56 protein-coding genes and 4 pseudogenes (2 of these 60 only partly in view) are annotated in these 54,414 nt (G+C 72.7%); 32 read left to right on the top strand and 28 right to left on the bottom strand.

Annotation, left to right across the window (positions count from 1 at the left end):
• Positions 1-974, bottom strand: partial view of an aldo/keto reductase gene (locus NEH16_RS13945; RefSeq protein WP_073964664.1) — the 5' portion only. Its footprint begins 22 nt before the window's first position; only the first 974 of its 996 coding nucleotides appear in the window; the start codon lies at positions 972-974; its stop codon lies beyond the left edge, outside the window.
• A 50-nt stretch (positions 975-1,024) separates the two neighbouring features.
• Positions 1,025-1,993 carry a prolyl aminopeptidase gene (gene pip / locus NEH16_RS13940; RefSeq protein ID WP_265542510.1) on the bottom strand — a complete coding sequence of 323 codons (969 nt, stop codon included), beginning with the start codon at positions 1,991-1,993 and terminating at the stop codon, positions 1,025-1,027.
• A gap of 62 nt (positions 1,994-2,055) precedes the next feature.
• On the opposite strand from pip, the gene NEH16_RS13935 reads away from it, so the two are divergent.
• Positions 2,056-2,547, top strand: coding sequence for a hypothetical protein (locus tag NEH16_RS13935; protein WP_265542508.1), 492 nt, complete (start codon positions 2,056-2,058; stop codon positions 2,545-2,547).
• 11 nt (positions 2,548-2,558) lie between these two features.
• On the opposite strand, the gene NEH16_RS13930 is transcribed toward NEH16_RS13935, so the two are convergent.
• Both NEH16_RS13930 and NEH16_RS13925 read right to left on the bottom strand, forming a co-directional pair.
• Positions 2,559-3,332 (bottom strand): alpha/beta hydrolase, encoded by a 774-nt coding sequence (locus tag NEH16_RS13930; protein WP_265542506.1) that lies wholly within the window; start codon positions 3,330-3,332, stop codon positions 2,559-2,561.
• A gap of 109 nt (positions 3,333-3,441) precedes the next feature.
• Entirely contained in the window at positions 3,442-4,908 is a 1,467-nt protein-coding gene (locus NEH16_RS13925) for a choice-of-anchor A family protein (protein WP_265542504.1), read from the bottom strand.
• Positions 4,909-5,094: 186 nt separating this feature from the next.
• Here NEH16_RS13925 and NEH16_RS13920 point away from each other — a divergent pair, with 186 nt between their 5' ends.
• The 7 genes from NEH16_RS13920 (at position 5,095) to NEH16_RS13890 (ending at position 9,778) form a co-directional block, all read left to right on the top strand.
• A complete protein-coding gene (locus NEH16_RS13920; protein ID WP_265542502.1) occupies positions 5,095-5,802 on the top strand; it encodes a hypothetical protein in 708 nt (235 codons plus the stop codon).
• Positions 5,799-6,473, top strand: coding sequence for a DUF4166 domain-containing protein (locus NEH16_RS13915; RefSeq protein ID WP_073964658.1), 675 nt, complete (start codon positions 5,799-5,801; stop codon positions 6,471-6,473). Before NEH16_RS13920 ends, NEH16_RS13915 begins: the two co-directional genes overlap by 4 nt.
• A complete protein-coding gene (locus NEH16_RS13910; protein WP_265542500.1) occupies positions 6,470-7,150 on the top strand; it encodes a TetR/AcrR family transcriptional regulator in 681 nt (226 codons plus the stop codon). The genes NEH16_RS13915 and NEH16_RS13910 overlap by 4 nt, the downstream gene beginning before the upstream one ends.
• A gap of 2 nt (positions 7,151-7,152) precedes the next feature.
• Positions 7,153-8,133 (top strand): endonuclease/exonuclease/phosphatase family protein, encoded by a 981-nt coding sequence (locus tag NEH16_RS13905; protein ID WP_374215693.1) that lies wholly within the window; start codon positions 7,153-7,155, stop codon positions 8,131-8,133.
• Between the two features lie 86 nt (positions 8,134-8,219).
• The gene (locus tag NEH16_RS13900) at positions 8,220-8,915 is read left to right on the top strand and encodes a VOC family protein (RefSeq protein WP_265542499.1); all 696 of its coding nucleotides are present in this window, start codon (positions 8,220-8,222) and stop codon (positions 8,913-8,915) included.
• Positions 8,912-9,301 (top strand): VOC family protein, encoded by a 390-nt coding sequence (locus NEH16_RS13895; protein WP_265542497.1) that lies wholly within the window; start codon positions 8,912-8,914, stop codon positions 9,299-9,301. Before NEH16_RS13900 ends, NEH16_RS13895 begins: the two co-directional genes overlap by 4 nt.
• 126 nt (positions 9,302-9,427) lie before the next feature.
• On the top strand, positions 9,428-9,778 hold the full coding sequence (locus NEH16_RS13890; RefSeq protein ID WP_265542495.1) for a hypothetical protein: 351 nt from the start codon (positions 9,428-9,430) through the stop codon (positions 9,776-9,778).
• 35 nt (positions 9,779-9,813) lie between these two features.
• Here the strand turns inward: NEH16_RS13890 and NEH16_RS13885 are convergent, their stop codons facing one another.
• A complete protein-coding gene (locus NEH16_RS13885) occupies positions 9,814-10,461 on the bottom strand; it encodes a DNA-binding response regulator (protein ID WP_265542493.1) in 648 nt (215 codons plus the stop codon).
• Between the two features lie 78 nt (positions 10,462-10,539).
• On the opposite strand from NEH16_RS13885, the gene NEH16_RS13880 reads away from it, so the two are divergent.
• Positions 10,540-11,382 (top strand): oxidoreductase, encoded by an 843-nt coding sequence (locus tag NEH16_RS13880; RefSeq protein ID WP_265542490.1) that lies wholly within the window; start codon positions 10,540-10,542, stop codon positions 11,380-11,382.
• 30 nt (positions 11,383-11,412) lie between these two features.
• Here NEH16_RS13880 and NEH16_RS13875 read toward each other — a convergent pair whose 3' ends face one another.
• The 6 genes from NEH16_RS13875 to catA form a co-directional block, all read right to left on the bottom strand.
• On the bottom strand, positions 11,413-12,402 hold the full coding sequence (locus tag NEH16_RS13875; RefSeq protein WP_265542488.1) for a hypothetical protein: 990 nt from the start codon (positions 12,400-12,402) through the stop codon (positions 11,413-11,415).
• On the bottom strand, positions 12,399-12,854 hold the full coding sequence (locus tag NEH16_RS13870; protein WP_265542485.1) for an NUDIX domain-containing protein: 456 nt from the start codon (positions 12,852-12,854) through the stop codon (positions 12,399-12,401). Before NEH16_RS13870 ends, NEH16_RS13875 begins: the two co-directional genes overlap by 4 nt.
• A 66-nt stretch (positions 12,855-12,920) precedes the next feature.
• Positions 12,921-13,772 (bottom strand): helix-turn-helix domain-containing protein, encoded by an 852-nt coding sequence (locus NEH16_RS13865; RefSeq protein WP_265542483.1) that lies wholly within the window; start codon positions 13,770-13,772, stop codon positions 12,921-12,923.
• Positions 13,773-13,784: 12 nt separating this feature from the next.
• On the bottom strand, positions 13,785-14,309 hold the full coding sequence (locus NEH16_RS13860) for a DUF6879 family protein (RefSeq protein ID WP_265542482.1): 525 nt from the start codon (positions 14,307-14,309) through the stop codon (positions 13,785-13,787).
• On the bottom strand, positions 14,278-14,523 hold the full coding sequence (locus NEH16_RS13855) for a hypothetical protein (RefSeq protein WP_265542480.1): 246 nt from the start codon (positions 14,521-14,523) through the stop codon (positions 14,278-14,280). Before NEH16_RS13855 ends, NEH16_RS13860 begins: the two co-directional genes overlap by 32 nt.
• Positions 14,524-14,657: 134 nt before the next feature.
• Complete coding sequence (gene catA, locus NEH16_RS13850) at positions 14,658-15,311, bottom strand: type A chloramphenicol O-acetyltransferase (protein WP_265542478.1); 654 nt, start codon at positions 15,309-15,311, stop codon at positions 14,658-14,660.
• A 94-nt stretch (positions 15,312-15,405) separates the two neighbouring features.
• On the opposite strand from catA, the gene NEH16_RS13845 reads away from it, so the two are divergent.
• Positions 15,406-16,203 carry a carboxymuconolactone decarboxylase family protein gene (locus NEH16_RS13845; protein WP_265542476.1) on the top strand — a complete coding sequence of 266 codons (798 nt, stop codon included), beginning with the start codon at positions 15,406-15,408 and terminating at the stop codon, positions 16,201-16,203.
• 7 nt (positions 16,204-16,210) lie between these two features.
• On the opposite strand, the gene NEH16_RS13840 is transcribed toward NEH16_RS13845, so the two are convergent.
• Positions 16,211-16,450 carry a DUF397 domain-containing protein gene (locus NEH16_RS13840; protein WP_265542474.1) on the bottom strand — a complete coding sequence of 80 codons (240 nt, stop codon included), beginning with the start codon at positions 16,448-16,450 and terminating at the stop codon, positions 16,211-16,213.
• On the bottom strand, positions 16,440-17,222 hold the full coding sequence (locus NEH16_RS13835; RefSeq protein WP_265542472.1) for a helix-turn-helix domain-containing protein: 783 nt from the start codon (positions 17,220-17,222) through the stop codon (positions 16,440-16,442). The genes NEH16_RS13840 and NEH16_RS13835 overlap by 11 nt, the downstream gene beginning before the upstream one ends.
• 117 nt (positions 17,223-17,339) lie before the next feature.
• Here NEH16_RS13835 and NEH16_RS13830 point away from each other — a divergent pair, with 117 nt between their 5' ends.
• The 4 genes and pseudogenes from NEH16_RS13830 to NEH16_RS13815 all read left to right on the top strand — a co-directional run bounded on the left by NEH16_RS13830 (position 17,340) and on the right by NEH16_RS13815 (position 20,201).
• Complete coding sequence (locus tag NEH16_RS13830; RefSeq protein ID WP_265542469.1) at positions 17,340-17,765, top strand: hypothetical protein; 426 nt, start codon at positions 17,340-17,342, stop codon at positions 17,763-17,765.
• Between the two features lie 110 nt (positions 17,766-17,875).
• Positions 17,876-18,823, top strand: coding sequence for a hypothetical protein (locus tag NEH16_RS13825; RefSeq protein ID WP_374215694.1), 948 nt, complete (start codon positions 17,876-17,878; stop codon positions 18,821-18,823).
• Positions 18,824-18,919: 96 nt separating this feature from the next.
• On the top strand, positions 18,920-19,570 hold the full coding sequence (locus NEH16_RS13820; RefSeq protein WP_073964642.1) for a TetR/AcrR family transcriptional regulator: 651 nt from the start codon (positions 18,920-18,922) through the stop codon (positions 19,568-19,570).
• Positions 19,571-19,614: 44 nt separating this feature from the next.
• A pseudogene (locus NEH16_RS13815) lies at positions 19,615-20,201 on the top strand (helix-turn-helix domain-containing protein).
• A 13-nt stretch (positions 20,202-20,214) separates the two neighbouring features.
• On the opposite strand, the gene NEH16_RS13810 reads toward NEH16_RS13815, so the two are convergent.
• The 3 genes and pseudogenes from NEH16_RS13810 to NEH16_RS13800 form a co-directional block, all read right to left on the bottom strand.
• Entirely contained in the window at positions 20,215-20,784 is a 570-nt protein-coding gene (locus tag NEH16_RS13810; RefSeq protein ID WP_265542464.1) for a hypothetical protein, read from the bottom strand.
• A 263-nt stretch (positions 20,785-21,047) separates the two neighbouring features.
• A complete protein-coding gene (locus NEH16_RS13805) occupies positions 21,048-21,488 on the bottom strand; it encodes a hypothetical protein (protein ID WP_265542462.1) in 441 nt (146 codons plus the stop codon).
• Between the two features lie 241 nt (positions 21,489-21,729).
• Positions 21,730-22,430, bottom strand: a pseudogene (locus NEH16_RS13800) (GDSL-type esterase/lipase family protein).
• Between the two features lie 58 nt (positions 22,431-22,488).
• Here NEH16_RS13800 and NEH16_RS13795 point away from each other — a divergent pair.
• The 3 genes from NEH16_RS13795 (at position 22,489) to NEH16_RS13785 (ending at position 24,391) form a co-directional block, all read left to right on the top strand.
• The gene (locus tag NEH16_RS13795) at positions 22,489-23,475 is read left to right on the top strand and encodes a WD40 repeat domain-containing protein (RefSeq protein ID WP_265542460.1); all 987 of its coding nucleotides are present in this window, start codon (positions 22,489-22,491) and stop codon (positions 23,473-23,475) included.
• A 75-nt stretch (positions 23,476-23,550) separates the two neighbouring features.
• Positions 23,551-24,237, top strand: a complete 687-nt coding sequence (locus tag NEH16_RS13790; RefSeq protein WP_265542458.1) for a DUF6338 family protein — start codon at positions 23,551-23,553, stop codon at positions 24,235-24,237.
• Positions 24,206-24,391: a hypothetical protein gene (locus NEH16_RS13785; protein WP_265542456.1), complete on the top strand. Its 186-nt coding sequence runs from the start codon at positions 24,206-24,208 to the stop codon at positions 24,389-24,391. Before NEH16_RS13790 ends, NEH16_RS13785 begins: the two co-directional genes overlap by 32 nt.
• 19 nt (positions 24,392-24,410) lie before the next feature.
• On the opposite strand, the gene NEH16_RS13780 is transcribed toward NEH16_RS13785, so the two are convergent.
• Together NEH16_RS13780 and NEH16_RS13775 are read right to left on the bottom strand one after the other, a co-directional pair.
• Positions 24,411-29,192 carry a CHAT domain-containing protein gene (locus NEH16_RS13780; RefSeq protein ID WP_265542454.1) on the bottom strand — a complete coding sequence of 1,594 codons (4,782 nt, stop codon included), beginning with the start codon at positions 29,190-29,192 and terminating at the stop codon, positions 24,411-24,413.
• Positions 29,193-29,248: 56 nt separating this feature from the next.
• The gene (locus tag NEH16_RS13775; protein ID WP_073964634.1) at positions 29,249-29,644 is read right to left on the bottom strand and encodes a PPOX class F420-dependent oxidoreductase; all 396 of its coding nucleotides are present in this window, start codon (positions 29,642-29,644) and stop codon (positions 29,249-29,251) included.
• Positions 29,645-29,726: 82 nt separating this feature from the next.
• Here NEH16_RS13775 and NEH16_RS13770 point away from each other — a divergent pair, with 82 nt between their 5' ends.
• Positions 29,727-30,221: a GNAT family N-acetyltransferase gene (locus NEH16_RS13770; RefSeq protein WP_265542451.1), complete on the top strand. Its 495-nt coding sequence runs from the start codon at positions 29,727-29,729 to the stop codon at positions 30,219-30,221.
• Between the two features lie 4 nt (positions 30,222-30,225).
• Here NEH16_RS13770 and NEH16_RS13765 read toward each other — a convergent pair whose 3' ends face one another.
• The 8 genes and pseudogenes from NEH16_RS13765 to NEH16_RS13730 form a co-directional block, all read right to left on the bottom strand.
• Positions 30,226-30,843: a Uma2 family endonuclease gene (locus NEH16_RS13765; RefSeq protein ID WP_265542448.1), complete on the bottom strand. Its 618-nt coding sequence runs from the start codon at positions 30,841-30,843 to the stop codon at positions 30,226-30,228.
• Positions 30,844-30,952: 109 nt separating this feature from the next.
• Positions 30,953-32,071, bottom strand: coding sequence for a phosphoserine transaminase (gene serC, locus NEH16_RS13760; RefSeq protein ID WP_265542445.1), 1,119 nt, complete (start codon positions 32,069-32,071; stop codon positions 30,953-30,955).
• Between the two features lie 117 nt (positions 32,072-32,188).
• Positions 32,189-33,421: a cytochrome P450 family protein gene (locus tag NEH16_RS13755; RefSeq protein ID WP_265542443.1), complete on the bottom strand. Its 1,233-nt coding sequence runs from the start codon at positions 33,419-33,421 to the stop codon at positions 32,189-32,191.
• Entirely contained in the window at positions 33,418-34,653 is a 1,236-nt protein-coding gene (locus NEH16_RS13750) for a cytochrome P450 (protein WP_073964629.1), read from the bottom strand. The genes NEH16_RS13755 and NEH16_RS13750 overlap by 4 nt, the downstream gene beginning before the upstream one ends.
• Positions 34,650-35,297, bottom strand: coding sequence for a GTP-binding protein (locus NEH16_RS13745; RefSeq protein WP_265547185.1), 648 nt, complete (start codon positions 35,295-35,297; stop codon positions 34,650-34,652). The genes NEH16_RS13750 and NEH16_RS13745 overlap by 4 nt, the downstream gene beginning before the upstream one ends.
• Positions 35,298-35,354: 57 nt before the next feature.
• A pseudogene (locus NEH16_RS13740) lies at positions 35,355-35,636 on the bottom strand (DUF742 domain-containing protein); the annotation flags it as partial.
• On the bottom strand, positions 35,633-36,070 hold the full coding sequence (locus tag NEH16_RS13735; RefSeq protein ID WP_073964626.1) for a roadblock/LC7 domain-containing protein: 438 nt from the start codon (positions 36,068-36,070) through the stop codon (positions 35,633-35,635). The pseudogene NEH16_RS13740 and the gene NEH16_RS13735, both read right to left, overlap by 4 nt.
• Positions 36,067-37,512, bottom strand: a complete 1,446-nt coding sequence (locus NEH16_RS13730; protein ID WP_265542439.1) for a sensor histidine kinase — start codon at positions 37,510-37,512, stop codon at positions 36,067-36,069. The genes NEH16_RS13735 and NEH16_RS13730 overlap by 4 nt, the downstream gene beginning before the upstream one ends.
• A 250-nt stretch (positions 37,513-37,762) precedes the next feature.
• Between NEH16_RS13730 and NEH16_RS13725 the strand changes: the two genes are divergently transcribed.
• Positions 37,763-38,728, top strand: a complete 966-nt coding sequence (locus tag NEH16_RS13725) for an EamA family transporter (RefSeq protein ID WP_265542437.1) — start codon at positions 37,763-37,765, stop codon at positions 38,726-38,728.
• Positions 38,729-38,732: 4 nt separating this feature from the next.
• Here NEH16_RS13725 and NEH16_RS13720 read toward each other — a convergent pair whose 3' ends face one another.
• Positions 38,733-39,122 (bottom strand): winged helix-turn-helix transcriptional regulator, encoded by a 390-nt coding sequence (locus NEH16_RS13720; RefSeq protein ID WP_199879027.1) that lies wholly within the window; start codon positions 39,120-39,122, stop codon positions 38,733-38,735.
• A 39-nt stretch (positions 39,123-39,161) separates the two neighbouring features.
• Here NEH16_RS13720 and NEH16_RS13715 point away from each other — a divergent pair, with 39 nt between their 5' ends.
• The 9 genes and pseudogenes from NEH16_RS13715 to lspA all read left to right on the top strand — a co-directional run bounded on the left by NEH16_RS13715 (position 39,162) and on the right by lspA (position 50,630).
• On the top strand, positions 39,162-40,691 hold the full coding sequence (locus tag NEH16_RS13715; protein ID WP_265542435.1) for an MFS transporter: 1,530 nt from the start codon (positions 39,162-39,164) through the stop codon (positions 40,689-40,691).
• A 143-nt stretch (positions 40,692-40,834) separates the two neighbouring features.
• The gene (locus NEH16_RS13710) at positions 40,835-41,038 is read left to right on the top strand and encodes a hypothetical protein (protein WP_265542432.1); all 204 of its coding nucleotides are present in this window, start codon (positions 40,835-40,837) and stop codon (positions 41,036-41,038) included.
• 110 nt (positions 41,039-41,148) lie between these two features.
• Positions 41,149-41,943 carry a TIGR03084 family metal-binding protein gene (locus tag NEH16_RS13705; RefSeq protein ID WP_265542430.1) on the top strand — a complete coding sequence of 265 codons (795 nt, stop codon included), beginning with the start codon at positions 41,149-41,151 and terminating at the stop codon, positions 41,941-41,943.
• Positions 41,940-43,648, top strand: a pseudogene (locus NEH16_RS13700) (acyclic terpene utilization AtuA family protein). The gene NEH16_RS13705 and the pseudogene NEH16_RS13700 overlap by 4 nt, the downstream one beginning before the upstream one ends.
• On the top strand, positions 43,645-45,243 hold the full coding sequence (locus tag NEH16_RS13695) for an acyl-CoA carboxylase subunit beta (protein ID WP_265542428.1): 1,599 nt from the start codon (positions 43,645-43,647) through the stop codon (positions 45,241-45,243). The pseudogene NEH16_RS13700 and the gene NEH16_RS13695 overlap by 4 nt, the downstream one beginning before the upstream one ends.
• A 6-nt stretch (positions 45,244-45,249) precedes the next feature.
• The gene (locus tag NEH16_RS13690; protein WP_265542426.1) at positions 45,250-47,208 is read left to right on the top strand and encodes an acetyl/propionyl/methylcrotonyl-CoA carboxylase subunit alpha; all 1,959 of its coding nucleotides are present in this window, start codon (positions 45,250-45,252) and stop codon (positions 47,206-47,208) included.
• A complete protein-coding gene (locus NEH16_RS13685; RefSeq protein WP_265542424.1) occupies positions 47,205-48,371 on the top strand; it encodes an acyl-CoA dehydrogenase family protein in 1,167 nt (388 codons plus the stop codon). The genes NEH16_RS13690 and NEH16_RS13685 overlap by 4 nt, the downstream gene beginning before the upstream one ends.
• Before the next feature lie 69 nt (positions 48,372-48,440).
• The gene (locus tag NEH16_RS13680; RefSeq protein ID WP_265542421.1) at positions 48,441-50,033 is read left to right on the top strand and encodes an AMP-binding protein; all 1,593 of its coding nucleotides are present in this window, start codon (positions 48,441-48,443) and stop codon (positions 50,031-50,033) included.
• A gap of 63 nt (positions 50,034-50,096) precedes the next feature.
• Positions 50,097-50,630, top strand: a complete 534-nt coding sequence (gene lspA, locus NEH16_RS13675) for a signal peptidase II (RefSeq protein ID WP_265542419.1) — start codon at positions 50,097-50,099, stop codon at positions 50,628-50,630.
• Positions 50,631-50,697: 67 nt separating this feature from the next.
• Here the strand turns inward: lspA and NEH16_RS13670 are convergent, their stop codons facing one another.
• Positions 50,698-50,976, bottom strand: a complete 279-nt coding sequence (locus tag NEH16_RS13670) for a hypothetical protein (RefSeq protein ID WP_265542417.1) — start codon at positions 50,974-50,976, stop codon at positions 50,698-50,700.
• Between the two features lie 154 nt (positions 50,977-51,130).
• Between NEH16_RS13670 and NEH16_RS13665 the strand changes: the two genes are divergently transcribed.
• The 4 genes from NEH16_RS13665 to NEH16_RS13650 all read left to right on the top strand — a co-directional run.
• A complete protein-coding gene (locus NEH16_RS13665) occupies positions 51,131-51,982 on the top strand; it encodes an aminoglycoside phosphotransferase (protein WP_265547184.1) in 852 nt (283 codons plus the stop codon).
• 42 nt (positions 51,983-52,024) lie between these two features.
• The gene (locus tag NEH16_RS13660; RefSeq protein ID WP_265542415.1) at positions 52,025-52,750 is read left to right on the top strand and encodes a dienelactone hydrolase family protein; all 726 of its coding nucleotides are present in this window, start codon (positions 52,025-52,027) and stop codon (positions 52,748-52,750) included.
• A 90-nt stretch (positions 52,751-52,840) separates the two neighbouring features.
• On the top strand, positions 52,841-53,386 hold the full coding sequence (locus NEH16_RS13655; RefSeq protein WP_374215695.1) for a DUF6000 family protein: 546 nt from the start codon (positions 52,841-52,843) through the stop codon (positions 53,384-53,386).
• 127 nt (positions 53,387-53,513) lie between these two features.
• Positions 53,514-54,414: the 5' portion of a hypothetical protein gene (locus NEH16_RS13650; protein WP_265542411.1), read on the top strand. 725 nt of this gene lie beyond the right edge of the window; 901 of the gene's 1,626 nt are visible here — the first part of the coding sequence; it begins with the start codon at positions 53,514-53,516; its stop codon lies beyond the right edge, outside the window.

Genomic DNA, 54,414 nt, shown 5'->3' with positions numbered 1-54,414 from the left:
GACGGGCCCGGGCCGGGGAAGATCTCCTCCAGCGCGTCCAGCACCTCCGTCGACAGCTCCAGCTCCACCGCGCGCAGCGCCGAGTCGAGCTGCTCCCGCGTGCGCGGGCCGGAGATCGGGCCGGTGATCCCGGGCCGTGTCAGCAGCCAGGCGAGGCCCACCTCACCGGGCTCCAGACCGTGCTTGTCGAGCAGGTCCTCGTACGCCTGGATCTGCGCCCGGACCTTCGGGTCGGCCAGCGCGTCGCCGGAGCGGCCGGAGGTGGAGCGGGCGCCGCCGCCCTCGCGCTCCTTGCGGATGGCGCCGCCGAGCAGGCCGCCGTGCAGCGGCGACCACGGGATGACGCCGAGGCCGTACTCCTGGGAGGCCGGGATGACCTCCATCTCGGCGCCGCGCTCCATCAGGTTGTAGATGCACTGCTCGCTGACCAGGCCGTAGCTGCCGCGCTGCCGGGCGCGCTCGTTGGCCTGGGCGATCTTGTAGCCGGAGAAGTTCGAGGAACCGGCGTACAGGATCTTGCCCTGCTGGATCAGTACGTCGATGGCCTGCCAGATCTCCTCGATCGGGGTGTCCCGGTCGACGTGGTGGAACTGGTACAGGTCGATGTGGTCCGTCTGGAGCCGCTTCAGGCTGGCGTCGACGGCCCGGCGGATGTTGACGGCGGACAGCTTGTCGTGGTTCGGCCACGCCTCGCCGTCGGCGCCCATGTTGCCGTAGACCTTGGTGGCGAGCACGACCTTGTCGCGGCGGTCGCCGCCCTTGGCGAACCAGGTGCCGAGGATCTCCTCGGTGCGGCCCTTGTTCTCGCCCCAGCCGTATACGTTCGCGGTGTCGAAGAAGTTGACGCCGGCGTCCAGCGCGGCGTCCATGAGGTCGTGACTGTCGCTCTCGTTGGTCTGGGGGCCGAAGTTCATCGTCCCCAGGACGAGGCGGCTTACCTTGAGTCCGGTGCGTCCGAGCTGCGTGTACTTCATGGACCCCAAGCCAACTCCTTCGAGCGCGCTCGAAGCAAGCGCTTGTCGGTCTATGCCTGCGCGAACCGGTCCAGTGCCGTGAGGATCGCCCGGCTCGTCGCCGCCCCGCCCAGGTGCCCCGCGTCCTCGATCACCGTCAGCTCCGCGTCCGGCCACGCCTTGGCCAGCTCCCACGCCGTGCCGAGCGGCCCGCCCATGTCCCGCCGCCCGTGCACCAGCACCCCGGGAATCCCGGCCAGCCGCCCCGCGTCCCGGATCAGCCGGCCCTCCTCCAGCCAGGCGCCGTGCGAGAAGTAGTGCGCGCAGATCCGCACCAGCGCCGCCTGCGCCCGGCCGGGCCGCCCGCTGTACGGGTGAGGGCCCGCGTACGCCTCGCCGGACAGCACCGCGTCCTCCCAGGCGCACCACTCCGCCGTCGCCCGCGCCCGTACCTCCGGGTCGGGGTCCGCGGTGCGCCGGGCGTACGCGGCGAGCACATCCGGGGTCGCGTCGCTCGCGGCCTCGGGGACGTGGGCCCGGAAGCGTTCCCACGCCTCCGGGTGGAAGAGGCCGGCGCCCCGGTACAGCCAGTCGATCTCGGAGCGCCGGGTCGTGGTCACCGCCGGGATCACGATCTCGGTCACCCGCTCCGGGTGCCGCTCGGCGTACGCCAGGATCAGCGTGGAGCCCCAGGAACCCCCGTACAGCAGCCAGCGGTCGATCCCGAGGTGGGCGCGGAGGCGTTCCATGTCGGCGACGAGGTGGTCCGTCGTGTTGTGCCGCAGGTCGACGGCCGGGTCGCTCGCGTGCGGCGTCGAGCGCCCGCAGTTGCGCTGGTCGAAGAGGACGACGCGGTAGCGCTCCGGGTCGAAGTACTGCCGGGGCCGCTCGGTGCAGCCGGACCCGGGACCGCCGTGGACGACGAGGGCGGGCTTTCCGGCGGGGTTGCCGCAGACCTCCCAGTAGACGTGGTTGCCGTCGCCGACGTCGAGCATGCCGTGGTCGTGGGGGTCGATCGGGGGGTACTTCTCGGCGCGCATGAGCCTGTGTCTCCTCGCTCGGCGGCGTACAGCTTAGGGGTACGCGGTCGTAGCCTGGCGGCGTGAACGCGACTCCCGAGGTACTCGCCGTACTGGACGACCTGCTCGCCGCCGCGTCCCCCGACGACCGGGGCGCCCTGTGGCAGCTCGACCGGCAGGGGAGGGAGCTGGACGCGAACCTCGTGCGGCTGCCGCCGGGCGCGGAGGTCGGCGAGCACCAGGAGGACGTGCTCGACGTGCTGCTGGTCGTCCTCGCGGGCGGCGGCCGGATCGTGCCCGGCGACGGTTCCGCGCCGCTGATGCTGGCCCCGAGCACGGTCACCTGGCTGCCCCGCACCTCCCGCCGCTCCGTGACGGCGGGCCCGGACGGCCTCGCGTACCTGACCGTGCACCGCCGCCGCCCCGGCCTGACGCTCAAGCCGACGGTGTACGCGCAGGAGGGCGGCGAAGCGCCCTGCGCGCTGGACCGGGTCTGCCCGGAGTGCGGGCGGATGTCGCCGGAGTCGGCGCCGGTGTTCTGCAGCGCGTGCGGGGAGCGGTTCCCGGGGCGGTGAGGTCGCGCGCCTCACAGGTGGCGGTCGAAGAAGTCCAGGCTGAGGCGTACGGGTTCCCGCAGATCCGCCCCCTCGAAACAGTGACCGGCCCCCGGGACGACGACGAACTCGGCGGTGGCGCCCGCTGCCGTGAGCGCGTCCGCGAACCTGCGGCTCTGGTCGCACGGGACGAGCTTGTCCGCGTCGCCGTGCATGAGCAGCGTGGGCGGGGCCGCCGGGGACACATGGGCCAGCGGCCCGGCCAGTCTGCGGACTTCCTCCTGTTCGGCGGCCGGTCCGAGGAGCAGGCTCTCCGGTGAGCCGGGGGCGCGCCCCAGGGTGGTGAGGTCGCTGGGCGCGTACCACGCCACGACCGCCTGAACCTTCGAATCGGGCCCCGCTTCCCGCCGGTCGAGACCGAGTACGGCGGCGAGGTGGCCGCCCGCCGACTCGCCCCAGGCCCCGAACCGCGCGGGGTCCAGCCCCGCTTCCGGCGCGAGGCGGCGCAGGGCGGCGACCGCCGCGCGGACGTCGTCGCGCTGGGCGGGGTAGTGCGCCTCGCCGCTGAACCGGTACTGGACGGTGGCCAGGGCGTATCCGGCGGCCAGCGCGGCCCCGACCGGGTCCGCGACGCCCAGCCAGGAATCGCCGACCCGGGGCGACCCGACGCGCCAGGCGCCGCCGTGGATCCAGATCAGCAGCGGCACGGGCGCGGGGGCGTCGGCCGGCACGGTCAGGTCAAGGAGCAGGGGGCGGTAGCCGTCGATCTCGGCGAAGACGACGTCCCGGTATTCGACCCGATTCATGACGTCCTCCGCCGCTCGACTGCGGCCGAACCTAGCCTCCACGCTCCCTCACGCGCAAGCATTCGCCATATGCGAGCAAAAAACGCGCAAGGGAGCGCAGCTTTCGGTGTCAGTGCTTCGGGCGGCGCCTGCGGCCCAGCAGGAAGATGCCTGCCGTCGCCAGTGCGAAGGCGCCGGCTGCCGCGTAGAGGGTGGTGGTCGTGCCGGTGTCGGCCATGCCGCCGCCGCCATGCGGTGGGCGGTGGTGGCCGCCGTGGTCCGGGTGGGCCGTGGGGTGAGTGTGGGTCGGGTACGGGCCGGGGGAGGAGTCCGTGGGTGTCGGTGTGGGTGTCGAGTCCGTGGGGGACGGGGTGGGCGTCGGCGTCGGGGTGGAGTCCGTGGGGCTCGGGGTGGGCGTCGGCGTCGGGGTGGAGTCCGTGGGGCTCGGGGTGGGCGTTGGCGTCGGGGTGGAGTCCGTCGGGCTCGGCGTGGGGGACGGTGACGGGCCCTCGTCGTCGCAGTCGATGTCGGCGGCGAACGGGAACTGGTGGATCTCCCCCGCGTTCACCGGGGTGCCGTCGTCGCCGAGCGGTCCGGCCGTGAGCTCCCGTACGACGATCGTGCCCTCGACGTTGGACGGGTCGAGGTCCGTGAGGTGGGCGCGGGGCGCGTAGATCGTGCCCTCCAGCGAGTCGCCGTCCGCGATGGTGATGTCGGTGGCGTCGGGGAAGTTCCACAGCATGTAGGGGGCTTGGTCGCCGGAGACGCCGGCGAGGTTCGGGATGTGCCAGACGTACGTGCTGTTCGTGCCGGTCGTGTCGATGTCCACCACGAACGGGGTCGTCGCGTCCGGCTGGTTGTCGAAGGTGATCTCGGACAGGTTGTTCAGCTGCTCGCCGGTCAGCCGGAGTACGTTCGTCTCGCCCTCGGTGAGGGTGATGTGTGCGCTCGTCCCGGCGGGGAAGCCCGTCTGGTCGGGCAGCGGGGTGCCGGAGGCGTCGCGCAGGACGACGTTGGTGGCGCAGGTGTCGATGGCGTCCGAGCGGTCGCGGAAGGTCGCGAAGAGCGCGTCGAGATCCGGCAGGCCCGTCGTGTCGGTGACGGACTCGACCGGCTGGTGAACCGTTTCCTGTACGCGGGGCGTCGAGTCGTAACCGGCGCCCGCGGCGACGATGTGGGTATTCACCTCGGCGCCGTTGGAGTCCTCGTCCAGGACCGTCGAGCCGGTCGGGTCGCCGACCTTCACGTAGCCGTCGCTGAGGACTTGGAGCACGCCCTGCGGCGAGCTGGCCGCATGATCGATTCTTCCGCCGACGAGCAGGGCGGTCGGGCGGTCGTCGCCGGGGGCGGTGAAGGTGCCGGGGGTGTTCAGCGCGACGTTGTACCCCGGCCCGTAGGTGAGGTTGCCGCCAATGGCGACCGGCCCCTCGGTCTCCGTACTGCCCAGGACGGCGTCGTCCTGGACGAGCACCCCGAAGCCGTTGTCCCCGGCCAGCGGGTTGCCGGAGTAGTCGGCCGCGGCGGGGGCGGTGGGGACGGCGGTCGCGGCCAGGCACAGGAGGCAGGCCGTCGTGGCGAAGGCAGCGGTGCGTTTCATGCCCGGGAACGTAAGTCCGTGCTCCCGGCGGCCCCCGGGCGGCGGGGCCGTGGGCCACCCGCACGCACGCGCCCACGTCCCTCCACTGGCGGCCACCCGTACCGCCACTTGAGCAGTCGCTCAAATTGCCCTACTGTCTGCACCGTTGCGATTTGAGCGACTGCTCAATCGAGGGGGCGGGGGATCGTGGGCGCAGGTCTGTACATCGAGACGGAGATCGGGGTTGACCTGGACCTGGTCTGGGAACGCACGCAGGATCCGGCCCAGCACCAGCGCTGGGATCTGCGGTTCACGCGGATCGCGTATCTGCCAAGCGCGGAAGGGGAGCCGCAGCGGTTCACGTACGGCGTACGGGTGCTGCCCGGGTTCTTCGTCTCCGGCACCGGGATCTCCGCCGGTGAGCGCCACCGCCCGGACGGGACGCGGACCTCGGCGCTCCGGTTCGCCTGCGGGCATCCGCTGTCGTTCCTCACCGAGGGCCGGGGCTACTGGCGTTACGTGCCCTGCGCGGAGGGCGGCCTCCGCTTTCTCACCGGGTACGACTACGCGCCGCGCTGGGGCCGGCTCGTGGACCGCCTCCTCTTCCGGCCGCTGATGGGCTGGGCGACCGCCTGGTCGTTCGACCGGCTGCGGCTGTGGTGCGAGCGCGGGATCACCCCGGAGCGGGCGCTGGGGCGGGCCCTGGGGGAGGTGGCGGTCCGGCTGCTCGTCGTGGCCGTGGCGGCCTGGATCGCGCTGCCCGCCGCCGTACCGGTGCTCGTCGCCGCCCTCCTGCTGCCGCCGCTGCCCGGCACCCCGGCGGCCCGCCGCTGCCTGCGCCGCCCGCCGGAGCGCGGCCCCGCCGCCTCCGTCGCCGCCCCGCCCGTCCTGCTCGACCGCTTGGAGCGCCCGTGAACTCGATCTTCCGGCAGGCCCTGGGGGCCGACTTCGACCGCCTCCACCCCCGCATCCGGCGCCGCTTCTCCGTCGGCCTGGACAGCGGCGAGTCCTGTACGGGGCGCGGGGTCATGGACCGCGTCTGGCACGGCGGTCCGTGGGTGCGGCCGTTCCTCGCCCTGGGCGGCACGCGCAACATCCTGCTCCCGCGCGCCGGGCGCGACATCCCCTTCACCATCGAGAACGTGCCCTTCACGGACTCCTTCGGCCGCGAAACGGTCACCTTCGTGCGGACGTTCGCCTTCCCGGACGGGCCCCGGCGCTTCGACGCGACGATGGTCCACAGCCCGGAACGCGGTTGCGTGGTCGACTACCTGGGTACGCACCAGCACCTCGCGACCGACCTGCACCTCACCGTGGACAGCGCGGGCGCCCTCGTCATCCGCTCCGGCGAACACCGCTTCCGGGAGGGCCCGGTGGACGTCCGGGTCCCGCATCTGATCGGGGGCGACGCGGTCGTCCGCGAGTCGTACGACGAGGCGGCGGGCCGCTTCCGCATCCAGGTCCGCGTCACCAACCGCCGCTTCGGCCCCCTCTTCGGCTACGAGGGCTCGTTCACGGCGGAGTACGCACCGGCGCACGGGATACGGCAGGATCTGCGTCCGGTACGCGAGGAGGTACGGGCATGAGCGGGGAACCCCGGAGCAGGGCCGCGCGGTCGTCCGCCGCCGAGGACACCCGTACCAAGCTCCTCGCCGGGGCCCTCGCCACGCTCACCGAGCAGGGCATCGCGAAGACGTCCGCGCGGAGCATCGCCGCGACCGCCGGGGTCAACCAGGCCCTCGTCTTCTACCACTTCGGCACCGTCGACGACCTTCTCGCCGCCGCCTGCCGTTACGGCGCCGAGCAACGCCTCGCCGCCTACCGGGAACGCCTGGACGCGGTCCGCTCCCTGGGCGAACTCCTCGCCGTGGCCCGCGAGCTGAACGCCTCCGAGCGCGCGGGCGGCCAGGTCGCCGTCCTGGGCCAGCTGCTCGCCGGAGGCCAGACGCAACCGCGCCTCGCGGCGGCCACGGCGGCGGGCCTCACCCTCTGGACCGACGAGATCGAGCGGGTCCTCGCCCGCGTCCTGGCGGGTTCACCGCTCGCCGAGTTCGTGGACGTGACGGGCCTGGCGAAGGCGGCCTCGGCGGCGTTCGTCGGCCTCGAACTGTACGAGGGCGTCGACCCGGCCGGGGCCGAACGCGCCCTGGCCTCCCTGGACCAACTGGCCGCGCTGGCCGCCGCGCTGGAGGGCCTGGGCCCGGTGGCGCAGCGGGCGGTGCGGTCCCGGCTGCGCAGGTCGGGGAGCCGGGGGCGGGCGTGAGCGTGCTGGGGAGGCGCGCTGCGAGGTGGCGCGTACACGAGGGGGCCGCCCGCCCCGGCCCCTGGCGGCGCGGCAGGGTCCTCGCCGCCCTCTCCGCCCTGACCGCGCTCCTCCTCCTCGTCCCCGGCCTCGTCCCCAACACCCCCGGCCGCCTCGGCAGCCTGCTGGAATCGTTCCTGCCCTGGCTCGGGCTCGCCGTCGTGCCGCTGCTGACCCTCGCCGTGCTGCGCCGGTCGGCACTAGCGCTGGTGGCCGTGGTGCTGCCGGTGGCGGCGTGGGCGTACGCGTTCGGCGGGCTGCTGCTCCCGGCGGCGGACCCGGGCCCGCGTGACCTGGTCGTCGTGCAGCACAACGTCAGCGACGTGAACGACGACCCGGCGGGCACCGCCCGCGCGCTGGCGGCCCGGGGCGCCGACCTGATCGCCCTGGAGGAGCTGGTCCCGGAGGCGTTGCCCGCGTACGAGACCGGACTCGCGGCGCGCTACCCGTTCCACGAGGTCCGGGGCACGGTCGGGATCTGGTCGCGGCACCCCCTCACCGGCACCCGGGCGGTGGACATCAAGCCGGAGTCCATCGAGGGGCCGTGGAGCCGGGGCCTGCGCGCGGTCGCCCGCACCCCGCACGGCGAGGTCGCGGTGTACGTGGCGCACCTGCCGTCCTTCCGGCTCGGCGCGGGCGGCCTCGGCACCGCCCGCCGCGACGAGAGCGCCCGGCTGCTGGGGCGGGCGCTCGACGCGGAGACCACGGGCCCGGTAATCGTGCTCGGCGACTTCAACGCCACGGTGGACGACCGGGGGATCGCCCCCCTGACGTCCCGACTGAACGTCCCGAAGCGCGGGTTCGCGTTCAGCTTCCCGGCGTCCTTCCCGCTGGCGAGGATCGACCAGGTGATGGCGAGGGAGGCGACGGTGGGCCGGGTCCGCACGCTCCCGGCGACGGGGAGCGATCACCTGCCGGTGACGGCGCGGGTGACGCTGGACTGAGGGCGCCCCCGAAAACGGGATGCCCTTCCCGTACGCCGTACTTAGTATGCGCGGGCGCACGCCAACGAATCGGAGACGTAAGGCACATGACGCCCCACCTTTCAGCGATCGGCTTCCACGCCACCGACCCGCCGAACCTCGCCCGCTTCTGGGCCGGGCTCCTGAACTGGGAGCTGTCCGGCGACGGCACGGTCGCCCTTCCCCCCGACGGCAAGGGTTACGCGCTCCGCTTCACCGAGAGCCAGGCGCCCAAGACCCGGCAGAACCAGGCGCACTTCGACCTGACGAGCGCGACCCCGGAGGCCCAGCGGGACACGGTCGCCCGCGCGCTGGAACTCGGCGGCCGGCACATCGACATCGGCCAGACCCCGGAGGAGGGCCACGTCGTCCTCGCCGACCCGGACGGCAACGAGTTCTGTGTGATCGAGGCGGGCAACACGTTCCTCGCGGACACCGGGGTGATCGGCGCGGTCGCCTGCGACGGCACCCAGGCGGTCGGCTACTTCTGGAGCGAGGCCCTGGGCTGGCCGCTGGTCTGGGACCAGGACGAGGAGACGGCGATCCAGTCCCCGGAGGGCGGCACGAAGATCACCTGGGGCGGCCCGCCGGTCAACGAGAAGCCGGACGTGAACCGCCTGTACTTCGAGCTGACGCTCCCGCCGGACGTGGACGGGGAGGCGGAGACCGCCCGCCTCGTCGAGCTGGGCGCGCGGCGCGGACCGAATGGCGTCTTCCTGGACCCGGACGGCAACGAATTCACGCTACGGAAGGCTGCGGAATGACCAGCAGGTTCACCGAGTTGAGCATCGACTGCCACGACCCGGAGCGCCTGGCGGCCTTCTGGTGCGAGGTCCTGGACTTCACGGTGCTCGACCGCGGGAAGGACATGGTCGAGATCAGCTCCTGGGACCCGACGGCAGAGGACATCCGGGCCCGCCAGATGGCGCCGACGCTGTATTTCCACCGGGTCCCGGACACCAAGGCGGTCAAGAACCGCCTCCACCTGGACGTGAGCCCGATCGACCGCTCCACGGAGGCCGAGGTCACCCGCCTCCTCGCCCTGGGCGCCACCCGGGTGGACGTGGGCCAGGGCGAGGGCCGCAGCTGGGTGGTCCTGGCGGACCCGGAGGGCAACGAGTTCTGCGTCGTACGCACGCTGGCGCCGTAGTAACGCCCCTGTAACGGCGCGCACCTAGCTTCCGGTGGCCGGCTGTTTCGCGCCAACCCTTGCGCGGGACAGCGAAGTTAGGAGCGCGCGGTTACGAACTGCGCCTGAACGCAGAGGAATTGCACCATGTTGCGACACAACGCCTGGCGCGGAGTCATGGTCGGCGCCACCCTGGCCGGGCTCACCGCCTTCGGCTCGGGCGCGGCGACCGCGGCGCAGGCCGACGCCACCCCGTGCCACATCGACGGGTACGTCTGCATGACCACGAACGACATCTACACGCCGACGGTGTACGTCGCCGACGGGGACGACTACACGTTCCTGCGGCCCACCGAGGTCACCACCATCTCGAACGACACGTCGAAGCTGTACTGCGTCGACGCGGAGTACAACCTCTCCGTGCGCCCCGGCGAGACCGTCACGCTCCCGCACACGGTCACCTCGCTGGGCCCCACGTCCGGCGGCTGCCTCTCCTGATCCACGCCCCCGGGGTGCCACCCGGCGCCCCGGGGTCAGCGCGTCCCCGGCAGCCTCATCTCGCCCGCCCGCAGCCCCGCCTGGAAGCGGGACGCCGCCTGCAACGTCACCATCAGGTCCGCCACGCGGCGGCGGTACGTGCGGAGGGAGAGGCCGAGGTGGCGGGCGGCCGAGTCGTCGGTGCGGCCGGTGCTCAGGGCCTCCAGGATGCGGCGGGCGTCCGGGGTCAGCTGCGGGGTGTCCGTGGCGAGGTACGCGTCGTAGTCCGCCGACCGGTCCCACATCGCGTCGAACAGCGAATGCACCCCGTCGATCATGGTCTTCGCGGTGGTGACCGAGAATTCGCGACCCGTGGGCGCCTCGCGGCCGGCCAGGATCATGACGCGGCGGTCGATGATGATCGTCTCGTGCGGCAGCTCCGCGTCGGTGATGCGGACCTGGGCGCCGCCGTCCAACACCAGCCGCAGGTGCTCGCGGGTCGCCTCGTCCGCCAGGGCCGCCGGGGTGAGCAGTTTGCGGGTCGTGAAATCGGGGCCCGGGGTCGTCCAGGTCTCCGGCCGAGGCCAGGTCGTCAGCGTACGGGCGGCGCACAGGAACTCGGTGCGGGCGGATTCGAGGAGGTGTCCGGCGCGTGTCAGCAGCTCCGCGTCGCCGTGGACCGAGAAGATCTGTTCGTTCCGCATACCGCCAGTCTGGCAGTACGGCTGGCAGCAACCTGCCACGCGCTGGGCCGTGCCCGGCCCTCCGGAGAGCATGAATCCATGACGACCACCACGTTCGCCCTCGGCGGCGACCTCACCGTCAACCGTCTCGGCTTCGGCGCGATGCGCCTGCCCATGAGCACGTTCGACGGCCCCACCCGTACCCCGGAGAACGGCATCGCGGTGCTCCGCCGCGCCATCGAGCTGGGCGTGAACCACATCGACACCGCCGCGTTCTACGCCCGGGGCGACGTCCGCGCCAACGACCTGATCCGGGAGGCGCTCGCCCCCTACCCCGACGACCTGGTCATCGCGACGAAGGTCGGCCCCCTGCCCGGCCCGGACGGCCACCCGAGCGCCCAGGCGACCCCCGACCAGCTCCGCGCCCTGGTCGAGGCGGACCTGACCGCCCTCGGCGTCGACCGGCTCGACGTCGTCAACCTCCGGGTGGGCGGCATGAGCGGCCCCGGCGGCGAGTCCGTCGCCGAACGCTTCACCGTCCTGGCCGCCCTCCGCGAAGAGGGCCTGATCCGCCACCTCGGCGTCAGCAACATCGACGCCGCCCAGCTCGCGGAGGCCCGCGCCATCGCCCCCGTGGTCTGCGTCCAGAACCCGTATGCGGACGACCTGGCCCTCCTCGCGGAGTGCGAGGCCGCGGGCATCGCGTACGTCCCGTTCTTCCTCCTCGGCGGCGGCCTCACCCCCCTGGACACGACCCGCCTGGAAAAGGTCGCGACCCGCCTGAACGCCACAACGGCCCAGGTCCAGCTCGCCCTCCTCCTGGCCACGTCCCCGACCCTGCTCGCCATCCCCGGCACGGGAAACCTCGCCCACCTGGAGGAGAACATGGCGGCCCGCGACCTGGTCCTCACCGAGGAGGACGTGGCGGAGCTACGGGGCTGACGCCCGGGTCAGGGCCGTCCGGACCCTCCCCTACGCGGTCAGGTCGGGCTCGAAGTAGCCCGGTGTGCGGAACAGGCCCGCGAACGTGCCGGGGCCGTGGCGGTCGTCGAGCCAGGCGCAGAGGCCCGTCGTGTTGCCGCTGATGATGGCAGTGAGCAGGCGCCTGTGGCACTCGTCCTCCTCACCGGGGGCGAACTCCCCGAGGAAGTGTGCGTACCGGCGGTTCACGCCCGTTTCGTAGTTCCGGAGCGCTGCGGCGTATCGCGTCCGCTCGGTGCTGTCCGGGACGGTCACCGCTCGGTGGCGGTCGTCCTCGGTGAGCGTGCCCGTCGCGTCCCGGAAGGCCAGCGCGCCGAGGACGTCGCGGGGCGCCGGGATGCCGCAGCGCTTGGCGGCACCCCGGGCTATGGAGCGCGCCTCCTTGTCGCACGCGCCCTCCATGACGATCCCGAGATTGCGTGTGTGGCGACTCCCGCGTTCATCGATGACAGAGTACGACTGGCCCGAAACGCGGCGGTAGTTGATCCCGTACTGGGTGCGGACGGGCACCCCGGCCGCGTCCACGTACCGGCGACGCGAGCCGTAGTGGAGGCAGTCATGGGCGTACGCGCGCAGCAGGTCGATCAACGCGAGCGAGGGCTGCTCGGGAATCCGCCGCTCCATGGAGCCCTGCATGGTGACGACGGCGACCATCTGGAGGTGCCGGTAGCCCTGGTCGGGGTGGTGGAAACCGCCGTAGGCCCCAGGGCGAGAGGACTCGCAGCCGACCAGCACGCGGTCGAGCGGCAGCATCTTCGACAGTCCGAAGCCCGCATACCGGCGCCCGGCTTCGGCCACACCCGCGTGGAAGGGCGACGTGTCCATCCCCTCGGCGGCCCATCGGCCGAGGATGTCCGAGAGCGGGTGGAACATGTGATCGGGGTGTTTCGCCGTGAGCGAGGACGTGTCGGCGCGCATGGCGGAGAGGGACGCCAAGGTGCCCGCTCCGGCGACGGACTCGTTCGGGGCGAGCGCCGTCAAGGCGTGGGCGCCGACTTGATGAGCTGGACGTGGGACTCCTGCAACCCTTCCGGGAGCGTGTCCGGGCTGAACCACTGCGCCTCCAGGATCTCGAAGCTGTCGATCTTGAGCGTTCCTCCGACGTGCAGAGCCTCGTACGCGATCTCCACGCGGAGCCTGTAGCCGCTGGTCACCTGGACGAGCCGACCCGGCACCACGACGAGGCCGGTCTCCTCCCGGACTTCACGCACCACCGTCATCGGGAACTCCTCGCCCTTGACGGCGTACCCGGTCGGAAGGCCCCAGGGCCGGTCGGCCGGCCACATGCGGTGCTTCAGGAGCAGGACTTCCCCGGCCTCGTTGCGCACGACACCGGTGACGCCGACCATGAACTTGGCGTGTGCGAACCACAGGACACGCCATTGCAGCGGGCCGCGCATCAGCTTCCACGCGCGGGCAACGATCTGTTTCATGGACCGCAACGCTAGAGCGTCCGCAGCCCTGTCACCGAGCAGGTTCTACGTAGTTGCACGCCGATTTCAGCCCAGTGCCCCGAGGGCATCTGCCACGAGCGAGCGGGCACTCGCCCCGTAGACGGCGATGCCGCGCAGGTCCGTCCAAGCCTTGATGTACATGCCGACCTCACTCGGTGCGGTCAGGGTGACCTGAGCCGTCAGCAGTTCCACATGTACGCGCTGATCATCGAAGACGTCGAAGGTCTCGAGAGTCCACATGCCGCGGCCTTGGGCGGAAAACGGGATGACGCCCACGGAGACGGCAGGCAGAGACATGACCGACAGCAGGTGGCCAAGCTGGCCCGCCATCGCTTCGGCGTCGCCCACCTGGTACCGCAGGACCGCCTCCTCGATGAGCAGCGCGAAGCGGTGGCTTCCCTGGTGCAGCACACGGGCGCGAGCCATGCGCGCGTCGACGGCCGCTTCCGTGTCGTCGGGCGTGCCGTGGAATCGGCTCACGGACGACAGCAGCGCTGCGGCGTAGGCGGGTGTCTGGAAGAGTCCGGGCACGACGTGCGAGGCGTAGCCCCGATGCAGCTTGGTGCGCTCGTACAGCGGCATGCGTGCCTCTTGCAGGCGCCGCAGTCCGGTGCGCTGGAGCCGCTTCCATTCCAGGTACATGGAATCGGCCGTACGGGAGGCCGCCACGATGTCGTCCGCCTCGCCGTCGGCACCACAGGCGGCACACCACGCGCGGATGTCGGCGTCGGACGGAGGCGTGCGGGCGCTCTCGATCCGTGAGGTCTTGGACTTGTGCCAGCCACAGCGGGCTGCCAGCTCATGCCCCTTCAGGCCACCGTCCAACCGCACTTCGCGGAGTCGTGCCGCGACAGCCTTGCGGGCGCCTTCGACGCTGGATGACTGGTACCGGGGCATGAGCGGGCTGGGTCAGGCCGTGAACAGGTCGTGCGGGGTCGCGCGTTTCCAGATGGTCTCGAACGCCTCGCTGAACTTCTCGATCACCGAGGCGTCGTGGCACATCTCGTTGCGGACCAGTGCACCGTCCCCGGTGAAGTGCCCGAAGCGGATCGCCCGGTCATCGAAGATCCACAGGTCGGCGCCCGGCACGAGCAGGGTGGCGGCCTCGGTGCGTGGCAACCAGCGCACCTGTTCGCCGGCCTCCTCGTTCAGGTGCGTCGCCTCGTACTCGAAGCGGATGTACTCGCTGACCGGTACGGACACGACCCGGACGCGCCGCATCTCGACGCCACGGGCCACGGTCTCGCGTACCAGGCCGGTCCACGCCCGGAAGTCCTCCTCGAAGGCGGGCGTGATCCCGCCCTCCCGCTTCCACTCGGCGAACCGTCCGCCGTCGTCGTATCCCTCGTAGGTGTCCCGGAGTTCGAGATGGACGGCCGAACGACGGCACTCCCCGATCAGCTCACTGAACGGCGGAACGCTGCTCGGCCTCATCACACGCCTTCCTGATCAGCGGCACCATGCGCGCGGGGATACGGATCACCGCTTCGGAGTCGGGGATCTGCCCGACCGCCAGGCATTCCGCTTCCGTGCCCTCGTCCGCCTTCCAGCCCTGCACCACGAGATCGGCCGACACGTCGTCCACCCACACGGTCGGGCAGTTGTCGCCGTTGGTGTTCGGGTCCTTGCCGAAGAGCAGTAAAGCCATGACGTCGACCCCCAGCTACTCGGTTGCGTCCTGTTGCATGAGCGTCGTCCGCCGACTGGGCAGCGTCAAGGGCGCCTGTTCTTGGGCGGCTGGATTTGTTCACCCGAACGGGGGCATCGCAACGCCGCCGCGCCCTACAGCCAGTCCGCCGGATTCGCGAGCAGGGCTTCCAGGTCGTTGATCAGCCGCGCCGTGTGGAAGCCGTCCGCTGCCGCGTGGTGTACCTGCACCGCCAGGGGGAGGAGGACGCGGTCGCCGCGCGACACGTAGCGGCCCAGCGTGAAGATCGGGGCCAAGTGGTCGTAGGGGTCGCGGATGTTGAGGTTGAAGCCGGTGAAGGCGCGCCACGGGAGGCTCGATACGTCGAAGGCGTTCGGCGGGGGCGGGCCCTGGGGGAAGAACGACGTCGCGCCCGCGTGCTCCGCCAGCAGCGGGGCCGCCGCGTCGTGGAAGGCGCCGAAATCCGCGTCGTACGGCGCCCACACGCACGCGAACGTCTCCCGTTCCGCGTTGAACACCGTGAACGCCGGGTGCACCACCGGCCACACCGCCGGGTCCCCCGACTCCGTCAGGCAGAGCCGGAATTCCTCGTGCCGGTTCACCACCGTCGCCAGCGCCCACACCTGCGCCACGTACGACTTGCGCGGCGACCGCCGCAGCGCGGCCGTGAACGCCGTGACGTCCACCTCCACCGTCATCGAGTACGTGCACGGCACCCGGCGCCGGTAATGTGCGAAGTGCTCCCGGCGCGGCCAGGTGTCCGGATCGATCGGGGTCGGCACGTCCATCCGGGCATCATCGCAGCCGCCCGCGCCCCCGCCCCACCCGTTTTCGCGGGGCGCGCTTGCGTTGGAGTGCACTCCAACTCCTACCGTCCTCCCCATGAGCACCGAACAGCAGAACGACCGGTACGAGCGTGGTTACGCGGCCCTCAGCGAGGTCGCGAACGGAGCCCAGGACGCCGTCCTCGACGGCCTCGCCGACATCGCCCCCCACATGGGCCGCTACATCGTGGAGTTCGGCTTCGGGGACATCTACACCCGCCCCGGACTCACCCGCCGCCAGCGCCAGTTGAGCACCGTCGCCGCCCTCGCCGCGATGGGCAACGCCGCGCCGCAGCTCCGCTTCCACATCGGCGGCGCGCTCAACGTCGGCTGTACGCGCCAGGAGATCGTGGAGGTGCTGATCCACGTCTGCGTCTACGCCGGATTCCCCGCCGCCCTCAACGGCCTCACCGCCGCCCGCGAGGTCTTCGAGTCCCGCCCCGACGACGGCCCGTTCGTCCCCGCCACCGACGCCCCGGGCGGCGACCGCTTCGTACGCGGTCAGCAGGCCCTCGCCGATATCGACGGCCACGCCGGGCAGCAGGTCATCGACTCCCTCAAGGACATCGCGCCCGACCTCGCCCGCTACGTGCTCGAATTCTCCTTCGGCGACGTGTACTCCCGTACGGGCCTCGACCTCCCGACCCGCGAACTCGTCACCGTCGCCCTCTGCACCGCCCTCGGCACGGTCGGCCCGCAGCTCCGCGTACACCTCCACGGCCTGCTCAACGTGGGCGGCACGCGGGAGGAGGCCGTGGAGGTCATTACGCAGATGGCCGGTTACGCCGGTTTCCCGGCCGCGCTCAACGGCCTCACGGCCGCGCGTGAGGTGTTCGCGGCGCGGGACGGCGCGTAGCGCCGCGTTACGCGGTGGTGTGCCGGATGAACGTGTCCCAGGCGGCGGGGGAGACGGCGAGCGCGGGGACGGTGGTGTCCTTGGAGTCGCGGATGTGGACGGTGTGGGGGCAGGTGGCGACCTCGACGCAGTCGCCGCCGTTCTGGCCGCTGTAGCTGGACTTGGACCAGGAGAGTGCGACCTCGATGCAGTTGCCGCTGTCCGGGCCGCTGTAGCTGCTCTTGAACCACTCAAGGTCAGTGCTCATAGTCCTTCACCATCTGCTTGATCAACTCGCGCGACTCTTCAGGGCTAAGAGCCTGGGCTCGCAGCATGCCATACGTAGCGAACAAGTCTGCCAAGTGCTGTTGTTCGCTTACGAGGAAGTTCCGGCTTTGCACCTCCAGGTACGCCAGTCGCCGCCGGTCTTCGGTCTCCAGGAGGACGAAGGGGCCACTCAGACCGACGTGCGTCTCCCTATGTGGCGACATCACTTGAATGTGCACATGCCGCAGCTGACTCACCTCGAGGATGTGCTGAAGCTGTGCGCGGTGCACATCCCGTCCGCCGATGGGACGTGTGAGCGCGCTTACTTCCAGGACGAAGCTGATATCCGGCAGCGGCCTGCGGGTCAGCAGGGCCTGCCGCGCGAGGCGAGCGGCGACCCTGCCTTCGATCTCGTCGTCCTCGATGGGCGGGCAGGCCCCGCGAAACATGGCTCGGGCGTGATCCTCCGTCTGGAGGAGCCCGGGCACGACGTGGCACTCGTACTCGTGCCTCATCGTGGCTTTGGCTTCCTCTTCGGCGAACGGGCCGAACCAGGTGGCCAGGTGGCTGAACTTCAGCTTCAACGCCGCAGCGATCAGCGCACCGTTCGCCCCCGTCGCCGAGTCCGACTTCGGGACGAAGTTCCCCTTCGGCGGCCTGTGGCCCCGCTCCACCATCGCCACCTGCGACTTGGAGAAGCCGATCCTGAGCCCCAACGCCTCCTGGGACAGGGTGGCCAGCTCGCGGTAGTGCCGTAATAGCGCACCGAACATCTCAGCGGTCCCGTCGCCAGTACTACTGGAGTGCACAGCCCCACCTCCAAGTTCACAAGAGTGCACAGACGTCCTGTGTCCCTGGTCACGTTAAGTGCGGACGCCGACGCTTACCGTATGGAACAGAAAAATTCACCGAACCCGGTGCCCAACTGGATCCCCGCCAGCGGTCACGCCCTGCGTCACGCCGGCATTCACTTCGACGCGGTTCGGATCTCCGGCGCGCTCGGAGAGCAAGTCGCGTACGAGATCATGCAGTTCACGGATTTCCAGGCCGGTCCGATCATCCGCTCGCGGATCGGGGCGCGGAGCATGTACTTCCTGGTCGAGCCCGGCACGGCGCGTGCGTACCGCTGGCCGGCGGGTGCGGATGCGCTCGTGCGCAGGGGCTCGGACTTCGTGGGCGTGCCCGCGCTCGGCGGGCTGACGTACCCGCTGGACTGGCGTTCGGAGCCGACGGCCGAGGATCCGTTCGTGGATACAGCACTTCTGTTCGAGCTGGTAGCCAAGGTGGTGTCGGACGGAATTTCTGCTGTACGGTGATCGCGTCGTTACGCTCCGTGCGCATCGCGCACGGGGCGGCCCCCGGGGGCGCTACCAACACCCGGTCCGGGGGCCTTCACCCACTGATGGATTCACGAGGTCCACCGAAGATGCTCTGGCATGCTATCTCGCCCTCCCGTGCCTATGTGAAGGCCGCGCACGATGTCGTACGTCATCCGAATCTGAGCAGTGACGCCAAGGTTCTGATCATGTATGTGCAGGGTTTGCCCGAGTCCTGCGCGAGCGAAGCGCTGAGCGATCACGCGAAGAGGCTGGGCATCAAGGGCCGGGCGTATCAGCGGGCCAAGTCCCAGCTGAAGGAGGCCGGTTACGTCCATGAGTGGCGTCGGCAGGGCCAAGGCGGGCTGTGGATGACTGATCAGCTGTTCTCCAACGTGCCGCTCACGGACGAGGAGGCGCGGAGGCTCAGGGGCGCGAAGGCGCAGGCCAAACCGGCTGATCGGTCACCGGCGGGCGGTCAGGCGGGCACTCGGTCGGTCGGTGGTCCCCAACCAGAGGTTGAGGAAGAACGGGAGAAGAACACCCCCCACCCACCCACCGAAGCGCCTGCGGCCGCATCGTCGGAGCCGGTCGCGGAGGCCGACCCGGAAGTGGTCCAGGCGGAACGTGTGTTGCTCTCGCTGCGGCACGCGAACCCGCAACTGCACCTCGGCGTACGCGAGGCGCGCAGCCTCTCCGGGACGGCGGCGGACTGGCTGCGGCGGGGCGTGAAGGCGGCGGAGCTGCGGCAGGCGCTGGTGAACGCCCTCCCGGCGGAGGGCGTGCGGTCGGCCTACGGCTTCGTACGCCACCGCCTCGTGCACAAGCTGCCGGAGGCACCCGCGCCGATCGCGCCGGTGGCGACGGTGAGGCGGCCGGTGACGTGCGAGGGGGACGGGCCGGAGCATGTGTTCCGGCCCAGGGCGGACGAGACGCTGTGCGGCCCGTGCGCCCAGCAGGCGGCCGAGGAGGCGCACTTCGCGAAGTACCCGCCACGGCGTCAGCCCTGGCGGGAAAGGGTCGCGACGATCCTGGAAGAGGACGCCGCAGCGCACTGAGGCGCACGTCCGTTCGTGGTGTGGCGGTCTTTGCCGTGGATGCGGCGGGGCGGGGACAGTGGTGGCTCGGGGGCCGGTACGGACTGAGGAGGACCCGTGGTGGATACCGTGGTGGAGCTTTGGGACGGCGTACGAGCGGTGCGCGACCCCGCGCGGGTGCGTGCGCAACTCATGGCGGCCGGGCGGACGTTGTTCGCGGTGTACGGCTACGCGCACACGTCCGTCGAGGACCTGTGTGCGGAGGCGCAGGTGGAGGTCCGGGACTTCCACCGCGAGTTCGCCTCGCGCGAGGCGCTGCTGACCGACCTGTACGACGAGGTCGCGATGGCCGGGATGCAGGCCGCGCAGGCGGAGCTGGCGGCGGAGGGCATGGAGACGTGTCCGACCGAGGAGCGGGTCCGCAGGCTCTTCGACGCGTATGTCCGGGCCGTGACGCGGGACCCGCAGGCGGCGCGGGTGGCCTTCGTGGAGGTGCTGGGCGTGAGCCGGGCGATGGAGGAGCACCTCACGATGTGGCGCTCGGTGTGGGTGGAGTTCCTGACGGCGGAGTCGGAGCGGGCCCGGACGCGGGGGCACGGGGTGGACGGTGACCTCGCGGTCGTGGTGAAGGTGCTGACGCGGTCGGTGGACGAGCTGCTGGCGCACCACGGGCGGCGGCCCCGGCAGGTGCCGCCGTCGTGGCTGACCAGTGAGTTCACGCGGCTGTCGATGGCGATGATCGGCCCGGCGGAGGGCGACCCCGTTTGACAAGGTGCGTTGCCGGGTCGGCAAATGGAACCATGGCAGATCCGATGGGTGACGAGGACCTGGCCGCCGTCCTGACGGGCGTCGGCCCCCGGCTGCGGGCGCTGCGGACCGAGCGCGGGACGACGCTGACGCAGCTCAGCGAGACGACGGGCATCTCGCTGAGCACGCTCTCCCGCCTGGAGTCGGGCGGCCGCAAACCGACCCTTGAGCTGCTGCTGCCCCTGGCGAAGGCGTACGGCGTCCAGCTCGACGAACTGGTCGGCGCGCCGGACACGGGGGACCCTCGGGTGACGTTCCGCCCCTTCAAGCGCCACGGGATGACCTTTGTCCCGCTGACCCGGCATCTGGGCGGCGTGAACGCGTACAAGCAGGTCATGCCGGGCGCGACGGGCCCGACCGGCCCGGTCGAGCAACGGGTCCACGAGGGCTACGAGTGGCTGTACGTCCTCTCCGGCCGGCTCCGACTGGTCCTGGGCGACCACGACCTGGTCCTGACAGCGGGCGAGGCGGCCGAGTTCGACACCCACACCCCGCACTGGTGGGGGCGGCGGGGCCGGACCCGGTGGAGTTCCTGAGCCTGTTCGGACCCCAGGGCGAACGGATGCACGTACGGGCGAAGCCGTCGGGGTGACGGGGCCGCCGTGTCACGGGAGCTCCGGAGCCGTCCGGGCGCGGCCTGCGGTCGCCGACGCGGAGGCGAGGACGAGGAAGCTGCCGGCCGCGTGGAGCACGGCCGACGTGGCGCTGGAGATCCGGAGATCCGCCTTCAGCGCCTCGTAGTACTCGGGCTCGGTGAGCTCGACCCGGACGCTTTGCTGAGGGTCCGCGGTCTTGTCCCAGTAGGTGTAGTAGTAGCCCGACGCGTCTGCTTCCGCGTCCTCGGCCGTACCGGCACCGGTCGCGAAGCCGAGCGCGACCAGGCAGATGACGCCCGCGTAGGCGAGCTTCAGGGCGTATGGCAGCAGCCGGACGTAACTGCCGAGCTGCCCGGCATTGCGAGAGCCCATCAGCTGGGTCGCGGCCCCGCTGACGAGGCCGCAGACGATCGCGACCGCGAGGGCCGGGAACACCGAGAGGAACAAGCCCGTCACGAGCCACTCCGGCGCGCTGTGCCCGCCGGGCAGCCAGGTCGAGGCCATACACAGGAGATCGACCCCGCACAGCCCCAACGCCACCCAGAAGAGCACCTTGTAGCCGCCCCGCAGCTCCTCCATGCCGCCCCCTCCATCAACCCCCGGTCGACAAAACCTAGATGAGGACATCACGGTTTGTCGGGATCAAGGCGTTGATGAGGGCGAGCAGTGGAGCTGGGCACAGTGGACGTCACCGGGGCGGCCAGGAACGTCGGCTCGGTCGTACGGCGAGTGTCGCGCAGCGAGGTGAGACGCCTGGTCCAGCAGCAACCGCGTGAGCGGGTCCTCCAAGCACGGCTCGCAACGACGTGTCCGAGCGTGAGTCGATCGATCCGGCCAGCCCGTCAAAGCGCCCAGGCGGGCCGCCACTCGATGGTGTCCTGCACACGCCTCAGCGCCTCGGCCGGGAGCGGGTCGCCCCGTACGAAGAGAATCCAGCGCCAGGGGCCGTCGTCCCATTGCTGCGCTCGCACGATCAGTTCGGGATCGTCCTCCGGATGCCAAGCGGCCCCGGGCCAGCCGTAGTCGAAGGGTGGCTCGTCACGGGGTTGCCGCACCAGGACCGCCTCCGGATCCACCCGATCATGCTGCGGCAGCAGGTCCACGGCGACCATGCCCGTATCGGGGTCGCCATCCCTGTGAACGACCTCCTGGAGCGGCCATGGCCACCATCCCGGGCTCGGCAGCAGGGGCTCTTCCTCGGCGTAGCGCTCACTCCACCGCCGAAACCTCTCGCCTGCCAGCCGATCGGGATCGTCGCCGTCGAAAGCGGACACGTTGCTCATCCCTTCCCGGTGGTCTTGCAAAGACTGGTGGTCTTGGCCTTTACATCGGGAACTTCTTGACATTTGGAGTCCTGCCGAAACTCTTGTCGACTACTAGTCCATTCTTTCCACCGCCACCAGCGGATCGATCGGCGCCATCGTCACGCCGTGTTCCACGGTATTCGCGCCGTCGTGATCTTCACACGAACGAGGCGGAGCCGTCGCAGGACCAGGGGTCGGCGGGGTTTCCCGCCGTGAGGGCTCAGCAGGTGCCTGAGGTGGCCGCCCCCGCGTAGCGGGCGCCCAGCTCCCATGCCTCGTGCAGCGCGTTCGCGAAGGCCGCTGCGAGGTGGTGTTCGCCTGTGGGGTTGGGGTGGGTGCCGTCGTACGTGGAGGTGTGGATGTCGTACGCCGGGGGTGGGAGGCCAGGAGGAGGGGGGAGCCCGGGGTGTCCAGGTCGGCGACTGCCTTGGCCAGGAGGGTGTTGAAGTGTGCGCACTCCGCCGCGAACGGCGCGTCCGTCTCCGCGCGGATGTTCGGGATCACCGGGAGCAGCACCACGCGGATGTGCGGGTTCGCCTCGCGGGCCGATGACAGGAACGCGGCGGCGTTCTCCGCCGTCCGGGCGCTGTCCGTGTAGAAGCCGAGGTCTATCAGGCCGAGGGAGACCAGCAGGACGTCCGGGCGGTGTGCGGTCACCGCGTCCGCTATCAGCGGGGCCATGTGGAGCCAGCCCTCGCCCCAGCCCGCGAGGTGGCGGCGGGCGGCGGGCGGGAAGTCGGCGGCGGCGTACGCGGAGGAGGAAGCGGTGTTCGTTTCCGCGTCGTACAGGGTCGTGCGCGGGCCCACCAGCTCGTGGGGGCCGTCCGGTGCCGCCTCCAGGTGCTGCCACATGCGGTAGCGCCATGTGAAGTCGCCGGCGCGCCCGATGGTCATGGAATCGCCGACACACATGAAACGCATGGCGTCATCATGGCCGATCCGGGCTACGCGCCGGTACGTGACGATGGACACTTGTGCCATGCGTTCGTACCGACTGACGTCCTCGCTGGGCGCCGCCGTCCTCCTCGCCCTCGCCGCAGCCCCCGCCCACGCCGACGACGGGGCCGACCGGAGCTTCACCATCGAGGACCCCCGGATCACCGAGTCCAGCGGCCTCGCCGCGAGCCGCCTGCACCCGGGGATCTACTGGACGCACAACGACAGCGACGACGGTCCGTACGTCTTCGCGGTCGATTCGCGTACGGGCAAGACCGTCGCGACGATCACCATGAAGGGCGTCGGCGCCCCCCGAGACGTCGAGGCGATCTCGATCGGGCCGGACGGGAACGTCTACGTCGGGGACATCGGCGACAACCTCAACGGCAGCTGGGACCACGTCTGGATCTACCGCTTCCCCGAGCCGAAGACGCTCCAGGACGCGACCGTCCGGGCCACCCAGTTCGACGTGAAGTACGCCGACGGGCCGCGCAACGCGGAGGCGCTGATGGTCCACCCCAAGACCGGGCGCGTCTACATCGCGTCCAAGAACGAGGAGGGCGGCGGCCTCTACGAGGGGCCCGCGAAGCTCACCACCGGCGGCGACAACATCTTCCGGCGGGTCGGGGAAGTGCCCTGGGTGACCGACGGCGCGTTCTCCCCGGACGGCAAGGAGCTGGTCCTGCGCTCCTACTTCAGCGCCCGCGGCTACACCTTCGCGAACGGCCGCCTCGGCAAGGACTACGACGTCGAGTCGCCGCTGCTCCCGCAGTCCGAGTCCGTGACGTACACGGCGGACGGCTCCGCCCTGATGTACGGCTCCGAGGGCGAGCGGAGCAGTGTCGTACGGGTGGACCTGAAGAAGACCGGGGACGGGGGCGGCGGCGCCACGCACCGGGCCGGGGGGACGAAGGACACGGCGGACGGCGGGGACGGGTTGCCGGTGAAGGGCACGACGCTGACCGGCGGCATCGTGCTCGCCGCGTTCGCCCTCGTGCTGTTCCTGGGCAGGCGGCGCCGGAACTCCTGACGCGGGGGCGCCCGGTGCGCCATCCTGGGACGGCAGGGTTCGGGCACGTACACGGCACGGGGGTGCGGCACCACCATGGTCCCGGGAACGGCGCAGCAGCTGACCATCCTGCTGATCCTCGTGCTGCCCGGCGTCTTCCACCAGGCCGTCCGGGAGCGCCTGCGCGGCCCGCTCGCCGCCGAGCAGGAGCCGCAGAACCGCCTCGTCCGCGCGATCGCCGCCGGTGCCCTGCTGGACATCGTGTACGTGGTGGCCGCCGGGCCCTGGCTGCTGCGGCTGCTCCTGGGCGACGGCGAGGGGCCCCTCGCGGGTGTGGCCCGGCAGCCCCGGCAGGCGGGTCTCGCCGCGCTGCTGCTGATCGTCGTCGTACCGGCCGCGCTCGCCTGGGCGGAGGCGGCCTGGCGGCGGCGGGACGCGCGGGCGCGGTACGAGCCGACGCCGACCGCCTGGGACGCGCTGTTCCGGGGGCGCGGCTCCTGCTTCGTACGCGTACGGCTCAAGAGCGGGCTGTGGGTGGGGGGTTGGCTGGGCACGCGGTCCGCCGCCTCGGCGTATCCGCACAGCGGGGACCTCTATCTGGAGGCCCAGTACCGGATGGCGCCGGACGGCAGCTTCGTCGGCCGGGTGCCCGGTACCGGGGGCGTGTACGTGCGCGCGGAGGAGATCGACGTACTGGAGGTGCTGCTGCCGCCCGAGCGGCGGCGGCCGGTGGTGAGAGGAGCGGACGAGGGTGAGCGAACGGGAACCGGAGCCGGGCAGTGACGACGAACTCGCGGAATGGGTGGAGGAGTTCTCCTCCACCAAGACGTACCGGCCCACCCGCCTCATGGTCGAGCCGGACGAACTGCCGCAGGGGCCCTCGGGGTCGGTGATGAGCGGGCCGGTGGAGCAGGACGGCGAGCCGGACGAGGAGTGAGGGGGCTCACGGCCCGCTCCTACGGCCCCGTGTGGATGTGCGCCGCCCAGAGGTGCGGGGCGGCCGTGTAGCGGTCGCGCAGGGCCCGGACCGGGGCGTGCAGGGCGGCGGCCGGGTCGATGGGGCGGCCGCCGGAGACGTCCTTCGCGAGGGCCCCGTAGAACGCCTCGGTCACCCGGGTCGCCAGCTTGTCCGCGACCGGCCACAGCGTGCCGATCACATGCGGGTACCCGGCGAGCTGGAAGGCCGCGGCCAGCTGGACCGCCTCGTCGGAGAGCCGGGTGCCGCCCCGGGACGCGGAGCAGGCGGAGAGCACGGCCAGCTCCGGTGCCGCCGGGCGGCGGGCGGCCGCGTCGGAGACGGTGAGGCGGCCGTCGTACAGGACGAGGCCGCTCCGGGACGGGGTCAGCAGCTCGCTGACCCCGTGGCAGCTGAAGTGGACCCACGGGTGCGCTTCGAGCGCCCCGCCGACCGCGTCCACCGTCGCGTCCGGCCCGGACAGCAGCCGCCCGCCCGGGAACAGCTCCGCCAGCACCTCCGCCTCGCGCGCGACCCCGGGCAGCGGCGCGGCCCCCGGCGTCTCGGCCAGGGCCACGACCAGCGGCGCGGGCCGGGTGCCCCGGGCCCCGGCGGTGAGTCCGGCGCGGGCGCGGGCCAGGGCGCGCAGGGTGGGGGTGTACGAGGAGACGGCACGGTCCATGACCCAGGTGCCGGAGTCCGGCCCGCCGCGCCCGGCCGCGTGCAGCGGCAGGAAGGACAGCAGGCCGGTCGGGCACCACCACAGCCGGGGCCAGGGCTCCCCGGCGGCCGGTTGGGCGTCGAGGCCGAGGTGGCCGAGCACGGGCTCCGCGACCGTGTCCCAGAGCCGGCCGAGCGTGCCGGACAGGGTGCGCATCATGGCGACGGCCTCGTCCTTGCCGCGTGCGCCGTACGCCGTGTCGACGCCGTCGATGTACTCCGCTGCCCACCCGGCGACGGTGTCCCGGGTGAGGCCGGGCAGCGGGACCACGTCGATCCCGGTGGAGGTCACGACCAGGGCGTCGCAGCGGTAGGTGCTGACGTTCACGACCACGACCGGGCCGCCCTCGGCCGCCGAAAGCAGCTCCGGCACGGACGGCGGGCGCAGGAAGTCCGCGAGGCCCGGCAGCTCCCGGACCTCCGCGAGGAGTCGGTCCCAGCGGCGGGCCAGGGCATGGCGGGCCTCGGCGCTCTCGCCCGCACCGGGCGGCCCGTCCGGGGACGGGGCGAGCGCGGGCGGGGCGCTCAACTCGTCGCGGACGCGCTCGAACTCGGCGGCGCGGGCGGGGTCGAGGGCGTGCAGCCGGGACACGTCGGCACGGTTCTCCAGGCCCTGGCCCAGCAGCACGCCCCGGCCCTGTTCGAGCAGGGCGAGCGCGCGTTCCGGGGCGCCCGCTTCGAGGGCCAGCGCGGCGGCGTCGCTCGCCAGGCCGTCGGTGCCGCCGAGGCGGGCCTCCTGGTCGACGCGGGCGAGGCCGCGCGGGGCGATGCCGGGCAGCAGCCCCACGGCGTACGCGTACCCCTCCAGCGCCTCGGCGCGGTCGCCCGCCCGCAGCGCGGCCAGGCCCCAGACGCGGCCGGCCTCGACCCGGGCCACGCGGTGCGCGACCGGACTGCGGGCGCCGTCGCGGGCGAGGCGCAGGGCCTCCGCCAGGTCGACGGGCTCGCCCAGGGCGTGGCGGCTGAGCTGCGCCATGGCCAGCAGGACCGCGGAGAGGGCGTGGTTCGGGTCGTCCTCGGCCAGGCCGGTGAGGGATGCGCGGGCGGCGTCGGCCGCGCGCGTCCACGCCTCGCGGGCGGCCGGGCCGGACGGGTCGTCGGCGAGGCGGACGCTCATGTGGCAGGCCATCGTGAGCTTCTGGAGCGCGAAGAAGCGTGAGGGGTGGCTCTCGCCGAGCCGGTCCAGGGCGTACTCCAGCAGTCGGCGGGCCTCGTCGGCGAGGCCGGCGTCGCCGTTCGCCCCGGCGAGGCCGGTCAGCAGGTCCGCGAGGTTCATCGCGGCCCACTCGCCGCCCTCCCGGTCGCCGTTCTCCACGGCCATCGCCTCGCGCAGCAGGGCGATCGCCTCCGCGGCGCCCGCGGTTCCGCCGGTGAGGCCGTCCCACTGGCGCAGTGCCTCGGCGAGGTTGTTCAGGTGGAGCGTGCGCTCCATGGCCGCGGGCAGGCTCCGGTCGAGCGCCCGCCGCAGCACCGCCACGGCCTCCGCCATCCAGGCCCGGTTCCCGGTGCGGCGGCCCCGGTCCATGAGCGCGCCGCCCAGGTTGGTGAGCGCCATGGCGATCCGGGCGCGGGGGGCGCAGGACACGGCCTCGCGCAGGGTCTCGACGGCGGTGTCCATCAGGGCTTCGTCGCCGGTGTGGCGGGCCAGCCGCCACTGGAGGCCCCCCAGGCCGGACAGGATCGAGCCGCGCGCCTCGGCCGTCGACGGGCCCAGCGCGCGCAGGGCGGCCCGGAACTGGAACACCGCCTCGTCGGCCTGGCGGGGGTCCCGGGTGTAGCGGTGGAGCGCGGCGAGGCTGTTCGCGAGGCCGAGCAGGGCCACGGGGTCGGGCGGGCCCGGGACCATCACCAGGGCTTCGCGGTGCCAGCGGACGGACTCCTCCAGCGGGGCGGGGTCGGCGGCGAGCCGGGCGAGGTTGCGCAGGGCGTCTCCGAGCGCGGTGCGGGAGGCGGGCCCGCCGTAGTTGTCCTCGTCGGAGGCGGCCACCGCCCGGCGCAGGACCTCGATGCCCTCCCGCAGCGCGGCGGTGTCCGAGCAGAACTCGGCGCGGGCGAGCAGGGCCTCACCGAAGCAGAGGAGCTGGTGGGCGTGGAGCAGGTCGTCCGGTGAGGACCGGGCGACGCCGTCGCGGTGGGACGCCACCGCCTCGGTGAGCAGTTCGGGGCGGCCGGTGCGCAGCGCGGTCTTCAGCTGGACCAGGCCGGTGTTCGACCGGAAGACGGAGTGCTCGGTGCGCGTGAGCGGGGCGTGGGCCAGCTGCTCGCGGAGGAGGCGCAGCACCTCCTCGTACAGCTCGACGCCGGTCGTCTCGTCGGCCCGTGCGGTGAGGATGTTCGTGAACTCCGCGTGGCAGTCCCAGTACGCCTGGCCGCCGGGCGGGAGCAGCGCGAGCGCCCCGCGCATCTCGTCGGCGCCCGCCCGCCACGCCTGTTCGTCCGCCCCCGCGTGGTGGGCCAGCGCCGCGCCGAGGGCGAAGCGGGTGGCGGCCTCGAAGCCGTCCTCGGGGGAGGGCAGGGCCAGCGCCTCGCGGAAGCGGTCGACGGCCTCGTCCACGTCGGCCGGGTCGCGGGACAGGCGGAGGCAGCGCCCGAGCGCCGCCAGGACCCGGGCGCGCTCGGGGGAGCGGGGCGGCAGGTCCCCGGCCAGGGCGCGGATCAGGGCGGCCGGGGCGCGCACGTCGGCCGGGTCGCTCTCCGGGACGGTGGTCCGGGACTGCCGGAGGGCCCGCTTGGTCACCAGGTCGGCCAGTTCGACGGCGTGCAGCACGCGCCGGACCAGGTCGCCGGGCGGCATGCCCGCCATCCCGGGCAGGGCGTGGGCGACGGCGTCCGCCAGGTCGCGCGGGCTGCCCGACGCCTCGTACCGGGCCTCCAGGACCCGGGAGAGGACCCAGTGCGCCTGGGCGCGGACGGGGTGCCCGTCCGGTGCGCCGGCCAGGGCCTCCCGGGCGACGGCGTACGCGTCCTCCAGGACCTGCGGGTCCTCGGTGTTGACGGCGTGGCCGCCGAGGAGGAGGCCGAGGTTGGTGAGGTACACGGTGCGTTCGTAGGGGCTGGGCGCGGCTTCGGCCGCCTCGCGGCAGGCGGCGATGCCCTCCTCGTACGCCGCGCGGTCCCGCGGGGAGCCCTGGACGAGGGCGACGCCCAGGTCGGAGAGGAACGAGGCGCGGGAGGGCAGCGGGGCGTCGGGCTCGGCGAGGGCTTCGCGCAGCCGGGTGACGCCCTCCTGGCGGAGCGCGGGGTCGTCCAGGACCCTGGCCGCCGCGCACAGGGCCGAGCCGAGGGTGGCGCCGATCTGCGGGCGGTGCGGGTTGTTCCAGGTGGTGAGTTCCGCCGCCGTCCGCAGCGCGGTGACCGCTTCCCGGACGGCGTCCGGGTCGCCGGTCGCCTCGGCCCGGTGCCGGAGGACGTGGCCGAGGTTGCCGTGCCGGCGGGCCTGCTCGTCGCGGGGGCCCGGGGCGCAGCGGACGGCGGCGCGGGACGCCTCGTCGGCGGCGGCGAGTGCCTGCGGTCCGGAGCCGGCCTGGGTCGCGTAGAGGAGGACGATCCCCAGGTCGGAGAGGTAGCAGCCCTGTTCGAGGCTGCCCTCGCCCGCGGTGGCGGCGGCGTGGCGCAACAGCGTCTCGGCGAGCGGCAGGGCGCCTGGGGCGCGGCCCTGCTGGAACAGCACGGTCATCCCGACGGCCGCCTGGTACGCGAGGCCGGGCTCGGTGGCGGCGCCGTCCGGTCGGCCGGCCAGCGTCGCGAAGAGGGGGCGCAGCTCGTGCGGCAGTTGTTCCGGGGCGAGGCCGTCCAGCGCGGCGAACCAGAGGACGGCGGCGCCGAGGGCCACCGGGTCGGCCTCGTGGACGGCGAGGAAGCGGGACCACTCGGCGTGGCCGAGGGCGAGGGCCCCGAGGGCCCACACGCTTCCGTCGGGCAGGTCGGTCCCGGCGCGCACTTCCTCGGCCGCCGCCCGGGCCTCGGCGCCGAGGAACCACTCCAGGGCGCGGGCGTCGGTCGCGGCGCGGGCGGCCAGGTCGAGGAGGAGGCGCGCCGCGCTCTCGGCGGTCCCCGGTGTCATCGCCCTCCCGTCGGCCGGCAGCTCCTCCAACTTACCTACCCAGGGCGGGACTTGACTCAGGAATCCATGGGCCGGATCTCGTAATGGAGTGTCCGGTCCCGTTTCAGCCGGTGGGTGAGCGGGACGAGGACGCCCTGCATCGCCGGGTACTTGCGGGACAGCATCCGCGACGCGTGCGTGTTCTCCTTCGAGCCCGCCGGGAGGAGGCGTGCGTGGGCCTCGATCTGGGGGCCGGTGGGGTGGCCGCGTACGGTGCACGGGCCGATCCGCACCACCGGGTGGTTGCGCATGCGTTCCACCTTCCACGCCGAGGAGAACGTCCGGATGTAGGCGTGGTCGCCCTCGACCGCGATGTTGACCGGGGTGTCGGCGTGCGTCCCGTCCTGCCGCCGCGTGCTCAGCAGGACCGCGTACTGCTTCACGAAGGGCCTGAGCTGCGGGATCGTATCCATGCCTCCATGGTCCGCCGGTACGGCCCGGGGCTCATCCGGGCAGCGGACGCGCCGCCGCCGATTCGCGTAAGGTCCCCGGACCATGAGCCCCCGCACCCCCGAGCCCTTCGCCACGCCCCGCCTGCACGCGCTGCCCCTGCGGGTGGAGTACGCGGCCGAGATGGCCGCCGTCCTCGCCGACCCGGCCCTGCACGCCTTCACGGGCGGTGCCCCCGAGACCCCGGAGGGGCTGCGGGCGCGCTACATGCGGCAGACGGCGGGCTCCCCGGATCCGGCCGAGCTGTGGTGGAACTGGGTGCTGCGCTCCGGCGACGCCCTCGTGGGGTACGTGCAGGCGACGGTACGCGGCGACCGCGCCGAGATCGCCTGGGTGGTGGGCGTCCCGTGGCAGGGCCGGGGCTACGCGGGGGAGGCGGCCCGGGGCCTGGTCGCGCATCTGCGTGAGTCGGGCGTGCGCACCGTGATCGCCCACATCCACCCCGAACACACGGCGTCGGCCGCGGTGGCCGCCGGGGCGGGTCTGACGCGGACGGGGGAGTGGGAGGACGGCGAGGAGCGGTGGGGGCTGGGCCTCTAGCGCGTCAGGCGTCCGGCGTACGGGGCTTGGCGCGGCCCGCCTGGATCAGTTCGGCGACATCGAGGCTCACCTCGGCGCCGATCGACGCGGGCAGGGGCGCCTGCTGGCCGGGGGCGCACACCTCGTGGCGGTCGTACGAGCTGCCCAGCGGTTCCGTGAGGACGTGGACGCGCTCGTGCTTCCGGTCGAGGATCACGTAGACGGGGATCTTCGCCTCGGCGTACGCGGCGACCTTGTGCCGGAGGTCGCTGGCGTAGTTGCTGGAGGTGACCTCCAGGACGAGGCGGAAGACGGCGGGGTCGTAGCAGTTGTACTCGATCAGGTGATCATCGAAGTCCACGTCCACCAGGGCGAGATCGGGGACCGCGAAGTCTTCGGGGCCGCCCGGCAGCCATAGGCCGATGCCTTGGAGGACTTCCGTCTCCTCGCCGCCGAGCCCGGCTTCGAAGAGCGCGATCATGATCGTGGTCAGGGCGTTCGCGTGCGGGCCGTCCCGGAGCGGGGCCACGGTGACCACTCCCCCGATGATCTCGACACGGTAGCCGGGATGCAGCTCCGAGATCCTGTCCGCTGTGTTGAGCAGTTCCCGCTCATCGTCGGCGCCAACGGCTGCTGTGGACATCGCGGGTCTCCCAGGACGGCTGGTGTCGAGACCATCATCGTAGGGTCGAGTGAAGCAGAAACGGCCCCGCACACCTCGCGGTGCGCAGGGCCGTTCCGGGGCGTACGGGCTACAGCTTCTCGATCACGTAGTCGATGCAGGCCGTCAGGGCCTGGACGTCCGACGGGTCGATCGCGGGGAACATCGCCACGCGGAGCTGGTTGCGGCCGAGCTTGCGGTACGGCTCGGTGTCCACGATGCCGTTGGCGCGGAGGGCCTTGGCGATCGCGGAGGCGTCGATCTCGTCCGCGAAGTCGATCGTGCCGATGACCTGGGAGCGCTTGGCCGGGTCGGTGACGAACGGGGTCGCGTACTTGGACTCCTCGGCCCAGCCGTACAGGTGGCCGGAGGAGGCGGCCGTGCGGCCGGTCGTGAAGTCCAGGCCGCCCTGGGTGTTCATCCACGTCAGCTGCTCGTTCAGCAGGAAGAGCGTGGCGAGCGCCGGGGTGTTGTACGTCTGGTTCTTCAGCGAGTTGTCGATCGCCGTCGGCAGCGAGAAGAACTCGGGGATGTGCCGGCCCGAGGCGTGGACGCGGGCCGCGCGCTCCAGGGCGGCCGGCGAGAAGACGCCGATCCAGAGGCCGCCGTCGGAGGCGAAGGACTTCTGCGGGGCGAAGTAGTAGACGTCCGACTCGGCGATGTCGACCGGGAGGCCGCCCGCGCCGGAGGTGGCGTCCACCAGGACGAGCGCGCCCTCGTCGGCGCCCGCGACGCGCTTGATCGGCGCGGCGACACCGGTGGAGGTCTCGTTGTGCGTGAAGGCGTAGACGTCGACGCCCGCCTCGGCCCGCGGGTCCGGGTGGGTGCCCGGGTCGGAGGCGATGACGGTCGGGTCCGCCAGCCACGGCGCCAGCTTGGCGGCCTTCGCGAACTTCGAGGAGAACTCACCGAAGTTGAGGTGCTGGGACTTCGACTCGATCAGACCGTGCGTCGCGATGTCCCAGAAGGCGGTGGAGCCGCCGTTGCCCAGGATCACCTCGTATCCCTCGGGGAGGGAGAAGAGGTCGCGTACGCCCTCGCGCACCGCGCCGACCAGGTTCTTCACCGGGGCCTGGCGGTGGGACGTACCGAGCAGAGACGTGCCGGTGGCGGCCAGCGCGTCGAGCGCCTCGGTCCGCACCTTGGAGGGACCGGCGCCGAAGCGCCCGTCTGCGGGCTTGATGTCAGCGGGAATCTGGATGTCGGCCACGAGTCGGAGCGTAGCCGCTCGGTGCGGCGGGCTGCGCACCCTGTCCGTCCGATGAGACAGGGAGTCCGACTCGTGGTCCTCGGAGGAACATCCGTACGTTTCTCCGTGCGTACGGTGTCAGCGCAGCGTGACCGGGAGTTCGTACAGGTCGTTCTGCGTGACGATCGGCTTGTTGCGCAGCTCGGACGCCGGGACGGCGAGGGACAGCTCCGGGAAGCGGGCGTACAGCGCGGGCAGCGCCACCGACGCCTCCAGGCGGGACAGCGCGGCCCCCGGGCAGACGTGCGGGCCGTGCCCGAAGGAGATGTGGCGGTTCGGGGAGCGGGTCGCGTCGAACTCCGTGGCCGACGCCCCCCACTGCCCCTCGTCGTGCGCGATCGCCGCGAACGACGTCATGACGCCCTCGCCCTTCGGCAGCACCCGGCCGCCCACCTCGATGTCCTCCGTGGCGAACCGGATCAGGATGTGCGAGGTCGGCGCCGACCAGCGCAGCGTCTCCTCGATCACCCCGTCCCAGCCCACCTCGCCGGCCAGCACCGCCCGCCGCTGCTCGGGGTGGGTCTCCAGCGCGACCACCGCGTTCACGATGAGGCTGATGGTCGTCTCGTGGCCCGCCGCGATGATCAGCTTCAGGGTGTTGAGGATCTCGTCGTCGGTGAGGTGGTCCCCGTCCTCGGACGCCAGGAGCAGCGCCCCGGTCAGGTCGTCGCCGGGGGACTCCTTCTTCTCGGCCAGGATGCGCGAGAACAGGGTGTGGATGTCCGCCATCATCTGCGGGACCTCGGCGCGGGGCGTCAGGTTGGAGAAGAACTTGTCGAACAGTTCCTTCATCCGCGGCAGGTCCGCCGAATCGATGCCCATCAGCTCGCTGATCACGTTCATCGGCAGCGGGTAGGCGAACTCCGCCTTCAGGTCCACCGTTTCGCCCGCCGCGTGCTCCTCCAGCCGGTCGAGCAGCACCTTCGTACGGGCCTCGATGCCCTCGCGCAGCCGCTCCACCCGGCGCACGGTGAGCGCCTGCGCGACCAGGCCGCGCAGCCGGCGGTGCTCGGCGCCGTCGGCGGTGAGCATGGTGCGGCCCGGGTTGACGAGGCCGATGAGCGGCCAGTCGAGCGGGATCTCGCCGCGCTGCCAGGCGCCCCACACGTTGATGTCCTTGACCAGGCGGCTGTCGGTGAGCAGCGCCTTCGCCTCCGCGTAGTGCGTGACGGTGTAGACCGGCACCCCGCCCGGTAGCTCGACCCGGGCGAGCGGGCCCGCCGCGTGCAGCCGCGCGCTCTCGCCCGCGAGGTCGGTGACGAAGGGGTCGAGGACGATGCGGTCGGTGGCTTCTTCGGCGGGCGCGGTCATCTGGAAGCTCCAAGGGCCGGGGTGGGCGTGAAGGTCACGGGTAGGTCGGTCAGGCCGCGCAGCCAGGGGGAGGGGCGCCGGGTCAGCCGCTCGGCGGGGACGGCGAGGTCGACGTCGGGCAGCCGGTCGAGGATGACCTCGATGGCCGTACGGGCGATGACCTCGGCGGTCTCCTGCGCCGGGAACGGGCAGCGGTGCTCGCCGTGGCTGAAGGAGAAGAACGCGTTGTTGCCGCCGGTGAGCGTCGAGCCGTCCGTACGGACCTGGGGGTCGGCGTTGGCCCCGGCGAGGGAGAGGACGAGCAGGTCGCCGGCCTTGATGTGGCGGCCGCCGAGGTGCGTGTCGCGGGCGGCCCAGCGCCCGGCGATGTTCTGGCTGGGGGTGTCCTCCCACAGCACCTCGTTCATCGCCTCACCGACGCTGTGCCGGCCGCCGGAGAGCGAGGCGGCGAAGCGGTCGTCGGTGAGCATGAGGCGCAGCGAGTTGCCGATCCAGTCGGCGGTCGGCTGGTGCCCGGCCGCCATCATCACCATGAGGTCCCGGGCCACGTCCTCGTCCGTGAACCCGGCGGTGTTGGCGAGCATCCGGGAGGCGACGTCGTCCCCGGGCTCGGCGCGCCGGTCGGCGAGCAGCGCGTAGACGGAGGCGGCGATGTGCCGCTGGCCGGCCAGCGCGGTGGGCCCGCCGTTGATCATGTCGTTCATCGCGGTGACGAGGGCGGGGCCCTTGTCGTCCGAGAAGCCGTACAGCTTCGCCAGGACGCGTACGGGGAGGAGCATCGCGTAATCAGCGATGAGGTCCGTCGAACCGGCCGCGCAGAACGCGTCGATCAGTTCGTCCGCGAACTCCTCGGTGCTCTTCTTGAGTTCGAAGGGGTTCGTGGCCTCCAGCGCCTCGCAGATCACGGCCGCCCGGCGGCCGTGGCGCTCGCCGACCGTGTAGAGGATCGACGGCTGGTCCCGGCTGATCATCGGCATCAGCGGCCAGTCGTCGGGGATCGCGTCCCACTGGTTCCACAGCTGCGAGTCGCGGGTGAAGAGGGCCGGGTCCCCGGTGACCTGGTGCAGCTCGCGGTAGCCGAGGACGAGCCAGGCCGGGACGTCACCGGGCAGCACGATCGGGGCGACCGGTCCGTGGTCGCGCCGCAGCTCCCGGTAGAGCGCCGCCGGTTCGCCCTGGAAGCGGGGTCCGTACAGCGGCACGGCACCGGACGCGTGGGGGCACTCGGTCACGGGGTGGGCTCCGGGGTCAGGGCGGGGGTGTCCTCGGCGGGCGCGGGGGCCTCCTCCGTACGGGCCGCCGAGAGCCGGTGCAGATGCTCGACCAGGGTGATCAGCACGTACTTGCTGGAGGACCGGTCGCGCGCGTCGCACTCCACGAGCGGGACGTCCGGGGAGATGTCGAGCGCTTCCCGGATCTGCTGCTCGGTGTGGAGCGGGCCGCCGAAGTCGTTGCAGGCGACGATGAACGGCGTGCCGTGGTGTTCGAGGCGGTCGATCGCGTACCAGGAGTCGGCCAGGCGCCGGGTGTCGACGAGGACGACGGCGCCCAGGGTGCCGGAGAACAGCCGGTCCCACAGGAACCAGAAGCGCTCCTGGCCGGGCGCGCCGAACAGGTAGAGCACCGAGCGTTCGTCCAGGCTGATCCGGCCGAAGTCGAAGGCGACCGTGGTGGACGTCTTGGACCCGACGCCGTCGAGGTGGTCGACCGCCTCGCCCGCGCGGGTCATCGTCTCCTCCGTGTTGAGCGGACGGATCTCGCTCACGGATCGGACCATGGTGGTCTTGCCGACCCCGAAGCCGCCGACCACGACTATCTTCAGTCCGTTGTCGGCCGTCGCTCTCAGGGCGGCGCGGTCAGAGGTTGCGGAGTCCAACGAGCACCTGTTCCAGGATGTCGGGGCGGGAAGCCGGTCCGATACGCGTGCGGTACGCGGATGGCGGGCGCTGATCCGGCCGGTGTCGAGCAGATCGCAGAGCAGGATGCGCACGATGCTGACGGGCAGGTCGAGATCGGCGGCGATCTCCACGACCGCGGTGGGCCGTTCGCACATCCGCAGGATCGCGACGTGCTCCGACTGCATGCCGGGGGCCGGCTCGCACTCGGCGACGACCAGCGTGACCAGGTCGAAGGCGGCGGAGTCGGACCGGGTGCGGCCGCCCGTCAGGGTGTACAGCCGGTCCGGCGCGTCGTCCCGGCCGGGGCGGGGCGTCATACGGCCGTGCCCCGGGCGGCGGCGACCGCGTCGACGGGGTCGCGCGGCGGGGCGACCAGGTGCTCGCCCAGCTGCTCGACCAGCTCGCTCATGTTGTGGCCGACGAGGCCCACGTCGGCGCTCTCGGCGGCGACGACCGCGAGGTGGGCGCCGGCGCCCGCCTCCACGATGAACAGGATGCCGCCGTAGAACTCGGCCATGGCGGAGCGGACGCCGCCGTTGCCGTTGCCGAACTCCACGGACGCGCCGTGGGACAGGCTCTGGATGCCGGCGGAGATCGCGGCGAGCTGGTCGGCCTGGTCGACGGAGAGTTCCGGCGTACGGCACAGCTTGAGGCCGTCCCTCGACAGCACGAGGGCGTGCCGGGCGCCGGGGGTCCGTTCGAGGAGCCCCTCCAGCAGCCAGTTGAGCTTCTCGTCGGTGGTCGCGGTCATCGGGAGCTGTCCTCCGGGGGTGGGGAGTCGGGCCGTACTGCGTTGCGGAAGCTGCTGAAGCGGGCCGCCCGGGCCTTGGGGTCGGGCGCGTCGTCCGCCGTGCCGGTCTCCCGGGCGGGCTCGGGGGCGGTGGCCCGGGCCCTGGCCTCGGCGGCGGCCAGGGTGCGCCCGCGCGAGCGCTTGGGCAGGCCGCTCTCGCCGAACTTCGGGAGGTTGCCGGTGGTGTCCGAGGCGGAGTCGGAGCGCATGGGCTCGGGGGCGGCGGGCCGGGCGGCGGGGTCCGTCCCCAGGGTGTGGACGGGCTCGGGCTCGGCGGACGCGGCGGCGGGTTCGGGGGCGGTCCGGACCGCGGTGGTCCGGGTGATGATCTCCTGCGGGAGCATCATCAGCGCCCCGGTGCCGCCGCGCGCGGAGGGCCGGAAGGAGACGGTCAGGCCGTGCTTGCGGGCCAGCCGGCCGACGACGGCGAGCCCGAGGCGGGTGCCGGTCAGGCCGGTGAGGTCGGTCTCCTCGGCGGCGACCGCGCGCTCCGCCCGGCGCAGCTGCACCTCGCTCATGACGAGGCCGCTGTCCTCGACGGTGACGACGATCCCGGCCGGGACCTCCTCCACGTACACATGGACCTCGGCGGTGGGCGGCGAGAAGTTCGCGGCGTTGTCGAGGAGTTCGGCGAGGGCGTGCATGACGCCCTCGGCGGCGTGACCGGCGACGGCGACGTCGCTGGTGGAGTGGAGCCGGACGCGCTGGTAGCCGCTGATCCGGCCCATCGCGCCGCGCAGCACGGACTCCATGACGATGGGCTTGGCCCAGCGCCGGCCGGAGCGGGCGCCGGTGAGCACGGCGATGGAGTCGGCGAGGCGGCCGGCCTGGGCGGTGCGGTGGTCGAGGTGGAGGAGGTCGGCGAGGACGTCCTCGGAGGTGTGCCGGTGCTCCATCTCGCGGAGGTCGGCGAGCATGCTCGTGGCGAGGGCCTGCATCCGGCCGGCCGCGTTGGCGCAGGCGGTGAGGGCGGCGGAGCGCTCGGTCTCGGCGCGCGAGGCGCGGGCCTTCAGCCGGGCGTTCTCGGCGGTGAGGCGGGCGGCGGCGGCCTCGGCCTCCTCCTTGGCCTTCGCCGTCCCGGCGGCGGCGGCCGCCTTGACGCGGGCGTTCTCCGCGGTGAACTTCTGGGCCTCGGCCGCAGAGGCCGAGACCATGCGCGAGACCTCCGCCGTGAACCGGGCGCTCTCGGCGGCGTGCGTCTCGCGGAGCCGGCGCACCGTGGCCCGGGCGTGGACGGCGGTGGTGACGGCGGCCACGAGGAGTACGGCGGCCGCGCCGGAGCCCCAGGCCACCGCGGTCCTGGCCGATGCGGGAGCGGCGAAGGTCGCCCACACGCTCAGGGCAGCGGTGAGGGCGGCCGTGACCGGAAGGGCCAGTGCGGTCGGCCGGGTAGAGGGGCGCAAAGCGGAGTCCTTGGGGCGGACGGCGGCGGACGGGGCGGTTCGGACGAGCGTGGCACCGGAGACAAGCGGGACAACTGGAACAGCTGATTCAGGAGTAAGTCCCCGTCACTATATGAGAATTGGGGAACGGGTTGGGAAGAACTTGTGGTGAAAACTGTTCTGTTTCTGATTTCAACTTGTCAATTTCTGACCGTTAGCCTGGGGGAGTGGAAATACCGCATGATTCAGGACCCAGAAGGACAGGCCCCCAGTGAATGACCGGCCCACCACCGCCGCCGCCGCAGAACCGGCCGCAGCCGCCGCCGTCGCCGTGCCGGAGGCGGTCGTCTCGCCGACGCTCGGCGGTCCGGAGCGGCCCGGCGGGCGGCGGGCCGCGCTCGCCCCGGTCGCGCTGGTCGTCGCGGGCGGGCTGTCCGTGCAGTTCGGCGCCGCCATCGCGGTGCTGCTGATGCCCCGGGCCGGGGCGCTCGGGGTCGTCACCCTGCGGCTGGCCGCCGCCGCGCTCGTCCTGCTCGTCGTCTGCCGCCCGAAACTGCGCGGCCACTCGCGGGCCGACTGGGGCACCGTGATCGCCTTCGGCATCGCCATGGGCGGCATGAACACGCTGTTCTACCAGGCCGCCGACCGCATCCCGCTCGGCGCCGCCGTCACCCTCGAAGTGCTCGGCCCGCTCGCCCTGTCCGTGATCGCCTCGCGCCGCCTGGTCAACGTCGTCTGGGCGGCCCTCGCCCTCGGCGGCGTCGTCCTGCTGAGCGGCGGTGGCTTCGACCGGCTCGACCCGGTGGGCGCCGCCTTCGCGCTGGGGGCCGGGGCGATGTGGGCGGCGTACATCGTCTTCAGCGCCCGCACCGGCCGCCGCTTCCCCCAGGCCGACGGCCTGGCCCTGGCGATGGTGGTCGCCGCGCTCCTCTCGCTGCCCCTCGGCATCATGGACGCCGGCTCCAAGCTCGTCGTCCCCACGACACTCGGGCTCGGCGCGGCCGTCGCGCTGCTCAGTTCCGTACTCCCGTACACCCTGGAACTCATCGCGCTGCGCCGCCTGCCCGCGCCCACCTTCGCCATCCTGATGAGTCTGGAACCGGCGATCGCCGCCATGGCCGGATTCCTCATCCTCCACCAGGCCCTGTCCCTGACGGACGCCCTCGCGATCGCGCTGGTCATCGGGGCGAGCATGGGGGCGGTGCGGAGCCAGGTGCGGAAGGTCGCGAAGGGGTAGCCGGTCAGGACGCCGCCGCGGCGCCCGCGTCGAACGCGGCGCGGGCCGCCGTGATGTCCGCCCGGTGGCGCTCCGCCCAGCCGACGAGCCCGGTGAGCGTCGCGTGCAGCTCGCGGGCCATCGGCGTGAGGCTGTACTCCACCTTGGGCGGCACCGTCGGATACACGGTCCGGATCAGCAGCCCGTCGCGCTCCAGCTTGCGCAGGTTCAGGGTCAGCATGCGGCGGCTGATGCCCGCGATGGTCCGCTCCAGCTCGGTGAACCGGACCGGCCCGTGCGCCGCCGCGACCAGAATCCCGATGCTCCACTTGCCCGCCACCCGGTCCAGGACCTCGGTGAGCGGGCACGCCTCGCTGATGACCTGGTCGGACACATCGGTGTGACTGCGTGACATGAAAGTGCCTCCTTACGCCACGGCCGATGGTTACAGAGGATGAGGTCTGTAACAAGACGTGCACCTTTGGAGGTAGTCGCCGTGTCGCGAACCGAAACAGCCGCCCCGCACTCGCGTTGGCGCGCCCTCGCCGTCCTCTGCGCGGGGCAGCTGATGGTCATCCTCGACGGGACCGTCGTCAATGTGGCGCTCCCCGCCGTCCAGCGCGACCTCGGCTTCTCGCCGTCCGCCCTGGCCTGGGTGGTCAACATCTACCTCGTCCCCTTCGGCGGCCTGCTGCTGCTCTCCGGCCGCCTCGGCGACCTCGTCGGACGCAAGCGCGTCTTCGTCGCCGGGCTCGCCCTCTTCACGGCGGCGTCCCTGCTGTGCGGACTCGCGCAGGACCCCGCGACGCTGCTCGCCTCCCGCTTCGTCCAGGGCGTCGGCGGCGCGGTGACCTCGGCCGGGACGCTCGGCATGGTGGTGACGCTGTTCCCCGAGGCCAGGGAGCGGGCGAAGGCGATCGGCGTCTACAGCTTCGTCCAGTCCGCCGGAGGCTCGCTGGGCCTCCTCGCGGGCGGCGTCCTCACGCAGGCCCTCAGCTGGCACTGGATCTTCGTCATCAACGTGCCGATCGGCGCCGTCGCCGTGCTCGCCGCCGGACGCGTCCTCGCGCCCGAACGCGGGTCGGGGCTGGGCCGGGGCGCCGACGCCGCGGGCGCGCTCCTGGTCACCTCCGCGCTGATGCTCGGCGTCTACACGATCGTCGGGACCGCCGCGCACGGCTGGGCCTCGGCGCACACGCTGGGCCTCGGCGCCGCCGCCCTCGCCCTGCTGCTCGGCTTTGTGGTGCGTCAGGCGAGGGCGGCCCACCCGCTGCTTCCGCTGCGCGTGTTCCGGTCGCGGGTGGTCGCGGGGGCGATGGGGATCCAGGCGCTGATGGTGGCCGGGATGTTCAGCTTCCAGTTCCTGTGCGTGCTGTACGTGCAGAAGGTGCTCGGATACGACGAGATCCGCACCGGGCTCGGCCTCTCCCCGGTCTCCGTCGCCATCGGCGCCCTGTCCCTCGGCCTCGCGCCCTCGCTGATCGCCCGCTTCGGCCCGCGCACGGTCCTGCTGCCGGGGCTCGCGCTCATCGCGGCGGGGCTCGCGGTGCTGGGGCGCGTACCGGCGGACGGGAGTTACGCGGCGGACGTCCTCCCGGCGCTGCTGCCGCTGGGCATCGGCTTCGGCCTCGCCATGCCGTCGCTCGCCACGCTCGCGATGTCCGGGGCGACGCCGGAGGACTCGGGCATCGCCTCCGGCATGTTCAACACCATGCAGCAGATCGGCAGCGCCTTCGGCCTCGCCGTCCTCAGCACCCTCGCCACCTCGCACACCGAGGCCCTGACCGGCGACGGCGCGCCCCCCGCCTCGGCGCTCACCTCCGGCTACCAGCTCGCCTTCCGCGTGGGCGCGGGGCTCGTCACCGTAGCGCTGGTGCTCGCGGCGACGCTGCTGCGGAACGCGGCTGCGCCGCGGGCCGCCTCCCGGGAGGCGGAGTCGGTGTCGGTGCCGGAGGTGAAGGCACCCCGCCAGCCCGCTCGCTGAGCGGAAGGCCCGCCCGGCATCATGGGCCCATGGACACCCCGCCCGCCGAGTGGATCACCGTCGCCGCTTACGAGAACCTGCCCGGCCGCCTTCCTCCGATGGCGGCCGTGCGCGGTTGACTGCGGGACCGGGGCATCGACTGGATGCCCTTCGCGCCGGGCGAGATCCAGGTGAACCTGGCCTGCGGTGTCGGCGCCGACGGGCACTGGCACGGCTGGTTCGACGTTCGCGTGCCCGCCGAAGCGCTGCGGCCGCTCGGGCTGCACCCCGAACAGCCGTCCTCCCGGGTGACCGGCGCGTCGCCGCCCCGCTGGTGGCATGCCGAAGCCGAGCGCCGTGCCCACTGAGCGCATCGCGGAGCCGGGCACCGTAAAAAAATCATGCAAGCATGCTTGATTGTTTTACGTTCCGCTGGCAGGCTCCCGGGCACGCCGTCACGCCCCGAGGGGAGCGCACCGTGTCCGATGCCTCAGCCGTGCTGGACGATCTGCGCAGCGAGAGCCTGGAGCTGGATCTGCTCGTCGCCGGGGCGACCGCGAGACAGTGGGCGGGGGAGACCCCGGCCGAGGGGTGGACCCTCGCCCATCAGATCGCCCACCTGAGCTGGACCGACGACGTCGCGCTGATCTCCGTCACCGACCCCGGCCGCTTCGGGGACGAGGTGGCGAAGGCCATGGAGGACCCCGAGGGCTTCGTGGACCGGGCCGCCGAGGAGATCGTCGCGGCGTACCCGCCGGACGCGCTGCTCGTCCGCTGGCGCGAGGGCCGCGAGCGCTTGCGGGAGGCCCTGCGCGCGGCGCCCGCCGGGTCGAAGTTCCCCTGGTACGGGCCGCCGATGAGCGTCGCCTCCATGGCGACCGGGCGGCTGATGGAGACCTGGGCGCACGGCCAGGACATCGCCGACGCCCTCGGGGTCACCCGCACCCCCACCGCCCGGCTGCGGCACGTCGCCCGCATCGGCGTCCGGGCCCGTGACTACGCCTTCCTCGTACGGGGCAAGCAACCGCCCAGCGAGGAATTCCGGGTGGAACTGACCGCGCCGGACGGCGAGTTGATCACGTACGGCCCCGAGGACGCCGGGCAGCGGGTCACCGGGCCGCTGCACGACTTCTGCCTGCTCGTCACGCAGCGCGCCCACCGCGACGACCTGGCGGTCCGCGCGGCCGGGGCGGACGCGGACGCCTGGCTGTCGATCGCGCAGGCGTTCGCGGGGCCGGCGGGGGCGGGGCGGGCGCCGAAGGGGGAGCGATGACCGGGCGCGGGGCGCCGGAACCCCTCCGCATCGGCAACGCCTCCGGCTTCTACGGCGACCGCTTCGACGCCCTGCGCGAGATGCTCACCGGCGGCCCGCTCGACGTCCTCACCGGCGACTATCTCGCCGAGCTGACCATGCTGATCCTCGGCCGCAGCCGCCTCAAGGACCCGTCGCGGGGCTACGCCTCCACGTTCCTGCGGCAGTTGGAGGACGGCCTCGGGCTCGCCCACGAGCGCGGGGTGCGGATCGTCGCCAACGCGGGCGGCCTCAACCCGGCCGGGCTCGCCGACGCGATCCGGGAGCTGGCCGAGAAGGTCGGCGTGCCGGTGCGGGTCGCGCATGTGGAGGGCGACAACATCCCCGTACCGGAGGGCTTTCTCACGGCCAACGCGTATCTTGGCGGAGCAGGCATCGCGGCTTGCCTGCGGGCCGGTGCCGAGGTCGTCGTCACCGGCCGGGTGACGGACGCCGCCCTCGTCACCGGCCCAGCCGCCGCCCACTTCGGCTGGGGCCCCGAGGACCACGACGCGCTCGCCGGGGCCGTCGTCGCCGGGCACGTCCTGGAGTGCGGTACGCAGGCCACGGGCGGCAACTACGCCTTCTTCCGCGACCACGACATCCGCCGCCCCGGCTTCCCGGTCGCGGAGATCCACGCGGACGGCAGCTCGGTCATCACCAAGCACGACGGCACCGGCGGCGTCGTGGACCTCGGCACGGTCACCGCCCAACTCCTGTACGAGACGGGCGGAGCCCGGTACGCGGGCCCCGACGTGACCGCCCGGCTCGACACCGTACGGCTGACGCAGGACGGTCCGGACCGGGTCGCGGTCTCCGGCGTACGCGGGGAGGCCCCGCCGCCCACGCTCAAGGCCGGGCTGACCCGGCTCGGCGGCTGGCGCAACGAGGTCGTCTTCGTCCTCACCGGTCTCGACATCGAGGCCAAGGCGGCGCTGGTCCGGGACCAGTGCGCGGACGCCTTCGCGCGCGCCGGGCGCCGGCCGCAGGAGGTCCGCTGGGAGCTGCCCCGTACGGACCGGGCCGACGCCGACACCGAGGAGACCGCGAGCGCGCTGCTCCGGCTGGTGGTGCGGGACCCCGAACAGGAGCCCGTGGGCCGGGCGTTGTCCGGCGCGGCGATCGAGCTGGCCCTCGGCAGCTACCCCGGCTTCCATGTCACCGCCCCGCCCGGGAAGGGCGCGCCGTACGGGGTGTTCGAGGCGCGGTACGTACCGGCGGCGGACGTGGAGCACGTTGCCGTACTGCCGGACGGGACGCGCAGTTTCCTGAGCCCTCCGGTGCGGACGCAAGAGCTGCGAGACGTCGAACAGCCGCCCCTGCCACAGCCGTTGGACCCCGGGCCCACCCGCCGCGCCCCCTCGGCCGCGTCGCCGGGGCCCGGAGCGGGGACAAGGGCGGGGACGCCAACGTCGGGGTGTGGGTCCGGGACGAGACCGCGTGGCGCTGGCTCGCGCACGAGCTGACCGTCGACCGCTTCCGCGAACTCCTCCCGGAGACCGCCGACCTCACTGTCGTACGCCATGTCCTTCCCAACCTGCGGGCGTTGAACTTCACCGTGCGCGGGCTGCTCGGCGAAGGCGTCGCCGCGCAGCACCGCTTCGACCCGCAGGCCAAGGCGCTGGGCGAGTGGCTGCGCGCCCGCCACCTGGAGATACCCGTGACCCTTCTGGAGGTGCCCGCATGACCGTCCTGCCCACCGGGCTCGACACCGCGAGCCCCGACTACGCGGCCAACCGGGCCGCGATGCTCGACAAGCTGGCCGAGCTGGAGGCCGCGCACGCCAAGGCGTTGGAGGGCGGCGGCGAGAAGTACGTCGAGCGGCACCGGGGGCGCGGCAAGCTGCTCGCCCGCGAGCGCGTCGAGCTGCTGCTCGACCCGGACACGCCGTTCCTGGAGCTGTCGCCGCTCGCCGCCTGGGGCAGTGAGTACGCGGTCGGCGCCTCGCTCGTCACCGGGATCGGGGTGGTGGAGGGCGTCGAGTGCCTGATCACCGCCAACGACCCGACCGTACGCGGCGGGGCCTCGAACCCGTGGACGCTGAAGAAGGCCCTGCGCGCGAACGAGATCGCCTTCGCCAACCGGCTTCCGGTCATCAGCCTGGTCGAGTCCGGGGGCGCCGATCTCCCGTCCCAGAAGGAGATATTCATCCCCGGCGGCGCGCTCTTCCGCGACCTCACGCGGCTCTCCGCCGCCGGAATCCCCACCGTCGCCGTGGTCTTCGGCAATTCGACCGCCGGAGGCGCGTACGTCCCCGGCATGTCCGACCACACCGTGATGATCCAGGAACGCTCGAAGGTCTTCCTGGGCGGACCGCCGCTCGTCAAGATGGCGACCGGTGAGGAGAGCGACGACGAATCGCTCGGCGGGGCCGCGATGCACGCCCGGACGTCCGGGCTCGCCGACCACTTCGCCGTCGACGAGCACGACGCGCTCCGTCAGGCCCGCCGCATCGTCGCCCGCCTCAACTGGCGCAAGGCGCACGCCGATCCGGGCCCCGCCGAGCCGCCCAAGTACGACGAGGACGAGCTGATCGGCATCGTCCCCGGTGACCTGAAGGTGCCGTTCGACCCGCGCGAGGTGATCGCCCGGCTGGTCGACGGCTCGGACTTCGACGCGTTCAAGCCGCTGTACGGGACGAGCCTGGTCACCGGCTGGGCGCGGCTGCACGGCTATCCGGTCGGCATCCTGGCCAACGCGCAGGGCGTGCTCTTCAGCGAGGAGTCGCAGAAGGCCGCGCAGTTCATCCAGCTCGCCAACCAGCGCGACATCCCGCTGCTCTTCCTGCACAACACCACGGGCTACATGGTCGGCAAGGAGTACGAGCAGGGCGGCATCATCAAGCACGGCGCGATGATGATCAACGCCGTCTCGAACTCGAAGGTCCCGCACCTGTCGGTCCTGATGGGCGCCTCCTACGGCGCCGGGCACTACGGGATGTGCGGCAGGGCGTACGACCCGCGCTTCCTCTTCGCCTGGCCCGGCAGCAAGTCCGCCGTCATGGGCCCGCAGCAGCTCGCCGGGGTGCTCTCCATCGTCGCCCGCGCCTCGGCCGCCGCGAAGGGCCGCCCGTACGACGACGAGGCGGACGCCGCCCTGCGCGCGATGGTCGAGCAGCAGATCGAGTCCGAGTCCCTGCCGATGTTCCTGTCCGGGCGGCTGTACGACGACGGGGTCATCGACCCGCGCGACACCCGGACCGTCCTCGGCCTGTGCCTGTCCGCCATCCACACCGCACCGGTCGAGGGCGCCCGGGGCGGCTTCGGAATCTTCCGGATGTGAGCTGAGATGATCAAGAGTCTGCTGGTCGCCAACCGGGGCGAGATCGCCTGCCGGATCTTCCGCACCTGCCGGGCCCTCGGCATCGCCACCGTCGCCGTGTACTCCGACGCGGACGCCGGCGCACTGCACGTCCGGGAGGCCGACACCGCCGTACGGCTGCCGGGCGCGGCCCCCGCCGATACGTATCTGCGCGGCGATCTCGTCGTGGCCGCCGCGCTGGCGGCCGGGGCGGACGCCGTGCACCCCGGGTACGGGTTCCTCTCCGAGAACGCGGACTTCGCCGCCGCCGTGCAGGACGCCGGGCTGCGGTGGATCGGGCCGCCCGTGAAGGCGATCGAGCTGATGGCGTCGAAGACCCGCGCCAAGGAGCTGATGGCCGCCGCCGGGGTGCCGCTCCTCGCGCCGGTGGACCCGGCCGCCGCGACCGCCGAGGACCTGCCGCTGCTGCTGAAGGCGGCGGCGGGCGGCGGGGGGCGGGGGATGCGGATCGTGCGGGATCTGGGGGACCTGCCGGGCGAGTTGACCGCCGCCGGGGCCGAGGCGCTGTCCGCGTTCGGGGACGGGGAGGTGTTCGCCGAGCCGTACGTGGAGCGCGGCCGGCACGTCGAGGTCCAGGTGATGGCGGACGAGCACGGCGGGGTGTGGGCGCTGGGGACCCGGGACTGCTCGCTCCAGCGGCGGCACCAGAAGGTCATCGAGGAGGCGCCCGCGCCCGTTCTGCCCGATGAGCTGCGGGAGCGGCTGCACGAGGCGGCGGTGGCGGCGGCCCGGGCCGTGGGCTATCGGGGCGCCGGGACCGTGGAGTTCCTGGTCGCTCCCGGCGGGCGGCCGTACTTCCTGGAGATGAACACGCGCCTTCAGGTGGAGCACCCGGTGACCGAGGAGGTGTTCGGGCTCGACCTCGTCGCGCTCCAGCTCCGGATCGCGGAGGGCGAGCCGCTGCCCGCCGCCGGGCCGCCGTCACCGGTCGGGCATGCCGTGGAGGCGCGGCTGTACGCGGAGGACCCGGCGCGAGACTGGCAGCCGCAGACCGGAGCACTGCTCTCGCTCCGGGTCCCGGACGAGCCGGGGGTGCGGCTCGACACCGGGTACACCGGCGGCGACACGATCGGCGTGCACTACGACCCGCTGATCGCCAAGGTGATCGCCCGGGCGCCGACCAGGGCCGAGGCGGTGCGGCTGCTCGCCCGCGCCCTGGAGCGGGCGCGCATCCACGGCCCGGTGACCAACCGGGACCTGCTCGTCCGCTCGTTGCGGCACCCGGACTTCGTGGGCGGCCGGCCGGACACCGGGTTCTACGACGGCCACCTGGCGGCCCTGACGGCTCCGGGCGACGGGGCCGCCGCCCGGCTCGCGGCCACCGCGGCGGCCCTGGCGGAGGCGGCACGGGGCGTGGCGGCGGGCGGCGTCGCCCGCTTCGGCGCCTGGCGGAACCTGCCGTCCCGCCCCCAGGCCCGGCGCTACCGCAGCGAACCGGACGGCAGCGAGCACGAGATCACGTACCGCTCCGGCCGCGCGGGCCTGTCCGTCCCCGACGACGGCGTCCGCGTCGTGGCCGCCGCCCCCGACCGCGTCACGCTGGAGACCGACGGGGTGACGCGGACCTTCCACGTAACCGTCCACGACACCAGGGCGTACGTGGACACCGCCTCCGGCGCGTACACCTTCACCGTGCTGCCCCGCTTCACCGACCCCGCCGACCGCACCGAGCCCGGCTCGCTGCTCGCCCCCATGCCCGGCACGGTGGTCCGCCTCGCGGACGGCCTCGCGGAGGGGGCCGCCGTGACGGCCGGGCAGCCGCTGATCTGGCTGGAGGCGATGAAGATGGAGCACCGCGTCCTCGCCCCCGCCTCCGGCACGCTCACCGCCCTGCACGCCGCGCCCGGCCTCCAGGTGGAGGTCGGCGCCCTGCTGGCCGTAGTCACTGAATCATCCACGGACCCTTCTGAGGAGCAGCCCGCATGAGCACGAGCACCGTCCTCGAAACCGAAGAGCACCAGGCCCTGCGCGCCGCCGTCGCCGCCCTCGGGAAGCGGTACGGGCGCGCGTACATGCAGTCCCTCGTCAGCGAGGGCGGCCACCCCCGCGAGCTGTGGGCCGAGGCCGCGAAGGCGGGCTTCCTCGGCGTGAACCTCCCCGAGGAGTACGGGGGCGGCGGCGCCGGGATGGCGGAACTGTCCATCGTGCTGGAGGAATTGGGCGCGTCCGGCTCCCCGCTCCTCATGATGATCGTGTCGCCCGCGATCTGCGGCACGGTGATATCCCGCTTCGGCACGGAGGAGCAGAAGCGGCAGTGGCTCCCCGGGCTCGCCGACGGTTCCCTCACCATGGCGTTCGGCATCACCGAGCCGGACGCCGGTTCCAACTCGCACCGCATCACGACCACGGCGCGCCGGGACGGTGGTGACTGGCTGCTCACCGGCCGCAAGGTGTTCGTCTCCGGCGTGGACATCGCGGACGCCACGCTGATCGTGGGCCGCACGGAGGATGCGAGGACCGGCAAGCTCAAGGCGTGCCTCTTCATCGTCCCGCGCGAGACGCCCGGCTTCCAGCGGAACCGGATCGACATGGAGGTCCACGCCCCGGAGAAGCAGTTCGAACTCGTCCTGGACGACGTGCGGTTGCCGGCGGAGGCGCTGGTGGGGGACGAGGACGCGGGGCTGCTCCAGCTCTTCGCCGGCCTCAACCCGGAGCGCATCATGACCGCGGCCTTCGGTATCGGGATGGGGCGTTACGCGCTCGGCCGGGCGGTCGAGTACGCGAAGACCCGCCAGGTCTGGAAGGAGCCCATCGGCGCCCACCAGGCCGTCGCCCACCCGCTGGCCCAGGCCCACATCGAGCTCGAACTCGCCCGCCTGATGATGCAGAAGGCCGCCCGGCTGTACGACGCGGGCGACGACGTCGGCGCGGGCGAGGCGGCGAACATGGCGAAGTACGCGGCGGGTGAGGCGTGCGTGAAGGCGGTGGACCAGGCGGTGCACACGCTGGGCGGCAACGGGCTCACGCGCGAGTACGGTCTGGCCTCGCTGATCACGGGGGCCCGGGTGGCGCGGATCGCGCCCGTAAGCCGGGAAATGATCCTGAACTACGTATCCCACCAGACCCTGGGTCTCCCCAAGTCCTACTGAGAAGAGCACAGTTGCCCGTACGCACGCGAGAGGCCGACGCCCCCACCGCATCGAAGGGACCGACCCAGCATGGCGCATGTGTTCCGCAGCGATTACCCCGACGTACAGCCGCTCGACACCGCCATCCACGACGCGGTGCTCGGGCACGCCACCGAGCGGTTCGGCGAGACCGTCGCCCTGATCGACGGCACCAACGCGAGCAGCCGCCTCACGTACGCGCAGCTCGACGCCTTCCACCGCAGGATCGCCGCCGGTCTCGCCGCCGCCGGCCTGGTCAAGGGCGACGTGCTCGCCCTGCACAGCCCGAACACCATCGCGTACCCGGCCGTCTTCCACGCGGCGACGCGGGCGGGCGCCACGGTCACGACGGTGCACCCGCTGGCCACGGCGGAGGAGTTCGCGAAGCAGCTCCGCGACTCCTCGGCGCGCTGGATCGTCACGGTGTCCCCGCTGCTGGCGGTCGCCCGCCGGGCCGCCGAACTCGTGGGCGGCATCGAGGAGGTGTTCGTCTGCGACCACGCGGAGGGGCACGCCTCGCTCCTGGACATGCTCACCACGACCGCCCCGGAACCGATGGTGACCGTGGACCCGGCGGAGGACGTCGCGGCCCTCCCGTACTCCTCGGGCACGACGGGCGCGCCGAAGGGCGTCATGCTGACGCACCGGTCGATGGCGACGAACCTGGAACAGCTGGTCCCGTTCGTGCCGTTGGGGGAGGGACATCGGATTCTGGCCGTCCTCCCGTTCTTCCACATCTACGGCCTGACGGCCCTGATGAACGCCCCCTTGCGGCTGGGCGCCACGATCGTCGTCCTCCCGCGCTTCGACCTCGCGCAGTTCCTGGCGGCGATCGAGTCGCACCGGATCAACGGCCTGTACGTGGCTCCGCCGATCGTGCTGGCGCTCGCGAAGCACCCGGTGGTCGACCGCTACGACCTGTCGTCGCTGGAGTACATCGTCAGCGCCGCCGCCCCGCTGGACGCGGACCTGGCCGCCGCCTGCTCCCGCCGCCTGGGGCTGCCGCCGGTCCGCCAGGCGTACGGCATGACGGAGCTGTCCCCGGGCACGCACGTCGTCCCGCTCGCCGCCGAGAACCCGCCGCCGGGCGCGGTCGGCACGCTGCTCCCGAGCACGGAGATGCGGATCGTGTCCCTGGACGACCCGACGCTCGACGCCCCGCCCGGGGAGCCCGGCGAGATCCTGATCCGGGGCCCCCAGGTCATGAAGGGGTACCTGGGCCGCCCCGACGCCACCGCCGAGATGATCGACCCGGACGGCTGGGTGCACACCGGCGACGTCGGCCGGGTCGACGAGGCGGGCTGGCTCTTCGTGGTCGACCGCGTGAAGGAGCTCATCAAGTACAAGGGCTACCAGGTCGCCCCCGCGGAGCTGGAAGCGCTCCTGCTCGGCCACGAGGGGGTGGCGGACGCGGCGGTGATCGGCATCCAGGACCCCGACGGCAACGAAATCCCGAAGGCCTACGTGGTCCGGAGCGCGGGCGCGGCGGTGACGGCGGAGGACCTGATGACCTGGGTGGCGGAGCGGGTGGCCCCGTACAAGAAGGTCCGGGCGGTCGAATTCATCGAAACGGTGCCCCGGGCGGTGTCGGGGAAGATACTGCGGCGGGAGCTGCGGGGGCGGGCGGTGACCGGGAGCCCGTGAGCGGGATACGTTCCCTGCCGGGAGCGTGCCGTCCGTGGCGCGACGAGGGCCGGGAGGGCGAACATGCCGGACGTGACGACGGGCGACACGGGTGCGCGCAGGCGCGGCTACCTGCTGTGGGCGGTTGCGGCTCTTGCGTACGCCGTCGACCTCGGGACCAAGCTGGCGGTGGTCGCGAAGCTCGAAGGGCGTACGACCGTGTCCGTGCTCGGGGACTGGCTCGTGCTGCGGGTCCAGCGCAACCCCGGCGCCGCCTTCGGCATGGGGGAGGCGACGACGATCGTCTTCACCGTGATCGCCGCGGCCGTGGCCGTCGTCGTGGTCCGCTACTCACGCCGCCTGGCGAGCACCCCGTGGGCCGTCGCCCTCGGCCTGCTCCTCGGCGGCGCCCTCGGCAACCTGACCGACCGCCTCTTCCGCGCCCCGGGCGACTTCCAGGGCGCGGTGGTCGACTTCATCGCCGTCCGGGACTTCAGCGTGATGAACCTGGCCGACTGGGCGATCACCGGCGGCTGCGCGCTGGCGGTGGTGCTGTCGTTCCGGAGTTCGCCGATGACGGTCACGGCCGGTGCGGGGGCGCGGGCGCCCCGGGCGTAGCGGGCCGTCGTGCGGTCTGTCGGCGGCGTCCACAGCCTGTGAACGAAGAGACGGCCGCGTTTCCTCGCTACGGCAGCGGCGGGTTCATCGGCTGCGGTCCGTGGCCGGCGAGGTAGAGCTTCATGGCGCACTGGTCTTCCGCCTCGATGAACACCTGCTGCCCCCAGTGGGCACTGAGGCGGTGCGCGACGTCGACCAGTCGGCGGCGTTCCTCCGGCGAGTACGCGGGGAACCGGACCCAGCCCCGTTCGGAGACGGCGTTGCCGAGATCGCTGAACAGTACCGCTCGCGCGCGCTGTTCTTCCTCGTCGGTCAGCGGCGTGGGGCCGCCTTCCGGCGACTGCACACGGACGTTGTACAGGTCTCGGACCACTGGCTTCTCGCAATTCGCCGGGGCTGTTCCGCAGAGACTACCGACGCGGCCGGCGCGTCCCCCGAGTCGGGTGAAAACAAGGTGCGCGGGGACCGATGGCCTCGGCAGGATGCCCGGCGTGACTCACATGCCGAGCAGTGCCGTGCCCTCTCCTGCGGTCCTCGACGCCTTCGGTGTGAAGGGCGCCGCCGTCCCGCTGGCGGGTGGGCAGGGGCGGAGCGTTCGCGTCGGGGGGTTCGTGTTCAAGCCTGCCGAGGGCACCGACGACGAGGTCGAGTGGGCGGCTTCCCTGTTCGAGCAGCTCGCATCCGGCCATGGGTTCCGCGTTCCGCTGCCGTTGCGGGCCGCCGACGGGCGGAGCGTCGTGGACGGCTGGACCGCCGGCGAGTTCCTGACCGGTCAGTCCGGACCGGAGGGTCACTGGACCGGTGTGCTCGATGCCGGCCGCGCCTTCCACGAGGCTCTGCGAGGTGTGCCCCGCCCCGAGTTCCTTGGCCAACACTCCCACCCGTGGGCCGTGGCCGACCGGGTCGCGTGGGGCGAGCAGGGCATCGATGTGATCGACGACCTCGCCGTACCGTTCTCGCATCTGCTGGAGCTGCGGCGCCCCCTTGCGCAGGACTCCGCTCAGCTCATCCACGGCGACCTCACGGGCAACGTCCTGTTCGCTCCGGACCAGGCGCCCGTCGTGATCGACTTCTCCCCGTACTGGCGGCCGCCGATGTTCGCCGAGGCGATCGTGGTGGCGGACGGGCTGCTGTGGTTCGACCTTCCGCCCGACCTGTTGACGGCCCGCGGCGACCACCCCGACTGGCCGCAGATGCTGATCCGCGCCCTGATCTTCAGGCTCGTCGCGCACAGCGAGAGTGCGGGTCCGCCGGGGCGGGCTCAGCCGGGCGAGGCGGAACGGCACGCGAGGGCGGCCGAGGTGGTGGTGAGGCGGCTGGCGCCGTTCTCCCAGGGCTTCCGCCGGTGGTGAACCCCGGCCCGGCGCCGCCCGACGCGGACTACCGTCCGTCCCATGACGACGGTCACCACGCGCACGGTCACGTACCCGGCCGACGGTCTGACGATGGTCGGCCACCTCGCGCTCCCGGCCGGCACCGGCCGCCGGCCCGCCGTGCTGCTGGGGCCGGAGGGCATGGGGCTCAGCGACGTCGAGCGGCGCCGGGCCGACGCCCTTGCCGAACTCGGCTACGTCACCCTGGCCTTCGACCTCCACGGCGGGCGGTACCTGGGCGAACCGGCGGAGATGCTGGCCCGTTGCCTGCCGCTGCTCGACGACCCCGACCGGATGCGGGGCATCGGCCACGCGGCGCTCGACGTGCTGCGCGCCGAACCGAGGGCCGACCCCGACCGGATCGCCGCCATCGGCTACGGCACCGGCGGCATGATCGCGCTGGAACTGGGGCGTGACGGCGCCGACCTGCGTGCGATCGGGACCGTCAACGGACTGGGCACCGGCCGCCCGGGCGAGGCCGCGCGCATCCGCTGTCCGGTGTGGGCCGGGGTCGGCTCGGAGGACCCGATCATGGCGCCCGCGCAACGGGACGCGTTCACGGCCGAGATGCGGTCGGCGGGCGTCGACTGGCGCTTCGTGGTCTACGGCGGCGCCCTGCACGCGTTCCACCATCCGCCGGTCGACCACACGACCCTCCCCGGCGTCGGCCACCACCCACGGCACGCGGAGCGCGCCTGGCGCGATGTCGTGGACCTGCTGGCCGAGTGCCTGCCGGTGCCGGAATGACGGGTTACTCCACCGCCGCCCGGAGCCGCCGCGGGGCGAGCGACGCACCCGACCTCGTCGCGGACGAACCCTTCAGGCTCGGCCTCATCGATCTCCGGCAGGCGGCCCGCGCCCTGTTCGCAACGCGGCCGCTTCATGCGCGATCTCCGCGAGGACGCGGCACTCATCACCGCGGAGGAGATCGCCGAACTTCTCGAGGGCGGCTGGCGGGAACGGAGGGCTGCGACTTGGCTGGTGGCCGTCTCGGGCCGGACCGAATTCCGTGAGCGCCTCGGCGAACTCCTGCTGGCCGGCGAGGTCTGCTGCGTCGGCGTGGCCTACAGCGTGGCCCTGGCCGGTTTCGGAACGGAGCGCGACGCGGATCTGCTCGCCGCCTACCTCGACCGCTATCTCCGGCGCCCTGATCTCGGGTACGACCAGGCCGTCGTCATGGGCGCTTTTCAGTACGTCGACCTGAACCTCGGAGGCGGACGGGCCGACCGCTTCCGGCAACCGGAGGGCCTGTGGCAGCGGTGGCTCCAGGACGCGCCACACATGCGGGGCCGCCCGGACCCCACCCCCCACTTCCTGAGCGTCATGCGCCGACTCTGCGCGTGGGTCGAGGAATGCGGCGAGGGCGAAGACGGACGCCGGTAGGTCGGTGGCCGGATCACCGCGAAGGGGTTGCGGGGGGCCCGGTCGTCGGGCCTGCGGGGCGGCGGGGATCATGGCCCCCACATACGGGTTTACGGAGGGGGCGCCGGTGTTCGGCAAAGTGGGGCGGATGGTGCGGAACCTGGAGGCGACCGGGGTCGGGCTCGTGCCGGATCACGCGGTCGTCGTGGGCGCGCCCGACGCGCGGGCCGTCGAGCCGCTGGCCGCCGCCCGGCAGGGGGCGTACGAGCCGGTGCGCGCGCTGCTCGCCGCCACGCGCGCGGAGGGGGACTGGGTGCTCCGGCACGAGGTCGTCACCGCGCTCGCCGGGATGGACGCGGGCTGGCCGGAGGACCCCGACGCGCTGGTCGTGGAGGCGTTCCGGCGTATCGAAGAGGCGTGGGAGGTCCGCACGGCCGCGCGTGCCAAGGACGTGAGCGAGGAGCAGTACCGGGCCTTCCGCACGCTGCTGGACGACGCGCTGCCCGTCATCGAGGCGGCCGTCGAGGCGAGCCCCGGCGACCCGGTGCCGTGGTCCGCGGTCCTGCCCCACTGCATCGGTGCCCAGGCGCCGCGCGACGTCTTCGAGGAGTGCCTGGGGCAAGCGCTCGCCTGCGCGCCGCACCACCTGCCCACCCATGTGCACGCCATCCAGTACCTCTCCGCCAAGTGGCACGGCAGCCATGAGGAGATGTTCGCCTACGCGGCCCGCGTCGCCGCCGACGCGCCGGAGGGCTCACCCCTCCGCGCCCTGGAGGTCGTGGCCCTGACCGAGGTCGTCCCGAGGGAGGCGAAGCGGGGGGTCCCCGGCGCCGACCGGGCCGACGCGATCATCGCCGCCGCGCAGGCGTACTCCGCCTCGCGCCCGCCCGAGGACCACGCCGCGCGGCTGATCCGCAACCACCTGGTGTGGGCGCTGAACGGGCGCGAACGCTGGGCCGAATCGCTGGACGTCTACCGCTCCATCGGGCGGTACGCCACCGCGCACCCCTGGGTCTACATGGGCGAGCCCCTGGAGGCGTTCCGGGAGG

Source organism: Streptomyces drozdowiczii (assembly GCF_026167665.1).
GTDB lineage: Bacteria > Actinomycetota > Actinomycetes > Streptomycetales > Streptomycetaceae > Streptomyces > Streptomyces drozdowiczii_A.
The sequence above is the reverse complement of the archived record's forward strand: the minus strand, read 5'-3'. Positions and strand labels throughout refer to the sequence as shown.

What these genes read in the sequence shown, in the direction of transcription:
- NEH16_RS13805 (WP_265542462.1), bottom strand. Translation starts at nt 21,488, where the DNA reads ATGAGCAACGTGTCCGCTTTCGACGGCGACGATCCCGATCGGCTGGCA.
- NEH16_RS13690 (WP_265542426.1), top strand. Translation starts at nt 45,250, where the DNA reads ATGATCAAGAGTCTGCTGGTCGCCAACCGGGGCGAGATCGCCTGCCGG.
- NEH16_RS13810 (WP_265542464.1), bottom strand. Translation starts at nt 20,784, where the DNA reads ATGGAGGAGCTGCGGGGCGGCTACAAGGTGCTCTTCTGGGTGGCGTTG.
- NEH16_RS13830 (WP_265542469.1), top strand. Translation starts at nt 17,340, where the DNA reads ATGGAACAGAAAAATTCACCGAACCCGGTGCCCAACTGGATCCCCGCC.
- NEH16_RS13825 (WP_374215694.1), top strand. Translation starts at nt 17,876, where the DNA reads ATGCTCTGGCATGCTATCTCGCCCTCCCGTGCCTATGTGAAGGCCGCG.
- NEH16_RS13770 (WP_265542451.1), top strand. Translation starts at nt 29,727, where the DNA reads ATGAGCCCCCGCACCCCCGAGCCCTTCGCCACGCCCCGCCTGCACGCG.
- NEH16_RS13780 (WP_265542454.1), bottom strand. Translation starts at nt 29,192, where the DNA reads ATGACACCGGGGACCGCCGAGAGCGCGGCGCGCCTCCTCCTCGACCTG.
- NEH16_RS13880 (WP_265542490.1), top strand. Translation starts at nt 10,540, where the DNA reads ATGACGACCACCACGTTCGCCCTCGGCGGCGACCTCACCGTCAACCGT.
- NEH16_RS13775 (WP_073964634.1), bottom strand. Translation starts at nt 29,644, where the DNA reads ATGGATACGATCCCGCAGCTCAGGCCCTTCGTGAAGCAGTACGCGGTC.
- lspA (WP_265542419.1), top strand. Translation starts at nt 50,097, where the DNA reads ATGCCGGACGTGACGACGGGCGACACGGGTGCGCGCAGGCGCGGCTAC.
- NEH16_RS13795 (WP_265542460.1), top strand. Translation starts at nt 22,489, where the DNA reads ATGCGTTCGTACCGACTGACGTCCTCGCTGGGCGCCGCCGTCCTCCTC.
- NEH16_RS13930 (WP_265542506.1), bottom strand. Translation starts at nt 3,332, where the DNA reads ATGAATCGGGTCGAATACCGGGACGTCGTCTTCGCCGAGATCGACGGC.
- NEH16_RS13835 (WP_265542472.1), bottom strand. Translation starts at nt 17,222, where the DNA reads ATGTTCGGTGCGCTATTACGGCACTACCGCGAGCTGGCCACCCTGTCC.
- NEH16_RS13685 (WP_265542424.1), top strand. Translation starts at nt 47,205, where the DNA reads ATGAGCACGAGCACCGTCCTCGAAACCGAAGAGCACCAGGCCCTGCGC.
- NEH16_RS13855 (WP_265542480.1), bottom strand. Translation starts at nt 14,523, where the DNA reads ATGGCTTTACTGCTCTTCGGCAAGGACCCGAACACCAACGGCGACAAC.
- NEH16_RS13865 (WP_265542483.1), bottom strand. Translation starts at nt 13,772, where the DNA reads ATGCCCCGGTACCAGTCATCCAGCGTCGAAGGCGCCCGCAAGGCTGTC.
- NEH16_RS13660 (WP_265542415.1), top strand. Translation starts at nt 52,025, where the DNA reads ATGACGACGGTCACCACGCGCACGGTCACGTACCCGGCCGACGGTCTG.
- NEH16_RS13790 (WP_265542458.1), top strand. Translation starts at nt 23,551, where the DNA reads ATGGTCCCGGGAACGGCGCAGCAGCTGACCATCCTGCTGATCCTCGTG.
- NEH16_RS13715 (WP_265542435.1), top strand. Translation starts at nt 39,162, where the DNA reads ATGAGGTCTGTAACAAGACGTGCACCTTTGGAGGTAGTCGCCGTGTCG.
- NEH16_RS13735 (WP_073964626.1), bottom strand. Translation starts at nt 36,070, where the DNA reads ATGACCGCGACCACCGACGAGAAGCTCAACTGGCTGCTGGAGGGGCTC.
- NEH16_RS13755 (WP_265542443.1), bottom strand. Translation starts at nt 33,421, where the DNA reads ATGACCGCGCCCGCCGAAGAAGCCACCGACCGCATCGTCCTCGACCCC.
- NEH16_RS13860 (WP_265542482.1), bottom strand. Translation starts at nt 14,309, where the DNA reads ATGAGGCCGAGCAGCGTTCCGCCGTTCAGTGAGCTGATCGGGGAGTGC.
- catA (WP_265542478.1), bottom strand. Translation starts at nt 15,311, where the DNA reads ATGGACGTGCCGACCCCGATCGATCCGGACACCTGGCCGCGCCGGGAG.
- NEH16_RS13900 (WP_265542499.1), top strand. Translation starts at nt 8,220, where the DNA reads ATGACGCCCCACCTTTCAGCGATCGGCTTCCACGCCACCGACCCGCCG.
- NEH16_RS13710 (WP_265542432.1), top strand. Translation starts at nt 40,835, where the DNA reads ATGCCCTTCGCGCCGGGCGAGATCCAGGTGAACCTGGCCTGCGGTGTC.
- NEH16_RS13885 (WP_265542493.1), bottom strand. Translation starts at nt 10,461, where the DNA reads ATGCGGAACGAACAGATCTTCTCGGTCCACGGCGACGCGGAGCTGCTG.
- NEH16_RS13765 (WP_265542448.1), bottom strand. Translation starts at nt 30,843, where the DNA reads ATGTCCACAGCAGCCGTTGGCGCCGACGATGAGCGGGAACTGCTCAAC.
- NEH16_RS13680 (WP_265542421.1), top strand. Translation starts at nt 48,441, where the DNA reads ATGGCGCATGTGTTCCGCAGCGATTACCCCGACGTACAGCCGCTCGAC.
- NEH16_RS13890 (WP_265542495.1), top strand. Translation starts at nt 9,428, where the DNA reads ATGTTGCGACACAACGCCTGGCGCGGAGTCATGGTCGGCGCCACCCTG.
- NEH16_RS13870 (WP_265542485.1), bottom strand. Translation starts at nt 12,854, where the DNA reads ATGAAACAGATCGTTGCCCGCGCGTGGAAGCTGATGCGCGGCCCGCTG.
- NEH16_RS13695 (WP_265542428.1), top strand. Translation starts at nt 43,645, where the DNA reads ATGACCGTCCTGCCCACCGGGCTCGACACCGCGAGCCCCGACTACGCG.
- NEH16_RS13845 (WP_265542476.1), top strand. Translation starts at nt 15,406, where the DNA reads ATGAGCACCGAACAGCAGAACGACCGGTACGAGCGTGGTTACGCGGCC.
- NEH16_RS13895 (WP_265542497.1), top strand. Translation starts at nt 8,912, where the DNA reads ATGACCAGCAGGTTCACCGAGTTGAGCATCGACTGCCACGACCCGGAG.
- NEH16_RS13910 (WP_265542500.1), top strand. Translation starts at nt 6,470, where the DNA reads ATGAGCGGGGAACCCCGGAGCAGGGCCGCGCGGTCGTCCGCCGCCGAG.
- NEH16_RS13840 (WP_265542474.1), bottom strand. Translation starts at nt 16,450, where the DNA reads ATGAGCACTGACCTTGAGTGGTTCAAGAGCAGCTACAGCGGCCCGGAC.
- NEH16_RS13665 (WP_265547184.1), top strand. Translation starts at nt 51,131, where the DNA reads ATGCCGAGCAGTGCCGTGCCCTCTCCTGCGGTCCTCGACGCCTTCGGT.
- pip (WP_265542510.1), bottom strand. Translation starts at nt 1,993, where the DNA reads ATGCGCGCCGAGAAGTACCCCCCGATCGACCCCCACGACCACGGCATG.
- NEH16_RS13720 (WP_199879027.1), bottom strand. Translation starts at nt 39,122, where the DNA reads ATGTCACGCAGTCACACCGATGTGTCCGACCAGGTCATCAGCGAGGCG.
- NEH16_RS13925 (WP_265542504.1), bottom strand. Translation starts at nt 4,908, where the DNA reads ATGAAACGCACCGCTGCCTTCGCCACGACGGCCTGCCTCCTGTGCCTG.